The organism is Vibrio sp. OPT41 (assembly GCF_015163595.1).
Taxonomy (GTDB): domain Bacteria; phylum Pseudomonadota; class Gammaproteobacteria; order Enterobacterales; family Vibrionaceae; genus Vibrio; species Vibrio alginolyticus.
The window spans coordinates 1-51,290 of record NZ_JADDYH010000063.1; the positions used below are offsets into that span (position 1 = coordinate 1).

Sequence of the window (51,290 nt, forward strand, 5' to 3'; positions counted from 1 at the left end):
GCATGTGTTAGGCCTGCCGCCAGCGTTCAATCTGAGCCATGATCAAACTCTTCAATTTAAGATTTTGTTCGGCTCAATGAATACTGAACATTACATAAAGTAATGTTTGAATTGACTGTGCTGAATCCGAAGATTCAATGGTCACTTCGTTTCATTGAAACCTAATTTGATACCGAGGTATCTAATTGGATTATCATCAACGAGTGCCCACACAGATTGATAGGTTCTTATTTTTAAAGAGCTTTTCTAACATTTTCAGCAACTTAGTTGCTCGTCGTTAGGGGTGCGTATCTTACTTCACACCGTGAGAGAGTCAAGCATTTTTTTCAAATTTCTTTTCTCTCAATTCCGACTCGCTGTGTGACTTTCGTCTCACTCCGTGTCGGTGGATGCGCAGTATAGGGAGTTGAGAAATTAGTACAAGCGTTTTTTGCAAATAAAAAACCAATCGGTCACAAATTAGCCAAAAGTGCGATATTTGCATATTTCTTCGTCACATTTGAGACATATCACAGCAATTGGTTGGAAAAACACCAACCATATACGTAAGATTCATGTGTCTATTCTGTTAATGGACAATCGATCTCTTTATCACTATGTGTAGTAATTAAAATGACGTCTAAAAAAAATCTGATTTTATGTGTTGGGCTGGCCATCGTTGGGGGAATCATCTTCTCTCAATTCATCATCCCACCAGCCTTGAGCTTCCTCATTGGTGTTATCGCTACTGCTTTTCTTTTTTCATTTTCTAGCAAAACACCTGTTCTTCAATCTTCGGATCCTGATCCTTCAACTAAAACGCTGTATGTCGGCAACCTTCCTTATAAGGCCAATGAGAGTCATGTTCGCGATTTGTTTGCTGAATATGGACAGGTCTATGCAGTACGTTTAATGAAAGATAAGCGCACTGGAAAAAGAAGAGGGTTTGGTTTTGTCGTGATGGCTGCGGCAGATGCCAAGCCAGCTATCGCTAAACTTAATGAAAAGGAATATATGGAAAGAACGCTAAAAGTTAGAATTGCGAACGATCCTAAACATCCGGATGGTGGTAAACCTGAACAGGATTAAAACCTAGCTTCTTTAAACAAATGTTCAGTGCATCTTCCTGCCAAGGAGTTGCACTGGCATAAATCGACTTACTTCCCTCTTCTGTATCCTCAATTTCATCACTTAATAGCAATGCTTTTACTCGACGTGCAATCGCTGCGCCTGAATCAATTAAAGTAACGTCTCCACCCAAAGCTTGATGAATCTCCTCTTTGATTAAAGGGAAGTGAGTACAACCGAGCACCGCAACATCGACTTTATCGCGAAGGGGAAGCAGGATATTTGTCAGTTCGTCGAGAGAAACGCTGTTGCCTCGCAACTTCTCTTCGGCCATATCTACCAAGCGAGTTGATCCCACCAGCTCAACTGGTTTGCCTTGCGCAAAGTCCCGTATTAACTCGTGAGTATATTGGCGTGTTACTGTCGCCGGAGTGGCGATCAGCCCTACCCCTTTTGATGCTAAAAGCGATGCGGGTTTAATCGCAGGGACAACACCAACAACGGGAATCGATAAATTTTCGCGTAAGGAAGGAAGCACTATGGTGCTCGCCGTGTTGCAAGCAATGACGACAATGTCGGCTTGGTGTTCTTCGACTAAAGAAGAGACCAGTTGGTTAACTCGTGAAACGAGTACAGCCTGATCGAGTTCACCATAAGGGTAAGCCTGATTATCGAATAAGTATAAGTAGTCTAGCTGGGGCAATAGGCGATGTATCTCTTGGAATACAGAAAGACCACCAACACCAGAGTCAAAAACTAGGACTTTTTTCTTACTTGCTACTCGCACGAGTCTTACCTAAAGAACAGAAACGTTGCGATCATACTGCGTAGATTTGTTTTGGCAATGCTTTAGCATGGTATCTTTGATGGCTGAATCTATCTCCAGATTCTACATTTCGCTTCGTCAACTCGATATGTCCTTGAAAAGATGGCGAAGACGTGACCAATGTGTGAAATTCACCATTTTCCCCACAGGGATCAATTTGACTTGGTAATGACTCTATTAGGGCTTTGTCATACCAGCGACCACACCATTCTGGAGGGAGAACTCTTCCGTCGATGGTGATTAACATCGTTTGAATACCACGCTCTATGATTTCCATCGCTAGTTTTTCGCTGCTCTCCCCTAATAGAGGAAAGACGCATTCCCAGCCAACAGGTTCAATATAGCTGCGTCGGTAATCGGCAATGCCATTACAAAACATATCACCAAATGCGACAGCTTCTATGTTCAGACCACTACTTTGTAATGCATTAACGATGGTCGATTGATAAATGTCGTTACTTGGAAAGATTTCAGGTAGCTCGATAGTAATGAGCGGAAGCGCAAGTAAGTCTGCTTGCATTTGTACGACTTCAAGCGGAGTTGCTTGGAAAGGGACTTCTTTCCCTACGTAAGTCGTGTACAAACCGACAACTTGATAATTTGGATTCTCGTTAAGGCGCTCAAGCGTTAATGTCGAATCTTTACCACTGGACCAGCTGATCACAACTCGCTTGGGTTTCTTCATTCGATTTTCCACCACAAAATATTAAAAACCGCCCGAAGGCGGTTTGTGCTCATTCACGATTAGAATTCGTAGCCAACGTTGAGATAGTACGCTCGCTCTGCAGCAGGGTAACCTTTTGCCATCTCATACTCTTCATCAAGTAGATTATCGATACGAGCACTAATAGAGGTCGACTCATTCGGATAGTAAGTCACTGCCGTATCAACCAACGAGTAAGAAGAAAGCGTAATATCTTGTGAAGGCCAAGTGCTGTAATCCACATCTGGACGCTTACCGACGTACTGATAGCTAACCGACCAATCCACTTTATCGAAGCTCACTAAAGCATTCCACTTATACATTTCTTTAGCGCGACGCTGCAACTGATGCCCTTTATCGTCTTCAGCATCTTTGTAATCTGCACTCAACTGGTGCTGCACAATCCCTGTATCAAACTCAGCAACAAGCTCCACACCTTGGATATGTGTTTCACCATCGACATTCAAATATTTGTATGTGGTTGGATGGTAATCGATAAGATTCGTGATTTTATAGTCATAACCCGTTACGGACCAAAAAACGCCTTGGACATCACCGCTGAATGCTAGCTCCCAAGCATCTGACTCTTCCGGCTTAAGATCTTTCTCACCGTATGTTGGGTCATACTGTTGATATAGGTTTGGAGCCTTAAACGCAGTACCAAAAGAAGCTTTAACCCCAAACTCTGGCACAAACTGGTAACCAGCCGCTAAGCTGTAAGTGAACTCACTACCGTATTCTTCGTTATCATCAAGGCGAGCACTGCCCTCAAGCATTGCTTTATCAATACTGGTGGTTGCCATACCAAACAGAGCGCCATTGGTACGATCAAACGTTTTATTCGCACTCTTGTCTTTATAAGACTCATTACGCCAGTCAATACCACCAGCAAACGTCGTATTGTTGTTTAGCAAGTAACTGTTGGTCCACTGGACATTTTGCTGCTCAAGTTCATCTTCAGTACCTGAGTGTTTGCCTTTTGCTTGCTCATAGTTCCAAGACTTCTGTTTCTGTGCTGTTACTTGTAGTTCTGACATCACATTATCAGACTGATACTTACCGCCCAGAGTGACAGAAAGATCGTCTTTTTCTGCTTCGTAGTAACCGCGACTGCCGTAGCTGCTGTCATATTGATAAACATTTTCGTAAGCACGCAGGTTACCAAATGCAGACCACTGGTCATTGAAGTTATGCACGTAACCTAGCAGACCATTCTTTGTATCAAAGCCATGGCGATCACCGTCATTAACTCCCGGTACAGGACGAACGTTATAACCATCATCACTTTCACTACCAAGCGCGATATTTAGCTGGCCGCTCTCTGTGACTTTAATACCAGATGCCACACTCAATTCTTGATAATCTAAACTACCTAAACCCGCACTTAACTTCGTTCCTTCTTCGTCAGCACGCGCAATGGTGATGATATTGATCACGCCACCAATCGCTTCTGAGCCATAAAGTGACGCACGCGCACCACGCACGTACTCAATACGTTGAACGTAAGTAAGTGGGATTTGGTTAAAGTCCACAGCGCCCTTCGCTGCTCGTGCAAAACGTACGCCATCAACCAGTACTAAAACTTGGTCGGAACTGGTTCCACGAACAAATAAAGACGCTAACTGACCACGACCACCATTTTGTGAAACTTGAATCCCCGTAAGACGACGCAATACATCTGGTAGGGTTTTCGCTTGAATGCGATCGATGTCTTGTCGAGTAACTACTTCGACATCTGCCAACGTACGGCTTTCGGCTTGCTCAAAACGGTTTGCCGTAACAACGATGGTTTCGTCAGTGGAGGTTTCCTGGGCCTGTAGATAAGAGACAGGTGAAAGCAGCGATGCCAAAGTGATCGCCAGTGCGGATTTTCTCATTGTATTGTCCTAAATCGCGTAATTCCTTCCGAGCCCTGTCATCATGACAGTCCAGTGCTGTGGCTCAGTTGTTGGCAGGTATTCGGACTCAAGAGCACGGGTGTACCGCCTACTTGCTCGACTTCCCACATAAACTAATGCAGTGTCTGATGAGCGTTCGTTCTCTTTTACCGCTGCGCGTCAGTTCTGGATTCACACCAGATTCCCATTTCAGCCATCTAGATTGCTAGATAGCACCAACTTGAGGCAAATATTATTCAGCTATTGATTATTTGTCCAGCCAATATTGCCCTTAGAAGTTGTAACGTTTTGATTGGTTTTGCTTTCTACTCTGCCTGTACGCACTATCTTTAAATCAATTCCAGTACAAAACTGGACATCCTATTGAGATTGAATAAAATCTGCGCTCTTAAATTGAATGCACCATAAAAGGTAAGATCATGGCTACTCTTGATGTAAACCCACAACGCTACCAAGAACAACTGGCTGAAAAAGTCGAACGTCTCACTGATATGTTCGCGCCATACAACGTGCCAGAACTGGAAGTGTTTGAATCACCAGAGCAGCATTACCGTATGCGTGCTGAGTTCCGTGTTTGGCATGAAGGTGAAGACCTGTACTACATCATGTTCAACCAAGAGACTCGTGAGAAATACCGCGTAGACCAATTCCCAGCAGCCAGCCGTCTGATCAACGATTTGATGCCGCTATTGGTTGAAGCGATGAAAGACAACGACTCACTACGTCGTAAACTGTTCCAAGTGGATTTCCTATCGACGCTAAGTGGTGAGATTCTGGTTTCACTCCTTTACCATCGCCAACTTGATGAAGAGTGGATTGAAAACGCGAAAGCCCTTAAACAGCGTTTAAATGATGAAGGCTTCAATCTAAACATCATTGGTCGTGCTCGTAAGATGAAGATTGTCCTAGACCGCGACTACGTGATCGAGAAGCTCGATGTAAATGGTCAAAGCTACATCTACCAACAAGTAGAGAACAGCTTCACTCAGCCGAACGGCAAAGTCGCAGAGAAGATGCTGGAATGGGCGGTCGACTGTACCCAAGAAAGCACTGGTGACCTACTAGAACTTTACTGTGGTAACGGTAACTTCTCGCTGGCGTTGGCACAGAATTTCGACCGCGTACTGGCAACTGAGCTAGCGAAGCCATCTGTGGTATCTGCACAGTACAACATCGCTGCCAATAAGATTGATAACGTACAAATCCTACGTCTATCAGCAGAGGAATTTACTCAAGCGATCGAAGGTAAGCGTGAATTCCGTCGTCTACAAGATGCAGGTGTAGATCTGAAGAGCTACAACTGCAATACGATTTTTGTCGACCCACCACGTGCTGGGATGGATGTCGATACTTGTAAAATGGTGCAAGGTTACGAGCGCATCATGTACATCTCTTGTAACCCTGAGACTCTAAAAGAGAACTTGGACACTCTATGCGAAACACACAACGTAACGCGTTTTGCTCTGTTTGACCAATTCCCTTATACCCACCACATGGAAGCGGGCGTGCTATTGGAACGCAAAGCGTAACCCACCGCGTCAAATACAAAAAAAGCGAGCTCAATGGCTCGCTTTTTTTAATTTGATTCGTTTTGCTTATTCCGCAGAAGTCTTCTTGCTGACAAAACCTAGCTTCTTACCAATCCATGCGAGTAAAATCATTGAAACCATGATCGCAAAGAAGTTTGAGCCTGCTTCTGGGTATTGCGCTTTAATAAACGCAGAGTGACCAAACGCACCTACGAAGAAACACGCCAAGCCAACTAATGGGATATCTTCTGATACCGGATTATTTAGGTACTCTTGGTAAAGAGCTTGTACAGCCAGTACGAGTGCAATCAATGGGAAGATTGAAAACGATACTTCACTCATGGTCAACCATGACAACAAAGCATCACCACACATACCTGCAACCAGTGCCAAAATCAGCGTTTTCTTTTCAGATTTATTTCCATTCGACATTATTCTATCCCGCCTTTTAATCGGTTACGTTCACGTTCTTTGCGATACCAATAGGCCCCTTTGGCTATCATTCGCAATTGCATGATCAATCGCTCGGCGAGTTCATCGCGCTCACGTCGATCTAAATCTAAAGCTTCAGCCCCCGAACTGAAAACCAAAGTCACAGACGCTTCTGCTTGAGTATACGCCTCTTCTCTGGTCACGCCGGTGCTCATTAAATACTCGGTTAATTCTGCCGCAAAATGCTGGATTTCTCGAGCAACAGCGGTACGAAATTCAGCAGAAGTGCCGGAGCGCTCACGCAACAACAAACGAAAAACGTTCGGACTACTTTCAATGAATTCCATAAAGGTTTCGACCGAGGTACGAATTACGCTACCTTCTTTCACAATACGTTGACGCGCCTGACGCATCAGTTGGCGTAGTAACAAACCGCCTTCATCGACCATGGTTAAGCCTAGCTCATCCATATCTTTGAAATGACGGTAAAAAGAAGTCGGTGCAATCCCTGCCTCTCGGGCGACTTCTCGCAAGCTAAGGCTGGAAAAGCTGCGATCCGCACTTAATTGACTAAATGCCGCATCGATCAATGATCGACGTGTCTTCTCTTTTTGCTGTGCGCGGATTCCCATCGATTTCATTCTTAACTTGCTCTTTTTCTGTAGGGTACAAGAGCCTCAATATAACGCAATTTGCTCCTACGGAGAAAGATATGTTGCTTCGCTCGCTCTGAGCGCCGAGAACGTTACTATTGGCATGCATCTAATTGCAATGTTCTCGATGCAATTTATAGACATACAACATACCAAATCATCCTTTTGGTCGATTCTGCGTGATCACTTCCACTCTCTAACAGGCATGACGTGTACCAATAGAGTAAATGAGTTAAAATCGCGCTAAAGCAATGTTAAGCAAATATAACAAGGAAGGCATCATGGCGCATGTTAATCACTATGACGTGATCGTAATCGGTAGTGGCCCTGGCGGAGAAGGGGCTGCAATGGGATTAACCAAAGCGGGACTGAATGTTGCCATTGTCGAGAAAGAAAGCAGTGTCGGCGGCGGTTGTACTCACTGGGGTACTATTCCATCAAAAGCACTGCGTCATGCCGTTAGCCGCATCATCGAATTTAATAGCAACCCGCTATTTTGTCGAAACAACACCAGCGTTCATGCAACATTTTCTGACATTTTAGGTCATGCTAAATCGGTCATTGATAAGCAAACTCGACTTCGTCAGGGCTTTTATGACCGTAACTCATGCACACTTTTGTTCGGAACCGCGCGATTTATCGATAACTACTCAATTGCAGTGATGCAAAGCGACGGTACAGAAGAAATCTATTCTGCGGATAAGTTTGTCATCGCGACGGGCTCTCGCCCGTATCAGCCTAACGACGTAGATTTCTTGCATGAGCGCATCTACGACAGTGATTCCATTTTGAGCCTGAAACACGACCCTCGCCATATCATCATTTACGGTGCGGGCGTTATCGGTTGTGAGTACGCCTCTATCTTCCGCGGCCTTGGAGTGAAAACCGACCTTATCAATACCCGCGACCGCTTGTTGGAGTTTTTGGATAACGAAGTGTCAGATGCGCTGTCTTACCACTTCTGGAACAGCGGTGTGGTAATTCGTAATGATGAGACCTATGAAAAAATCGAAGGCACAGAAGATGGCGTGATTATTCACCTACAATCTGGCAAGAAGATGAAGGCAGACTGCTTGTTGTATGCGAATGGTCGAACAGGTAACACCGATAAGTTGAATTTGGGTGCAGTGGGTCTGGAAGCGGACTCTCGCGGACAACTAAAAGTAAACCGTAACTACCAAACCGATATCGAACACATTTACGCTGTAGGCGATGTCATCGGTTACCCTAGCCTTGCAAGCGCCGCTTATGACCAAGGGCGATTTGTCGCACAAGCCATTACGAAAGGTCAGGCAGAAAACTACCTGATTGATGATATTCCAACGGGTATCTACACCATCCCAGAGATTAGCTCTGTGGGTAAAACCGAGCAAGAGCTAACAGCTGCGAAAGTACCGTATGAAGTAGGACGCTCTTCGTTCAAGCATCTAGCTCGTGCACAGATCGCAGGGAAAGACATCGGTAGCTTGAAGATATTGTTCCATCGTGAAACCAAAGAAATTTTAGGGATTCACTGTTTTGGCGAACGTGCCGCGGAAATTATCCACATCGGTCAAGCCATTATGGAGCAAAAAGGCTCAGCGAATACCATCGAGTATTTCGTCAATACCACCTTCAACTATCCAACAATGGCCGAAGCGTATCGTGTCGCTGCGTTGAATGGTTTGAACCGCTTGTTCTAATCTATGCTTCTTGATAGCAGACAGAAAAACAGCAGGCTTGGACCTGCTGTTTTTATATCAACATTGTGCTAGGAAGGTATCCTTGTGCCATTGGTAGAGAAAGATAACCCCTAAACCAATACCCCGCATCAACATAAAGCTCGTCATTGCAAACCACAGCGCGTGATTTTCCCACTCGGCGAATAAGTAAAAGACAACGAAGAAACTGCTGGTCGCGACAAACATACTATTGCGCATGTCTTTGCCTTTGGTTGCACCGACAAAAATGCCATCCAATAGAAAGCACCACATCGACGCAAGTGGCATCACCACCAGCCAAGGTAGATACACCGCTGCTTGCTGTTGGACCGTCTCAATTGAAGTGATCATGGCGATCAACTCCGATCCCGCCAAACCAAAGAGCGCGGTCAGTCCTAAGCAAATAACCAAACTCCAAAAGAAAGTGCCGACAAGCGATGCACTCAATTGTTGCCTATCTTTGGCACCAATCGCCTTCCCGACCATGGCCTCCATCGCATAAGCAAAGCCATCCATGCCATACGAGATAATCATCAGGAAGCTCATCAGAACCGCATTTGCAGCGACAACCTCATCACCCAAGCTCGCGCCTTGGAACGTCATAAAGCTAAAAGCCGCTTGCAGACACAAAGAGCGTAAGAAAATATCGCGATTCAATTTCACGAATCGCCCTAAACCGTGTTGAGTGCTGGCTAGCAACTTTTGAGGTGATGGTAATTGCCTCTCTCGCCAGGTTTTCCAGACACACATGAGACCAAAACCCATGCCAGAGTAGTCAGCAATCACCGATGCCAGCGCAGCGCCTTCTACTTTCCACCCCAAACCAATCACAAACAACAAATCGAGGGCAATATTAGTCACGTTGGTGATGATCACCATCCACATTGGTGCTTTGGAATTTTGCGTTCCGAGCAGCCACCCCAACAACACAAAGTTCATTAGCGCAGCGGGGGCACTCCACACACGGATAGAGAAATATTGCATACCGTAGTGTTTTACCTCTGCGCTGGCGTCACTCCAACCAAAGATCAAATCAGCTATCGGGGTATGGGCAATAAGGAAGACTAACGCAAACAGCAGCGCCATAAGTGAGCCTTGCATAAACACCAAGGCAAGTTGCTTTCGGTCTTCACCGCCATAGGACTGCGCCGCCAACCCAGTAGTCGACATACGCAAAAAACCAAGCAGCCAAAACGTCACGCTGATCATGGTGCTGCCCAACGCAACACCACCCAAATACCAAGCGTGGTCTAGATGACCAATCACCGCAGCATCGACCAAACCGAGCAATGGAACAGTAATATTCGACAGCACCATAGGTATAGCTAAAGCTAAGACTTGGCGATGAACTTTTGGGTTAGATAAAGGAGAGAAGATTGAATTTGTCACAGGCACCTCATCAGTAAGATCGACGAGTGTACCTGAGCGCTTAACGACTAGCCAATTACCACTTGATATGAACGAGTACTGGCGTGAGGCGATGCTTCAACATTGGAATCTTATTAAGCCAACGCTGCCAAGCTTTCCAACGAGAACAGAATCTATCGAATGGCGAGAAAGCTTTCACCCACTGTGCCCATGGTAACCATTGCAATATCTGTGCTGCAGGCGCTTCAAAGCCATGAGCATAACGATCAGAGCCAAGCTTTTGTCCCCACTTGGTTTCCGTTAAATCTCCTGCCAGCACCATACACAGTTCAGCAGAAACAAAATGTCGACCTAAGGTTTGAATAAATTTCGCGACTTGACGCTCTGTGCAATCGAGCAGTGCCATTTCACATAAAATGAGTACCGGTGCTTGCTCTGGAATGACTAACGTCTCTAGCCAGGACATTTCATCCACACTGCCACAGCGATGTTCATAACGTTCATTTTTGTGGAACAAACGCTGACGCCATACCAAATTTTCCGTCACATCCAGCTCTATCCAATGGCAGCGTCCATTATCCAAACGATAAAAGCGGGTATCCAACCCCGCTCCGACATTGATTATCCAAGCATCGGGATACTGCTGTAAGAAGTGACTAACCTGCTGGTCACAAAGCTGAGTCAGCGTCACGTGCAGCAATTGCTTCTGCGCAATATCACCACTCAAACAATCCGGCGCCATCTTACAGCTCAAACACGCTTTAGCAGCTATCGGATCGTACACCAAGCCATTGTCGACCATGCTTTCACGGCTACGCAATAACAGTGGCTTTAATAAATGGTTAGGAACTTGATGTTTAGACTGAGACATGGGCATTTCCTGCGCCAGAGAGAAAACATAGACATTAATAAAGATGATAATGAATATCAATTACATTATCAAGCTTATAAATTGGTCAAAACAAACAAGGTCAAGATGATGAGCAAGCTTTTGGAGGAAGTAGAAAAAGAGAAAAGACAAAACAGCCCAGATGAACTGGGCTGCTTAAACACACTTACATCCAATCGGTATTGCGAATAATACCAACGGCTAAGCCTTCAATCGTAAGGTGCTGAGACGTTAAGTCCACTTGGATTGGGGCAAACTCTTCATTCTCAGCATGCAGTAATATGGTTGAACCTTTGCGCTCCAAACGCTTCACAGTCACATCATCATCAACACGCGCAACGACAACTTGACCGTCTCTCACATCTTGGGTTTTATGCACCGCGAGCAAATCGCCATCCATAATCCCGATGTCTTTCATACTCTCGCCATTTACACGAAGTAAGAAATCCGCTTGCGGTTTGAACATCGCAGGATCGACTTGGTAGTGCGCCTCTACGTGCTCTTGAGCCAGAATTGGCTCACCCGCTGCAACTTGACCAATCAATGGCAAACCCTGCTCATCATTGGCTGCGTCTTCAAGCAGGATACGAATCCCACGAGAAGCGCCTGGAATAATTTCAATTGCTTGCTTACGAGCAAGCGCTTTTAGGTGTTCCTCTGCGGCATTCGCAGAGCGGAAGCCAAGCTCACGCGCAATCTCTGCACGAGTTGGTGGCATTCCGGTGTCATCGATTTTACTTTTAATCAAATCGAAGACTTGTTGTTGGCGTGGCGTTAACGGCTTCATGTCTCACCTGTCTTTTTATACAGTTAACTGTGAGTATATCCAGTAAATGCTCAAATGAAAACCCAATTGGTTGTTTTTTAATTTATTTGTGGAGAGCTTTCAGCTTACCGATTAAGTTCATTCTTTATTCGTTTAAAACACCGACTTTTCAGTTAATCAAGTCAAAGCAATAACTTAGGGGTTCGACTAATTTACAGCCAATAAAATTAAAAGGTTTGACCAGTTTCTGGTATCCTTGCAGCGCTTAAATTTTATCGCCTAGGCTTATTTCTATTGCCGTACTCATCTCTTTTTATAGAGAAGACATGCAAAGCGGAAACTGAAATAAGGTTAGGCCTGTTTGAATACCTATTGAGGCTGTGAACTTTATGTCTTCTGGACAATCATTTTCACGTTCATTACTAAAACTACCTTTATCGGTACTGGTAAAGGGCACCACAATCCCGTCGAACCCGATTGAAGATCTGAACATCGACCTAACTAAACCGATTGTATATGCCCTGCCGTTCCGCTCGAACGTGGATTTGCTGACACTGCAAAAACAAGCCATGAGCCTTGGTCTACCCGACCCGCTCAGCCCGCTGGAAATCAATGGCAAAACGCTGAACCGTTTCGTCTTTATCGCTGCGCGTCCAACTGTGATGAACAACGATAATGATGTCCCAACCGATTCTGTTTCTCTGTTCACTGACTTACTGGAACTGCACAAGCTGGATAGTGAGTTGGATGTTCAAATGATCCCTGCAACCGTGCTTTGGGGTCGTAAGCCAGGTAAAGAAGAGAACCAAAAGCCTTACCTTCAACCGATGAATGGTCCGCAAAAAGCCAAAGCAGTAATGGCGGCGGGACGCGACTGCTTAGTTCGCTTTAGTCCCGTGGTATCTCTGCGTTATATGGCAGACTCTCACGGTACCGACAGCGCAATTGCGCACAAACTGGCTCGCGTGGCGCGTATCCACTTCTCACGCCAGAAACTGGCTGCTTCAGGCCCAAACCTGCCACAACGCCAAGTGTTGTTTGCTCGTTTACTAAAATCTCCAGCTATTGAACTGGCGATTGCTGACGAAGCCAAGAGCAAAAACATCTCGATTGATAAGGCACGTAAAGAAGCCCACGACATCATGGATGAAATCGCTGCCGACTTCTCCTATAGTCTGGTGAAAAACGGCGACCGCATCCTGAGTTGGTTATGGACAAGACTATACCAAGGTTTGCACATCAATAACGCCTCGACTGTGCGTCGTTTAGCGCAAGACGGCCACGAAATTGTGTACGTTCCGTGTCACCGTAGTCACATGGACTACCTGCTGTTGTCTTATGTTTTATACCATGAAGGCATGGTGCCTCCGCACATTGCGGCAGGCATTAACTTGAACTTCTTCCCGGCCGGTCCGCTTTTCCGTCGTGGTGGGGCGTTCTTTATTCGTCGTAGTTTTAAAGGCAACAAACTGTACTCAACCATTTTCCGTGAGTATCTAGCTGAGCTGTTTGCCAAAGGCTATTCAGTCGAGTACTTCAGTGAGGGTGGTCGTTCACGTACAGGTCGCTTACTGCAAGCGAAAACGGGTATGCTGGCTATGACCATCCAAGCAATGCTACGTGGTTTAAACCGCCCAGTAACGCTAGTGCCGGTCTACATCGGCTACGAGCACGTAATGGAAGTGGGCACTTACGCGAAAGAGCTGCGTGGCAAACGCAAAGAGAAAGAAAACGCAGGGCTTGTACTGCGTACTCTGCGTAAACTGCGTAACTTTGGTTTGGGCTATGTGAACTTCGGTGAGCCAATTCAGCTCAACCAATACTTGAACGAGCATGCTCCTGAGTGGACGAAAGACATCGACAGCATGGGTGGTAACAAACCACAATGGATGAATCCTGTGGTGAACGACCTCGCTAATAAGATGATGACGCACATCAATGATGCGGCGGCAGCAAACGCGTTGACCTTGTGTGCAACCGCACTGCTTGCTTCTCGTCAACGTGCACTTTCTCGTGACTCGCTGATCAATCAGATCGAGTGTTACTTAAAGCTACTCAAAAATAATCCGTACTCAAGCACCTCCACTATCCCTACCGAAAGTGCTGAGGAGTTGGTCGATCATGCAATTTCGCTTGATAAGTTCGTGATTGAAACCGATAGCATGGGTGACATCATTTCGCTGGACCGTAGCCAATCGATCCTGATGACTTACTATCGCAACAACATCATTCACTTGTTCGCTCTGCCGTCATTAATTGCCCAAATGCTCATTCGTCAGCGCAACCTTTCGGTAGCCAAGATTCAAGCGAATGTCGCGCAAATCTACCCATTCTTGAAGAAAGAGTTGTTCTTAAGTTACCAAGAAGACGAGTTAGATGAATTGGTCGTTAAAACACTGCATGAATTTGCCGAGCAGAAAATGATTAGTCTTGATGGTGATAAGCTGGAAATCAATCAATCGAACAACCAGCCTTTGGTTCTGCTAGGTCGTACGATAACTGAAACGCTGCAACGCTACTCTATCGCGATGAACTTGCTTGTTGCTTACCCTGAACTGGGTAAATCGGACCTAGAGCAGAAGAGCCAAGATATTGCTCAGCGCCTAGGGCGTTTACACGGTATTAATGCGCCAGAATTCTTCGATAAAGGTGTGTTTACCGCCATGTTCAATACGCTCAAACAGCAAAAATACCTTGATAACGATGGTAACTGTGACACGAAGAAAACGCAGCAATTTGCACGACTACTGTTCACTCTGCTTTATCCAGAAGTGAAACTGACGATCGAAGAGAGTATTCACCAACTTCGGTCGTAACCGTTTTACCTTCTTCCAATAAGAAAAAAGGCATCCAATCGGATGCCTTTTTCTATTTCTTCGCTTACCAAAATGCGACCAGTAAACCTATCGCTATCACCATGCCAACATAATTGTTGTTAAGGAAAGCCTTAAAGCACAACTCACGCTCACGGTGACGAATTAAGTGCTGCTGATAAACAAACAATGACGCTGCAATCAAAAGGGTCCAGTAGTAACTTTGTCCCAATTGGTAGAACTGCCCTAACCAAACCAACATCGCGAGTGTAATCAGTTGCAACACGCCAATAATAAGCTTGTCATGACGACCAAACAGAATTGCCGTCGATTTAATGCCAATCTTTAGATCATCATCTCGGTCTACCATCGCATATTGAGTGTCGTACGCAATGGTCCACAAAGCGTTAATGAGGAACAAAAACCAAACAATCAATGGTAATTCCCCAGTTTGTGCAGCCCACGCCATTGGAATCGCCCAGCTAAAAGCCAAGCCTAAAAATAGCTGTGGAATATGAGTGTAACGCTTCATAAATGGATAGATGAACGCCAACACAATGCCAGCGAAGGATAGCTGAATCGTCAGCGGGTTCATGGTCAGCACTAACAAAAACGAGCTGATACCCAAAACCAAAAATAATCCAATCGCTTCTTTTGCTGTCACTTTCCCTGATGGCAGTGGACGTTGCTTAGTACGCTTTACATGGCCGTCGACTTTGCGATCTGCAAAATCATTAATCACGCACCCCGCACTACGCATTAGGAATACCCCCAATACAAACACGATGAATACATCCCAACTTGGCATCCCTTGGGCTGAGATAATTAGCGCCCAAATCGTTGGCCACATCAGTAACAGTGAACCAATCGGGCGATCCATGCGCATCAGTTGCCAATATGCTTTGGCTTTTTCTGCGGACATTTACACTGTCTCCTTAGCGTAAACTGGTGAATTAGATAAGAATAACTCGGCGACTAGCATCGGTTTGTGATTCATCCACAACCTTGAGCGTCGCGCTAACAAACGTCCTTCTGGTACGGCTACCCATCCCATTTGTAAAGAGTCTCGCTCAACGTTATCTGCGCTGAACACTGTTAATCCTAATGGGATATCCCCTTGTTGAGCCAAATCATACTGCTGATCAACTAAGGTTGAACGAGGAATCAATGTCCGCCCAATAACCCAGTTATTATTGTCACCGCACAAAATGACCTCTCTCAGTAAGCAATCTTGTTCGGACAATAACTGGCTTTCGTCCTGTTTTAATGTCGCTGCAGTGACGATCTGATTTTGTAGCAATTCTACCGTTAACGCTTGGCAGTGCTGTTTTAAACGACGTGACAAAGACCCTTGCTCTTCAAGCCAATGCTTGGCAAATTCATTTGGAAATTCGAATTCTTCGGGGTTTTGCCACTCTACTTCCAATAAAGAAGCAAGATAGAGTGATGTTGGCTGATTCATACTAGTATTCAATTGGAGGCTTTATGCGTACAATAAAGCAACAACTTACCGTCCATAGTAATGTATGTAACCGTAAGTTCCGTTATTTGTTATAGACGGCCCATTGTATCAAGACTGAAGCGATTCGAATATCGCGATCCAGAGAAAGAAAAGTTAGAAATATGTACAAACGTTATATAGCCCAAATTATTTTTGCGTTAACCATACTATTCGCCGCACCAAGTTGGGCTGAAACGGAAGAAGCTGGACCTAAGTTGGCATACTTTACCCTAGAGCCTGATCTCACTACTAACTTTTACACCAAAGGCAAAAAGTTAGGTTATGTGCAAGTGCGCATCGACATCATGGTAATGAGTCAACAAGATTTATCAGTTGTTGAGCATCACCAACCTTTGATTCGCGATGCAGTGATTGAATTACTGGGTAAGCAAACAGAAGATACGATTAAGTCCCTGTCTGGCCGAGAAGATCTGCGCAAAACCTTAGTGACGACCCTCAACGAAACACTTTTGCCTGAAACAGGTAAAACCATCATTGCCGATTTGTTGTTTACAAAATACCTTTATCAATAAACCCAAATCCGTTTTGAACATAAAAAAAGACCGCCCTTGAGCGGTCTTTTCATTTCATCTGCTTTAGGCTTGCTGTTGGTATTTCATCTTGCCTGAATCAAACAGCGCAATCGCCATCCCCGACAGTAGCCCAACTAAGTGAGCGGTGTTTGCAATCGCCATAAATGGCTGCACAAAACCAAGAACTAACCATACCAACATAAAGACGATAATTGGCTTGGGTAGCGTAAGGCCTAAATGTGGCAAGCGGTAACCCAATATCCACAAATAACCAAGCAGTGCATAGACCACGCCAGACAAGCCGCCGAAGTTAGCCCCTTCAACATAGAACTGGCCAGCCCCTGAAAGCGCTGCCGACACCACAAAGAGTTGCAATAGCTTACCGGAACCGAGACGACGTTCGATGTCGCCACCCAACTGCCACCACCATAGTAAGTTAAACACGATGTGAGTTACTGAAAAGTGCAGTAACGCATGACTTAGCCATCGCCACACTTGCCATTGTTGCCCCTCAAAAGCCGGGAAGTGCAACAACTTAAACACGCCATTGCCAAAGCCAAACATTTGTAACAAGTAGGTGATGATACAGACTGTCATGATCAGCAAAGTCATGGGGCCAGCTTTCGCTTTGACCATGCTCATGATACTCGGGCTGGAATAATGAAATGTGCTCTTACGAGTATCGGCAACGTCCCACGAGGCGGCGCTGTATTTTGAATCAGACGGGTTAGCAAGGAACAGCTTAAGTTCGGCTTCCGCTTCTATTTCATGCTGGCTATCAGTCAGCCACAGCGCAAATTGCCCATCCCCTTCTGGCATCATTTCGATGTCAATTTGGCGAGAGGCCATATAATCAATAAAGGCTTGCGCCATACGTGGATTATTTAACGTTACCAATCTCTTCATTAACTTCTCACTATCGGTAGTTCTGCTCGATGCCAGGCTTCAAAGCCACCATCTACACTGTACACCTGTTCAAAGCCTTGGTTAACCAAATATTGCGCCGCACCTTGGCTACTAATACCGTGGTAACACATCACTAGAATAGGTTGTTCGAACTCCACTTCATCCATAAACGCAACGATCGTATCGTTAGTTAAGTGATACGCGGACTCGGCATGTGCAACGGCAAACGATTGAGGGTCACGGATATCTACAAGCTTCGCATCACCCTGCTCGAGCAGCGCTTGCGCACCTTGTACATCGATATGCTTAAACTGATCCATTTACTTTCTCATTGTCTTATTAATATACCCAAGCAACCTCGAACCTAACGTACTAATCAGCACCCGTGGTACAGCATAAAATCCATATTTGAAGCTGCTTGGGTATACTGCCGCTATTGTAACCTATCCAACGGCAAACTTAGACACATGGATAATCAGGGTTTTCAAAAGTGTACACATTCCAACCATTTGTGGATAAAGCTGTGAATTGCGTTGATAAAGTGTATTTGGATCTTTTGATCCACAATATGTAGTGATGATCCTGATCTAACTGTGTGTATATCTATAACTATCCCCAGATGGAAAAGTGCTTGAATCCCTTATTTTGTCCGGGTTTCGAACAGTTGATAAATAATTACTTCACAGAGTTATACACAGGTAGCACATAAAATCCGGATCGCAAACGCTATCGATTTTCGATCGACAATAAAAAAGCCGAGATCACATGATCTCGGCTTTCTATGAAAATCTTACTTTCAATTAGCAGTGGAAATTAAAATTCACCCACAGCCAATTTTAGTTTCTTCATTGCATTTTTTTCTAGCTGGCGAATACGCTCGGCAGAAACACCGAACTCATCAGCTAAGTCTTGCAATGTTGCTTTCTCATCATCTAACCAACGAGAACGCACGATGCGCTGACTACGCTCATCCAAACTCGCTAATGCATGACCCAAGCGATTGTTGGTATGCATTTCCCAGTTGGCGGCTTCAATGTTGTCGGCCACATCAGACGATTTGTCTTCTAGGTATAGCATCGGCGCTGTGTAAGCGTTTGAGCTGTCGTCTTCATCAGTTGGCATATCAAAGGTTGAATCCACCGCCGCTAAGCGTGATTCCATCTCGCGAACTTCAGAAGGCTCAACACCTAACTCGCGCGCAACGGTTTCCACTTCACCGTTGTTAAACCAACCCAAGCGCTTTTTCGACTTACGCAGGTTGAAGAACAATTTACGTTGCGCTTTAGTGGTCGCAATTTTCACGATACGCCAGTTACGTAGCACGTATTCGTGGATCTCTGCTTTGATCCAGTGGACAGCAAAAGAAACCAAGCGAACCCCTACTTCTGGGTTAAAACGCTTAACGGCTTTCATTAGACCGATGTTACCCTCTTGCACAAGATCCGCCATTGGCAAACCGTAGCCAGAGTAACCACGAGCAACGTGAACAACGAATCGTAGGTGCGAAAGAATTAGACCTTTTGCAGCCTCAATCTCACCTTTATAGTGTAATCGTTCTGCCAGCTCACGCTCTTCGTCTGCAGTCAGCATTGGGTAGCTGTTTACTGAGCGAATATAGCTATCAAGGCTATCTTGCGTGACTAGAGCCATCGGATACGCTTCTTTTGTCATTCAATTCCTCATCAATCTCTGATCTGGAGCATTACATTGCAATTTAGCTTCGATATCTTGAACTCAAAATGAACAAGTTTCAAGAAGGGGAAGCAATTATCCATAAACATTTGGTCTAAGCAAGGGTTCAAAATTAGCTAGTGCTAATGAAATCCAAGTAATAAGACCGCCATCACTTAAACTGGTTCAATTTCTTTTAAATGTCGTTGCGCAGAAAAGCGCGCCGCAATACATCCCAAAAGACTCCCAATGATGATTAGTAACAAAGATTCATCCCAACTTAGACCAATCAGGCGGAACTGGCTATCGTACAACGCAGCAAGGTCTTCCACCGCACTATTCATGACAATGGTCACTAAAGCCGTTACCAACCACGCAATAGTGGCACCTAACACGCCAAACCACATACCTGTGTACAAGTAAGGGCGCAGAATGAAACTGTCCGTCGCACCGATCAGTTTCATGGTTTGAATCTCTTCTTTATTCGCCAGCACATTAAATCGCAATGTATTGCCAACGATTAAAAATACCGCACCGAGCATCAGCACTGTCAGGGTAATGACAATAATACTCGCGAGAGTTTTGATGGCATCAAGACGCGCTAGCCAGTCTTCGTCAAGTCTCACGTCGGTCACATCTTGTTGCTCTCGAACGTCTTTGGCTAATGACTGAATATCACTTTTTAGCTCCGAATCTGGCGTAATCACCAACACACCAGGTAGCGCATAGCCACTTAAGAGGCTGATAGCTTGGTCGAACCCTGCATATTGGCTTAAATCAGATAGACCTTGTTGCGGTGAAATATACTCTACCTCTTTTACCAAAGGCCAAGTTTCAATTTGATCTTTGAGAACCATCACTCGCGCATCCGGCATACCTTCAACTAAGTAAGCACTAACTTGTGAAGGAGAAGCGACATCTTCCGCTGCCCCCGCAACGTTTTTCCCCAATAGATACAAACAAGCTGGCATGGCAAGTGCCATGGAGATGACCGCTAGAGTCAGAATGTTGCCTAGTGGTCGTTGCCATAAGGCGCTAAAAGAGGATTTAGCTTGTTTTGCGTGGACAGAGAAAAAACCATCGGTATTCGCACGCTTGGCACTGCGGCCTTTCCCCTTCTTTTGGGAGTGCTTGTTACCTGCCATAGTCTTCTACCTCACTTAGGAAGCCTTGGTTCAATTCAAAATGACGATACTGTGGGCGAGTGTTTACTAACCCCACATCGTGCGTGGCAAGTAGGATAGTCACGCCCGCACGGTTAAATTCTTCGAATAGACGCAACACACGGTTGGATAATTCTGGGTCAAGGTTACCCGTAGGCTCATCAGCCACCAGCAACGTTGGTCGATTAACCACAGCACGGGCAATACCGACGCGCTGTTGCTCACCACCAGAAAGTTGACTAGGTAGACAACGAGCTTTATCGAGTAAGCCCGTTTTATCTAACGCCGCAGAAACACGGCGTTTGATTTCGTTTTCAGAAATCGATTCGATACGCATTGGCAGAGCGACATTGTCGTACACACTGCGATCCATCAATAGGCGATGATCTTGAAAAACAATCCCAATATTGCGGCGCAAAAAAGGGATGTCTTTGCCTGGAATACGCGTGATGTCGTGGCCATTAAAATGGATTTTGCCATCGGTTGGTCGCTCTATCGCGCAGATCAATTTCAGCAAGGTACTTTTACCAGCCCCGGAATGTCCACCTAAAAACGCCATTTCACCGCGCCTCAGGTGAAAATCGACTTTTTGCAGTGCTTGTCGACCACCTCGGTAAGCTTTGCTTACTTGCTGAAATTTGATCACCGTTGATTTCCTCTAACTCTTTTTATTCTTCACGACTAAACAGTGCGTCAATAAACTCTTGAGTTTCAAATGGACGCAAGTCTTCGATACCTTCACCCACACCAATGTAACGAATTGGAATACCGAACTGATCAGCGATAGCGAAAATTACGCCGCCCTTGGCTGTACCATCCAGCTTAGTCAAAGTAATCCCGGTTAGAGGGGCAACATCACTGAAAAGTTTCGCTTGGCTAATGGCATTTTGTCCTGTACCTGCATCAAGCGTTAGCATGATCTCATGTGGTGCAGAGTCATCAATTTTCTTCATCACACGTACAATCTTACGCAGCTCTTCCATTAGGTTCGCTTTGTTCTGTAGACGACCTGCTGTATCAGCAATCACCACATCCACACCACGTGCTTTTGCCGCTTCAATCGCATCATAGATAACAGAGGCACTGTCTGCGCCAGTATGTTGAGCAATCACAGGAACATTATTACGTTCACCCCACACTTGTAACTGCTCAACCGCTGCGGCACGGAAAGTATCGCCCGCTGCAAGCATCACTTTTTTGCCTTGAGTTTGGAACTGCTTCGCTAGCTTACCGATGGTCGTGGTTTTACCCACGCCATTTACACCCACCATCAAGATGACGTAAGGCGTTTTGTTGCTATCGATTTCTAGTGGCTGTTCGACTTTAGAAAGAATCTCAGCCATTTCTTCTTTCAACAAACCATAAAGGGCTTCGCCGTCTTTCAGATCGCCACGTGTGGCTTTTTCTGTCAGGTTGTTGATAATTTTTGTTGTGGTATTCATGCCCACATCAGCAATAAGCAGTTGCTCTTCTAGCTCTTCAAATAAGTCCTCATCGATTTTCTTACCGCTGAACAGACCGAAGAAGCCAGCACCAATATTTGCTTTTGTTCGGCTTAGGCTGCGTTTAAGACGAGCAAAAAAGCTTTCTGTTGGCTTTTCTTGTTCTTGAACACGAGGCGCGGCCGATACGACTTCTGGCTCTTCTGCTTCTGCTTCTGCTTCTGCTTCTGCTTCTGCTTCTGCTTCTGCTTCTGCTTCTGCTGGGGCAGCCTCTGATTGTTTCGCTTCTTCTTCAAGTTCTGGCGTTGCTTCCGCTTGCTCAGCAACCGCTTCGGTTTGCTGCTCTTCAGAAGGCGCTTCCACTGCTTCTTCTTTTACTGTTTCTTCAGTTTTTGGTTTTGGGCTTTGTTCTTCGTCACCAAAACCTAGCCACGAAAGTAATCCGCGCTTCTTTTTTTCCGTCATCTGGGGCTATCCTAGATTGTTCTTTTATCTATTAATGACTCTTTTTTGACAAGATTATTATCTGTCTAAAAAAGGCTAATGACAAAGTTCTGAAAACTTTCCGATTAGGTAATTCTAATCTTATTAGTGTTACACTCTGTCATCTTGAATATTCTGGGCTGTATCCAAGCTCCAAGCTCATTGCTTGGGCGATTAGATATAGTATCACTTTATTAGCGGTCAAAAAATCTATGGTAAGACGTCGCCAGCAAAACTCATCACAAAAAAAACCAACAACGGGCTTTGTTCGCATTATTAGTGGCTTATGGAGAGGCAGAAAACTTCCTGTACACGATGCTGAAGGCTTACGCCCCACGACAGATCGCGTCAAAGAAACGCTGTTTAACTGGTTAGCTCAAGATGTACCACAGGCAAAATGTCTCGACTTGTTTGCTGGCTCTGGCGGCTTGGGATTTGAGTCAGCTTCGCGCCAAGCAGAGCAAGTGACCATGGTTGAGCTAAACCCACAAGCTTTCCAACAGTTACAAAAGAATGTTGCCTCTCTTAACGCGAACAACATCCAAGTGGTAAATACCGACGCACTGAGTTTTTTGAAGCAACCGGGTTCTGCTCACCATGTGGTGTTTATTGACCCACCGTTTCGCAAAGGTCTATTGGATGAGACCGTGGCTCTGCTAGAACAAAATGGCTGGCTCGCGGAAGATGCGATGATTTATATTGAAACAGAAAAAGAACTCAATATTGCCGACTTACCAGAAAACTGGCAATTACATCGAGAAAAAACAGCAGGCCAAGTGAGCTATCGTCTGTACGAACGTACCTCCGCATAACGCCTCGATTTAAAAGGATACTTAAATGAAAGCACTAATTATGCTGGCCAAAGCGGCTATCGCCTTTGTTTGGTTAGTATTAATCCTAAATATTTTTATGCCCTTTCCCGGCAATGCCGCGATTGCGCTATACATCATGACCGCTTTTTTGTTCATCATGCACGGTTTACAAATGGCCATCTTCATTGGTGCATTTGGCGACAAAATAAAAATGAGCAGTTGGGAAAAATATTCAATCCTGATTTTTGGTATTTTTGCCCTACTCGATATTCGTCGTAAACACATGATGTAATCGCTCAGATACGAAAAAGCCGCTCTTGTGAGCGGCTTTTTTTCTGCGTTTCGTTCGTCACCCAATGTAACTTTTTACACCATCCAAGAACATTTGAGTGGAGATCATCACCAGTAACAAGCCCATTAAGCGTTCTACCGCCTTCAAGCCACGTTCACCCAACAAGCGATTAAAGAAGCCATAAAACATCAGTATAAAAAATGTTGCGCCCCACGCAATTACGACTGATGCTGACATTTCCAACATTTTCTCTGGATGTTGCGAAGACAGTAAAAGCAAGGCTGCAATCACTGAAGGGCCCGCGATCATAGGAATGGCCATCGGAACAATAAAGGGCTCCTCGCCTGCTGCCAGTCCAGTGATGCTGCCAGCACTCGGGAAAATCATCTTAATCGCAATAATGAAGAGAATAATGCCACCTGAAATGCTGAGCGTTTCTGGCTGGACATGCAAAAAACTTAAGATGCTTTGTCCTGCAAACAGAAACAACATCAAAATCAGTAAGGCAAACAGTAGTTCACGAATCAATACCTTACGACGACGCTTGGGATCGATATGTTTGAGAATAGACAACACAATCGGCAAGTTACCGAGAGGGTCCATGATTAGAAACAGCATGGTCGCTGCAGAAAGAATGTCCATATTCTGGCCTCACCTAAAAAATGGCGGCCAGTGTATAGCAAACTGACAACATGAGTATATGACTGAGGGCGAAAACACCATAGTCACCCTCGATCTTAGCCGCCGTTTAGTGATTGCAAACTCGCGCCATATTGACCACAAACTTACCTTCAAGCTCACGAATTTTGTCGCGCTTGAGCAAAAATGCTAGTAATGCATCTAAGTCTAGATCATTCAGTTTACAGGTGTGAAAGCGAACGCTAGCACCAAAGTGCTGTGTGAGGGCTTCGCGATCCATTGGTGTTTCTCTAAGTAGGTTTAGCAGCTCGTGAGCATGGATTTCACTCATTATTGACTCCAGTTATTAAGAACAATGCGTTCAGTTTACTGAAATCCTCAAGAGCTGCTTTGACTTAAATTAGTAAATGATTGAGGCAACAATGAGGGCATGAGCAAAAAAGTAACTGCCACTCACCCACAAATAGGCGTGTTTCATCGGTTTTCGATAACCGTGTATCGCGTATGCCAGCGCCGAATAGATGAGAACTAAGGTTCCGCTAAAGCCGATAGCATTGGCGTAACTCGGCACTTGTAACCAAACTTCACCGGCTGCCCAAGCAAGTTGAACCAGCATCATCCCCATGATCACAACAGGGAATACCAGAGAGTCGAGTTGAGGTAGCAACAAAAAGAACGCCACGATACTCGCTGCAAGCAACAGGGCCAACAGCCACCAGACAATCTCACCATTAAGCTGCACCCAAAATGACTTGCTGTAGCATACCTGGGCAACCAGATAAGCCGTAAAATAGATTAGCTTACGAGTTTTAAACGAGTGCAGCGTATCTGCCACCATAGACACAATAAGCCCACCCGCAATCCAGTAGGTATATGTTGCGGATGCACCTTGAGTTAACACCAACACAAGAAGAAGTAGCAGAGTAAAGATTTTAAACACGAGGGATTGTGTCGGGTTAGCTTGCTTTGCTCCCAACACGGAATACACACCTGATAGCCCTATCGCCAGCCAACTCCACATGCAGTATACACCTTTTACTTAAACTCGCCGCTAGTCTAGGTAGACCAGTTTTGATGTAAAGACACAATCTACGAAAGTTGGATCTCGCTAGCGATTCGAAACATTTTGTAACCCTCAGCCTACGTAATAATAAAGCCGATGAGCCTGAATGATGCCACTAAACATTGGGGCCAAGCTTTGCTCATCAGCCGAACCCATCAAATCACACGACACAATAACCAACGCTTTCTAAAACTATTTAACTGAAAAACAGATAAGTGCTCCAGGTAAGCCGCCATTTCACAAACTGACGATTAAACCACCAGGATGTATGTAATGCAGGCAGCAAGAATAAATAACAGACACAAAATAGAAAATAGTCTTAGTAGCGCTCTAAGAGAGGAGAAACCACTGATGACTAGGGGTAAAAACTAAGAAAACCGACCTTAATTCAGTAAAAAAAACATCAGACAAGAAAAGTAAGTCAATGATAAATAAAACCATAATTTCAATAACAGATAAAAGTGCGGACTTCATAAACCATAAAATCACTAAACACTTTTGAAGCCCATATTTTCTCATAAGGTAAGAAAATCTCACTCCATGCTTTCGATTTGACGATGCAACCTCATAGCACATTTTTTAATTTTCTCAATTTTTGAGAAATACAGACAAAATAAACACCCAACATACCATTCGAAACAAAAAACAATTACAAAGCCAACATCACAAACCATTTAACATTATAAAATCATATACTTAAAACAAAAAAGGATAGAAATAAAACAATGTGAACACTTTAAATACAGCACAAAAAACATAGTTTCATTAGTCAGAATCACGTAAAACTAGACAAGTTAAGTGTGGTTTTTGAAAAGATTAACGAGCATATGTTGATCAAACCCCAAAAACAGTGCTATATTAAATTCATCGAGTTCATCAAAGATTAAGGGGTAGTGTTATGATTTCATCTTCTCAAAAACAAGGGCTGGTTATGATTGCAGTGGTTGTGGGTTTAATGACACTGCCAATGATGTACTAACCCAATGATTTAAAATAAAAAAGGACGCAAATGCGTCCTTTTTTATTTATCTGTATAGCTCTACTGAATGTGCTTAGACAAAATATCCCAGTGCATATAGTAGAAACCAAGAGCGGCCAGCGTAATCAACGTCATTAGCAAAATTGCTGTACGCCAAATAAAGCGAGAGCTTCTTGGTGTCAGCTCTTTTTCACAAGCATCACATGCCGCCATAAAGCCTTTACGATCATCCAGCTTGTAATCGTCTTCGTGCACCACTTTGTTACGCACGGTTGCGATGAATCGAAGCTTTGCTATCACGTCATGCGGTAAACGTTCTTCACAACTATTAATAAGTTGGTGCAACCCTTTCCCTTCTGCATGGTACTGAGTACGCAAAAGTTTTTCGATCGTTCGGGTACGCATGACTACTTTTTCAATATCTGACATCGTAACCCTCCTTACCAGACCCTTCCTATGTTCATTATTTTTATTCTTCTATAAATTTAGAGCTTTTTCGAGCCGTTAAGTGCAATTTTACTTTCAATTTGTGCCCTTGAGCTCATATAGCCAGACAAGTGAAAGCTGCTTAGTTCAGCTTTAGTGACGTAGCTTACAGATGAAGCAACAATTTCATCGCGTCCCCATTGAGATAAACCGTGAAGTGCGCCGAATAAAATTCATGTCCCTTTCATTAGATTATGAATAAGTTACCTCAACTCATCGTTTCGTCAGCGAGTTCTGTAGAATGGGACCCGATAAAACATTGGAGGTTAATATGCCAATCTCACTTATTTTCGCCCTATTCGCCCTTATTGCCTTGGGCGCGTGGGTGTTTTTCCGTTTTTATAGTAAGCACTATGTGGGCGAAGACGCTCCAGAGCAAAGCGCGCAGGTAACGGTTTTAGATAAACAAGCGATAGACATACCAAACGCACCACCAGGTCAAGACGATCAAGAGTATTGGATTTACGTTCAACGTGGTTCTATCGGTCCAAAGCGTGAATTCCAAATTGGAGTGCATTACTACCATGCACTCAACCCTGGAGATAAGGGAACACTGACCTATCGCGGCAACAAGTTCCTTCACTTCGCTATCAAACGTTAAGGCAGTAACCAACGAGTCTTGGCAGAACGAGAAAAGAGATAGCTCATCGCTAAGGCTCCAGATCCACTAAGAACGATCCAGACTGGAATCACCCAAGCAGGATGTCCTGTGTACCAACCGAACTCTTTCATCGGCCATAAGAAAATAGGGTGAAGTAAGTAAATCCCCAAGCTGTGCTGACTGATCACACTGACCGCTTTTTGTACTTTTGGTGATAAGCCTTCACCAAAGTAACGCCCGATCATAAAAATCATCGAAGCCGCTAGAATCACATTCAGTGTTTTATAAGAGAGCCAGCGCCCAACCGTATACTTCTCCGCCTCTAAGCTATTTGTCACAACCATCGTAAAGGTCACTGCCAACGCCACGAGTCCTAGCCCAACAAATAAGGTCACCATAGAGCGATTCAAAGGTACCTTTTGAAATAAAACATACCCCAGTGGAAGGTAACCCATATAAAGCCACATCTGATTACTCCAAGGGCCATCAATCTTGAACAAGAACAGAGTGCTGGTGAAAAGCCAAAATGCGAGATAGGTATACAAGACGTTGTCATCCACGTTGCGTACCATCCATTGAAACAGCGGAATCACAAAATACAGTGGTATAAAGTAATAGAAAAAGCCGAGATGGTAATACGTTGCGTGGAATGGGCTATTGCTTAATACCTCTTTTACGGTTTCAAAATCAAAGCCTTGAGAAGTCCAGCCTGAAAGGTATGCATAAAACATCGACCAAATAAGAAATGGAACTAAAACTTTGCCCAAACGCCTTTTGATATAATACTTACCGTCAAATGGTCGAGTGTCACTGAGCATTAGCGCTCCGGTGATCAAAATAAAAACTGGCACTGCCCAGCGGGTTACGCTATTCACGCCTACCGCTGTCAGCCATTGGTCAAATGGAATCACTCCTAACTCATTTCGATACGGTGCCAAGACGTGAATGGCGATCACTGCTACCGCTGCGAAGCAGCGCAATAAATCAAAAAACAGAACCCTTTCTCTCATACCTTTCCCTACTTTGAGTCGCTTATCGTTTATAGCATAGGGTAAATCTCAACCAGTGAAATAGTTAACAATCTGTTTTTGCTTATTTTTAACTCAACAATGACCTACAACGGGGATTTCATCACCACTCTAATCACTTAACGAGAACCAAAAACCAAGCATCAGTATTCACTCTCGATGCCAAACCGAAACAATCTGATTACAGCAAACGGCGCATAAGAAACAAAAATGGCTCCGATTTGGAGCCATTTATACCATCTACAGATAGCGATACTGGGGGTAGTTACGCAGTAGCAACATTAGCTTTTGGCAACTTAATTGAAATCAGCGTCGTCAGTGCCAAGAAAGCAAAAGAAACCCATAAGCACGCCGCAAGACCAGCCTCTTGGTAGATCCAACCCGATAATACCGTGCCAATCAAACGTCCCATCGCATTGGCCATGTAGTAAAAACCGACATCCAACGAGACGCCATCGCCTTTAGCGTAGCTCACTATCAAGTACGAGTGCAGCGAAGAGTTAATGGCAAACACAGCGCCAAAAATCATCAAACCTACCACAATCACCAATTCAGGCTGCCAACCGATTTGCACACCATAAGCAATACCAGCCGTAATTAACGCTAGGATTCCTGCCCACACCAATGCAGCACTACCATCAGGCACACGACCTTGCGCTTTGCCAGTAATACGCGGCGCAAAGCCTTGCACAAACCCATAAGCAATAACCCACGCTGCGAGAAAGCTACCAACCCACAAGTGATCCCAGCCAAACACGCTACCAAGATAAATAGGCAGAGCGACCACAAACCACACATCACGCGCCCCAAACAAGAACATGCGAGCTGCGGATAAAATGTTTATCGATTCAGACTTGGAGAATATTTGGCGAAACTTAGGTTTACTCTTTGCTTTACCCATGTCCGCTTCTAGCCAGATCATGCTGCAAATAAACACTAATGTAAGTACACCCGCCATAATAAACATCGAGTTTTGAAAACCCACCCAAGACAGCAGCAAGCCACCAACAAAAAAGCCCGCTCCTTTGAGTGCATTCTTCGAGCCAGTCAAAATCGCTACCCATTTGTAGAGCGCCCCTTGCTGCTCGTCTGGTACTAGCGTTTTAATCGCGCTCTTAGCACTCATTTTGTTCAGATCTTTGGCAATCCCCGACAGAGCTTGCGCTGCCATCACCCAAGGAATGGTCAGCCATGCATTTGGTACTGCGAGCATCAACAACGCAAACACTTGCATCGCTAAACCAATGTTCATGGTTTTATTAAGGCCTAACCTTGCGCCCAGCCAACCACCAACTAGGTTTGTCACCACACCAAAAAATTCATAGAAAAGGAACAGTGAGGCAATAGCTAACGTGGAATAACCTAAGTCATGAAAATAGAGCACCACCAGCATACGCAGTGCGCCATCGGTCACCGTAAAGTTCCAATAGTTAAACGTCACTAACATGTACTGACGAATACTTTTGCTTAATTGAGAAATCATATTGACCTCATATGTACAGCGATAGAAGCATTTAGATCATCATGTTCTAAATACTTCCTAACCTGTACAGCAACATTGACCAATACAATGTTGCTGTGATTTTCAAAAAATGCCCCAACATCAATAAAAAGCAAAATACAACTTAAAAACAATGCATTAGTTAATATTAATGGCTTTTTTTGTAAACAGTCGTATCCTGAAGAAGCTCGAATTTAGCTTTTGGATCATAATGAACCAAAAGCTATTTAAGCTGATCAAGCGTCTTGAGCCACGCGTTCGATGTACTCAACTTGCACAGGTTTTGTAAATGCACCAGGGCGCAATGCCTGCACTTCTCGCACGATATCTTCTAACTGCCATTCCTTTTCTAGGAGTAGGTGAGCAGCGAACAAACCTGTGCGCCCCGAACCACCCATGCAATGCATCGCAACTTTGCCACCTTGAGCAAGAATCGCGTGCAGTTCCGGACTGGCTTGTTGCCACTTCGTCGCAAACTCTTCATTTGGTGCGCAGTCGTCTTCAATCTCGATCTGGAACCATTTCATTCCCAGTTGCTGAGTGGCTTCACCCAATGCAGAGACATTCTTCGCAGCTAATTCACTATCATCTAATGCAGTAACGACCGCTTGAACACCCTGCTCTTTCAACTGTTCTAACGACGCATGCAAATCGACACCTTTCGTTCCTGGGCACGGTGTTAAGATTAAAGCACCGGAGTCCAAATCTAATTGCCATGTAGGATGAGACATTGTGACCCCCTTTTAAGCCAAACCAACGTTACGAACCAGCTCTGCTGTGCGCGTTGCATAACCCATTTCGTTATCGTACCAAGCGTAAATCTTAACCATACGAGAACCCACAACCATGGTTGATTGCGCATCAACGATGGTTGAACGTTGGTCGCCTTTATAATCGATAGAAACTAAAGGACGCTCTTCGAAGCCAAGGATGCCTTTCAAATCACCTTCAGATGCTTCTTTTAACAGTGCATTCACTTCTTCTGCCGTGGTATCACGCTTCACATCAAAAATGATGTCTGTTAACGATGCGTTTGCTAGAGGTACGCGAACCGCATGACCATTAATTTTGTCTTTTAATTCTGGGAAAATTTCGACAATCGCCTTCGCGCTACCCGTAGTGGTTGGGATAAGGCTCATGCCGCATGCTCTTGCACGGCGTAGATCTTTGTGTGGCGCATCCAAAATAGTTTGCGTATTCGTCAGGTCGTGAATGGTCGTAAAAGAAGATTGTTCGATACCCAATTTCTCATGAATGACTTTAACCACAGGTGCGATACAGTTAGTCGTACACGAAGCCGCTGTCACGATACGATGTTTTTCAGGGTCGAAAATATGGTCGTTCACGCCCACCACAATGTTCGCGATACCTTCTTCTTTCACAGGTGCGCTTACCACGACACGTTTCACGCCTTGCTCTAGGTATTTATTCAGGAATGATGTTTTGCGATGTACGCCTGTCGCTTCAATCACAACATCACAATCAGACCAGTTCACCGCATCGATATCGCGTTGTTGAGTCGTGGCGACACGCTTGCCGTTGATGACGAGCTCACTGCCTTCGACCTGAACTCCATGATGCCAACGACCTTGCACTGAATCGAATTCTAATAAGTGACCAAGCGTAGCGGCGTCACCTGCGACATCGTTGATTAACACAAACTCCAATTCTGGCCAATCAAATGCCGCTCGCAGCGCTAAGCGACCAATTCGGCCAAAGCCATTAATTCCTACTTTAATTGTCATAGTTTTACCCTCTAACCTTCTACCTTGAATCTCTATTCGCTGTTAACAGCAAGCCTCACGACTTTTATCGTGTAAGCGTGTGATGTCGTCTTGGTATTCCTGCTTCAAACAGTTTGATGCCACTAAGTCTTCAATTAACTTTCGCATCCAACCTGGTAATTGCTGTGATAACTCGTAATACACCCATTGCCCTTGGCGTTTATCCACCAAGATGCCACTGGATCGTAACTGAGCAAGATGACGAGAAACTTTCGGCTGGCTCTCTTGCAGAGCAAACGCCAAATCACCAACGCAAGTTTCACCTTCACGGGCCACGAGCATTAAACAACGTACGCGTGTTTCATCGGATAACAGCTTAAAAAACTGATGTGGAAGCATAATGAACATACCTATATATGGATATGCGTATATGTTTATTTAATTAAGGTATATCGTCAAGAGGAAACCGTCCATCGTCATAAAAGTTTCACATCTAACGAACAGCTTGATTGTAAAGAGAGAGATTCAAAGAGATAAAAGATAAGACCAGAAATTATGCAGTCGCGATGCTTTGACTCCAGCGAACCGCTTCACCTAAGGAGAGCTTCACTTCCTCTAAAGGCAACCCCAATTGCATCGTGATTTTTTCAACCCCCGACCAATCGGCACGCTCGTAGCACTCTTCGAGGGAAATAAGTGCACCATAAACCCCTTTGCGATGTAATAGCGCTTGTTGTACTGAATGACTAAGCGGTAACTGCCTAACTAAAGATTCCACCGAAAGATCCAGCAACGCATCTAGAATCGACAGCAAACCAACCATGAAACCTTGTTCGTTGAGATGAGAGAATGGCTGATAGCGCGACATCAATTGGCAAAATTGAGCTCGTTGCAATGAAAGGTGATACAGCTCTCGAGGCTTGTTACTGGAGATATACGATGCCACAACCAAAGAGACAAACTGCTTAAGGTTATCCTGGCCAAGATAAATCAATGCCTGACGAAAAGAGCTGATTTCGACAGCCAAATTCGGCGCTTGCGTATTTACAAAACGCAATAACTTATACGAAAGCGCGACATCTTGCGTAATGATGGACTCGATACGAGTAAAGTCAGGCTCAGGAGCACAAACTTCACGAAACAGTTGCAATGCCAACACTTGCTCAGGACTGACGTATTTAGTCTGCGAGACGAGTGGCTTGCTAAAAAAATAACCTTGGAAAAATTTAAAGCCAGCCGCTTTCGCTTGCTCAAATTCTTCTGCGGTTTCAACACGTTCTGCTAAAAAGTGGTATTTGACGCGTTTGGCAAGGTGTGTTTTGACCAGTTCACAGGCCTTTTCGAGCCCCATCGCCATAATGTCGAGCTTCACAATATGCACATATGGCAAAAAACGGCGCCATTCTGGTGTTAGGGTGAAGTCATCCAAAGCGATCAAGTAACCTTCTCGATAAAACTCACGAATCGCATCAAGAAGCTCATCCGTAGGTTGGCACGTTTCCAACACTTCGATGACAATTTTGTTTTTCGGCAAACTGCGCGGCAAACGTCGCACCAAGCTTTGATGAGGAAAGTTAATAAAGCATCTAGAAGAGGCAATCACTGGGTTAGTACCCAGCGATAGGAAGTTTTCGACAATCAGTCGGTATGTCGCTCGATTTGAATCAATATGTGAAGGGTATGCGTTACTCTCCCCGTCTCGAAACAACAATTCATAACCCAGCGTCTGTCTTTTTCGGTTAAAGATCGGCTGGCGAGCGACATACGTTGTATTCATGCTAAAGAAGGACCTATAAATGGCTTATGACTTTGCAGCTGCTAATAATGCACCACAACCCATGAACATTGAACCGAATACTTTGTTTATTTTTCCCATGATTTTATCGGAGCGAATAAAGCGTCCCATTTGTGCTGCCAAGCTCGTGTAACCCAACATTACACACGCATCAATCACGACCGTAGTGACGCCAAGCACCAACAGTTGCGTGATTTGGTCTTTTGCTGGGTCAATAAACTGCGGGAACAACGCCACCAGAAAAACAATCGATTTAGGGTTGGTGAGGTTAATTAACACTGCCTTGTACAACAGCGCCGTGCCTGACATCTCGTTGTGGTTTTCAGCTGCGACTAAGCTTGATGTGTCGCGCCATTTCTGAATCCCCAACCAAACCAGATAAGCGGCACCAACCCATTTAATGACAGAAAATGCGGTTGCTGACTGCGCGACAAGCGCACCAATACCCGCCCCCACCAGCGCGATGTGGATAACTAAACCAATTTGTAAGCCAATAATGGCACCCAGTGATTTACGGGTACCGTAACTCAAACCATTACTGATTGAGTTCACCGTGCCAGAGCCCGGAGCCAAACTAAAAACGATTGCTGTTACTACATAAGCTAACCAGACATGGGTATCCATTGCATTTCCTCACTAATTCTTCGATGATACATCGCGTAAACAACGTATCTTCAGGTAATCAACTAATGGCGACTAACCATTCACCTTTGACTTATACTCAAGAGACATTATTTGAGCAAGCAATTGGTGGTCCGATCGCAGCACTTTGGCAAACTCGCCAAGAGGGCTTTGTTAAAGGGACTGAGAAAAAGAACATTTACTGGTGCAAGCTAACCAACCCAGAGCATAAAAAAGCCGTGCTCATCGTAAATGGACGCATTGAGTCTTCCTGGAAATACCAAGAGCTGTTTTACGATCTCTACCGCCAAGGTTTCGATGTCTATTCCTTTGACCACCGCGGACAAGGTTTATCAGATCGTTTATTATCTGACTCAGATATGGGTCACGTCTATGACTTTACTGATTATATTGATGATATGGACATCGTCGTAAAAAAACACGACCTTAGCGAATATCAACAATGCTTCATCATCGCGCACTCTATGGGCGGCGCGATCGCGACACGTTACCTGCAAACTCACTCAGAACACCCTTTTACTGGTTTGATTCTAAGTGCGCCCATGTTTGGCATTAACCTGCCATGGTACCTATCACCAATAGCGATTCCGGTCACACAAATTATGTCAGCGGTATCGACTTTACCACGCTATGCACCAGGACATCAGGCCTACTTCCCTAAGCCCTTTGAAGATAACCCACTTAGCCAAAGTTACGGCCGCTACCAATGGTTCCGAAACCTATATACGGAAAAACCGGAACTGCAAGTCGGTGGGCCAAGCACTCGCTGGGTTTGGCAAGGGCTCATGGCCGCTAAGCAGTGCTTTTTATTAACTCGCCAAGTCAAAATACCAGTCATCCTAATCCAAGCCGGAAACGATCGGATTGTTAGCAACCTCGCGCAAAAGCGTTTTATTGATAAATTGCGGAAAACCAACCCACACGCGGAGCTGCTTTCTATCGAAGGCGCACAGCATGAAATCTTATTCGAGACCGATAAGTATCGTAATCAAGCGCTCGATGCGATTTTCCGCTTTATGAATGACCATAAATCGCCATCAAACGAACAAGCACAATAAGAACTCTAGGCGACCATTTCACGACTAAGATTAAAGAGGAAATGTCTACACATCGATTTACCCTCTTTTTCATCCTCATTTTGGCGTACACTGCTTGAACTTGGCTACTTTGACACAGTGTTTAACCGCATAGTGCTACGGGCCCAAGTTCCCCCGCATTCGGAGCAGTACGATCTAGTCAGTCTGCTGTACTCCGTTTGCAATTCACCTGTTCCACACTATCCAAACCGTTTACGAGGACTTCATGAGCACATCGCTACCTTGCAAAGAGATCACCAAAATCGTTGCCTCTGATCTGGATGGCACGTTACTCGCACCTAACCATCAGCTCAGTGCTTACTCAAAAGAGACGCTAAAAGCGCTGCATGAAAAGGGTTATACCTTTGTCTTTGCAACCGGCCGTCACCACGTAGACGTTGCGAGCATCCGTCGCCAAGTTGGCATTCCAGCTTATATGATCACGTCGAATGGTGCCCGAGTGCATGACCAGGAAGATCAGCTAATGTACAGCGAGAATGTCCCTGCGGAACTGGTACAAGGCGTGATCGACACGATCAAACATGATCAAGAAATACTTATTCACATGTATCAAAATGATAGCTGGTTGATGAACAAGGATGATGAAACGTTACGTGACTTCCACGATGAATTCACTTACGTCTTATTTGATGAAGACCACGCCCCAACTGACGGTATTGCGAAAGTTTTCTTCACGCATCCAGGAGAAGACCACGAACGTTTGGTCGTATTTGAAAACAAACTACGTGAGCAGTTTGGTGATAAGCTGAACATCGCATTTTCAACGCCTTGGTGTTTGGAAGTAATGAGCGCTGGCGTGTCTAAAGGTCATGCTCTTGAAGCGGTAGCGAAAAAACTCGACCTCACGTTAGAAAACTGCGTAGCATTTGGTGATGGCATGAATGACGTAGAAATGCTGTCGATGGCAGGTAAAGGGCTAGTTATGGGTACATCACACGAAAAAGTGATGAAAGCTCTACCAAATAATGAAGTAATTGGCAGCAATGCTGAAGATGCGGTTGCACACTACCTACAAGAACACTTGCTGTAAGCTTCAATACTCCAAATAATGAAGGGCTGCACATTCGCAGCCCTTCTCTTTTATCGCTGACTTGGCAGCTTCTCTTTGCCAAGAATCGCGTCCCATTCTTCTTCTGTCACGGGCATAATCGACAAGCGATTTCCACGTTTCACCAACGGCATGTTCTCAAGTTCTGGCATCGCTTTCATCACCGACAACGGAATCACTCGCGCCGTTTTACGTACAAACTCTACATCCACCATAATCCAACGCGGGTTGTCTGGGTCTGACTTTGGATCGTAATAATCGCTTTCGGGATCGAATTGGAAATGATCGGGATAGGCTTCTCTCACAACTTTAGCAATACCTGCCACGCCAACATGTTTACAAGAAGAGTGGTAAATCAGGACTAAATCGCCCACCTTCACTTGGTCACGCATCATATTGCGCGCCTGATAATTACGAACTCCCTCCCAACATGAAACCTTTTGGGTTCGAAGCGTGTCAATAGAAAAGGTATCTGGTTCAGTTTTAAATAACCAATATGCCATAATGCCATCCGATGCCGATTGAGTAACAATAATGAGGAAGATATAACATGAAGGCTTTGAAAAACCCAGTGGCGCTTGCCACCCTGCTGGTTCTGCAAGCATGTAGTTCACAGTCGCCACAATCTGGTGCCGCTGACCCAACCTCTCCACCAGCAACCTTAGATAAGCCTGAAACCATTCAACCTCAAACTTTTATGCTGCGCGGAAAAGTGATCGTCGGTCACGAGAGCCAATACATCATGCCTTGTGGCAGCGACAAGCAATATTGGTTGCAACTATCACCACAGCAAATGCAACGAGCAATTCAGTTAAATAACGAGCCTTACCAGACTATGTATGGCGAGGTTATCGGCCACCTCAACCCACCGGGCATCGATGGGTTTTCTGCTGATTTCGATGCTAACTTTGTCGTGGAACAAGTGAACTTCCTCACAACGGAAAACCCAAACCGTTGTCAGCAACCAAACAAACCAACTCGCGTGTTTGGTAATGAGCCTTCTTGGTCGGCAAGCTTTGAGGCTAATGGACTAACATTCCAGCAAATCGGCAAACAAACCACAAAATTAGCGATTAACAGCAGTCAGCTTCAACCTCGCCAGCGCACTTATCAACTGCAAGGTGGTGAGCTTCGCTTAACAGAAAACCTCTGCTCAGACACAATGAGCGATTCTTTGTATGGCTGGAAAGCAACACTAAAACATGATGGCGAGACGTATCAAGGTTGTGGTATGGCTGCAAACGTCGATGCAACGCTTGGCTGGGCTAATACCTATGTCGCGACCTCAACCCAATCACAAGGCTTTGAAGTACAAATGACCTTAAACCCAGACCACAGCGCCACAACAAAATACCGTTACGCCAATGGACAAGCACCATTAATCGAGCGTGGTTACTGGCAACAGTTAAGTCCGTCTCAGGTTCAAGTTGTCATGACGCATCATCAACAGCAAAGACTGATGTCAGAGCGACTGTTTACTCGAGAAGGCAATCAGCTCAAAGCGACCAAAGAAAAAGTCGGTAACTTAGTATACCCAATCACCGATGGTGGTTTAGTCCTTTATCCTGCCACCGTTCGTGATGAAGGCATCATGCAACCAGCCGAAAAACGCACCAACAACCCCATCGGTAGTGCTGACGTCCCTTCTAGTGCAGAGTTTGATTCAAAAGTAGATGCCGCGGTGCGCAACTACTTCTTTATCCATCAAACCACCCCCAACAATAACCAATACCGTTGGCTAACTTACGACCTCAACAGCGATGGTAACGAAGAGCTATTGGTACAGTTGGATTGGTGTGGTTCCGGAGGCTGTACATTGCTGATATTTGAACATCACGAAAAGGAATGGCGATTTAATAGCCGCATTACACTAGTGCAAAGCCCGATTATGCTCGGCCAACAAACCTCTCATGGTTGGCGAGATCTGATTTTTAATGTCAGCAGTGGCGGAGCTAAAGCGGCTCAACACGTGATGCAATACACTGGGGTTAGCTACCCACTCAACCCAAGCATGGCGCCAACGGCAACGCCGAGCCAAGTCAGTGGCGTGCGTCTGTTCTCTGATGGGATAAGCCCGGTGCGAGAAGGAGTTCGTCTGTAATGTCACAACCGTGTCCAACCTGCGGTTTTCAATTCAATTGTATGTGCTCGCTAATGCCGAAACTTAACAGTGAGCACAACATCCTGCTGTTAATGCATCCGAATGAACTGAAGCGTGATACTAATACCGGCCAGCTACTAGAGCAGTGCCAACTCAGCATTGAGCGAGTAATCTGGGATCGCAAACAGCCACCAGCAGAATTGCTCACTCTATTAGCTGATCCATCGCGGTATCCGGTGTTGCTCTTCCCCTGTGAAGAAAGTATCACACTCGAACATGTGGTACTCCAAAGCCAGCAACAAACCAAAACTCCGCTGTTTATTATTTTAGATGCCACCTGGCAAGAGGCGCGCAAGATGATCAATAAGAGCCGTTGGTTAGAAGGTATCCCTACTATGGGATTATCTGCGTCGGCGGACTCACAATATCAGCTGCGACGCAACCAACAACAAGGTAATTTGTGCACGTTTGAAGTCGCTGCACATCTGCTCGGGCAACTTGGAGAACAAAACAACCAACAACAAATGCAGCGCTTTTTTGCCCATTACCTCGCTCTGTTCCAAGCTGAAAAGAGTGGACACGCTCTTAAGCGTTAACCATTAAGCTCAGTAGAAGAACCAAACAAAAAACGCAGCCTACGCTGCGTTTTTTACTACAAGAAGTTTCACGTGAAACATCATTAAAACAGTCGAGTCGGCTCGCCAAGATAGTAACCCTGCAAATAATCCACCCCCATGTCTTGTGCAATGGTACACACCTCCTGATTGTGGACGAACTCCGCCACCGTCTCCGCGTTCAACACCTGGCACAAACGCACCAACTGGGAAGCGATCTTGCGCTGTTTTAAATCTTTATCAATATCACGAATCAAGCTGCCATCGAGCTTTATGACTTCTGGCTCCAACTTCAGGATTTCATCGATATTCGAATAGCCGGACCCAAAGTCATCAACAATGATACGCGCCCCTAAGCTTCTAAAATGACTGCACACTTCTATCATTCGGCCGTAGTCTTTGATCTGCTCAGATTCCAGCACTTCTAAACCAATTCGCCTTGGGTCATTTAGCTGGCTAATTTCATGCTCTAAAAGCATTAAAGTTTTATCACTGAGCAAATCTTGCGGCGATAAGTTTATAGAAAAGTCACCTTGCTTATCTCGCATATAATGCAACGTAGAATGAATCATGTGCCGACTTAGTCGAGTGTAAAGATGCGTATCAGAGATAATTGGCAGAAAACGCCCTGGCGCAATCACCGTTCCATCGGCTTCCAGAATACGAACCAAACATTCTTGGCTTGCCAATTTGTGGCTACCCGCATGCACAATAGGTTGGCTATAAGTGATGATATTCTGTTTGAGAATGGCTCTACTGACGCAACTTAGCCATCCAAGTTGCTCTTTACGCACATCCTCACTGACTTCAATATCTTTCGCATTACAGATATGGGTATTACTGCGTACACCAGAGCGCCTCGCTTCGATGCCTTTGAGTAAGAGCTCATCCACTGAAGCGGATGGAAAGTCTCGACGACTCACTAAGCCGCCGCATAGCGAGATAGAAAGATAATCTATTTCACGTAGGCCAATTGGCTCAAAATTAGTTTGTTCTACCGCGTCAGCAAAACGCGTAAAGTGCTGTTTGATGGTTTCGCTGCTTTGGTCAGCTTTAAATATGAATGCCCACTCACCAACCCCAATACTATAAAGCTGCAAAGCCGTTGGCATGCCAAAACGCTTTCGTAGTCGATTCGTAAAGTGCATTGAGAGATCTTTGAGTAATTGATCTCCCACTCGGTAGCCGTATTTTTCGTTGATATGACTAAAGTTAAGTAGCTTTAGAGTCAACAAATGCTCATCCAAATCGATGTTACTCAGCCGCTCTTGCAATGCGACCCGGTTTTGTAACCCCGTACGACTGTCGCGTCGATAGCTTTCTTGTAACTTGCGCGTTTGGCGATCGAGTTGATATCCCATATGCGCGTTCATATGGTTGAGATCGCCGATCGCATTTCGAATCAAGCTAAACAACGGTGAAATAGAGGAGCTAACGGGCGACTTAGGCAAGTTCAATGTTTGCACTTCGTCTCCCTCTCGCATCGCTAAATACGTCAGGCTGTGATGAAGAATTTCGGGCTGACCAATACCACCATGCAGTTCCCCCATACAGTAACTACCAAACGTCGTCGCAATATCTTTGAAGGCTTGGACTTCGTCGCTGCTGTCAATAAAGTCTAACCGTGACGCGCAGTTAAAAATCATCACGACTTCAGGTTGGTGCATGGCTAACTCAACCACACCATGCCGCACTTGCTCGAGCGTTAACGAGGGATGGTTATAGCAAAATTGCACTTCGTCACCAAGACACCAAGGCCTGTCGAAGCTCATACTGCCATCAGCGTGTAGCTCCGTTACCGTACAAACTTCCTTTCGCCCTAAGCTTTCTCGATATAAAGGAAAGCTGAGCAGTTGACTCAGCGTCACGTCATGGCCATCCGCCAAGTAACGCTTGTATACGTCCAGCGCTTTCTTCTCACCTAAACAATACAAGCGCGTTCCTTTTGCATGAGTGACTTTGTGTGGCATGCCAATCGGGTTCCATTCCGAATACGCATCAGTCCATAGCTTCAAAGTATCACTGTGCAAAGCTACGGCAACCACAGCGTTATCGTAAACTCGGTTTTGATATAGCACCCAGCAGCCATCGTCAATACTCTGCGCCAACCCTCCAGAAATCACTACTTCTTCACTGGCGAAGGTTTGAAACAAGGGATAGTCACGTCGTTCAATTTGCACAGCAAAGCTGAGGATCACCTGTGAATTATGCTGCATTAGAAGAGAGCGCTTGAGCTCCCCGCCATCAATGTCAGGGGAGTAAGAGTATGTTTGTACCGCAGAAGTCAGCGTGGTTTGCTCAAATTCAATCACACTCACTAGGCAACCAGAGGTAAATATCTCCCCTTCCAGAATCACATTACGCGTACTATGCCCCATAACATGAGCATTCGGCAGCGACGACAAAACGGCGTCTGCAAGTGTGGTCGTAATTTCGCGCGATTGCGTCGACAATATTTGTACTAAATATCGTTTATCTGAGGAAGTCGGAAAAGTGACTAAAAAGTCATTCAGTTGACTGACATCGTGAACCAGTTTTGAAAAAGCTCGCATGGACCTACCACTGCCGTAACACTATCTTCACCACGACGTGTGGCGTTACTATTTTTATTTAATAGAGAATAATTTACGTGGCTTTGCGCTGCTTTTCTAGACACAAAATGAGATTAGAATGGATTAATGCGAAAGCAATTAAAAAAGTGTGAGTAACGGCTGCAAACTATTGATTTCAATATCAGGTAAAGTACGTGTTTTTGAATGGTTAATGACATTTTTATTCATATCATTAAACCAACAGGCTGCAAAACCAGCCAACTTTGCACCATGCACATCCGTGGTTAGGTGATCACCGACATGCAGAATATTCTCCGCAGGGATATCCAAGAATCGCTTCGCTTTAGTAAACATATCGGTTGCGGGTTTCGCCAATCCATCTGGTCCTGCTTTAAGTACCTGTTGGAAATAAGGCGTAAGACCGATGCGGTCTAAATTCACATTACCGTTGGTGATTGCCACCAACGGGATGCGCTGCGCGAGTTCCTCCAGTACATCGAGGCTTTGCTGCGGCACTTCAAAACGATTACGCCAGTCCAATGCAACGTCTACTGCGGCTTTCGCGGCGGCATGTGCTGCGTCTTCGTCGTAGCCTACTTGGGAGAAAGCTTGCTGAAGTTGCACTAAACGCCATAAAGTGACATCGCTCTTCAGCTCGGGTTGTTGCTGCACAACTCGCTGTTTGAGAGCAAACCAATCCGCTTTGTTCATATGAGCAACCGCTGGATGATGGTGCTTGAGCCAAGATAGCAACTCACGCTCCATGCGAACGATCACAGGATAGTTGTCATAGAGGGTATCATCTAGGTCAAAGGTCATTGCCTTAATAGGCTCGATACGGCGATAAAATTTCATACTTCGGCTCACTCCCCGTTCTTTTTGCGTGCGCGTGGGTGGGCTTGGTCGTAGGCTTGCGCCAAATGTTGGAAATCCAAGTGCGTGTAGATTTGGGTCGTCGAAATGTTCTCGTGCCCTAAAAGCTCCTGCACCGCACGTAAGTTATTGCTTGATTCGAGCATATGTGTCGCAAATGAGTGACGCAATTTATGCGGACTAATATGGCTTGCGACAGACTGTTTCTGCCCCCATTCAGCCATGCGCTTTTGCACGCTACGATGCGAAATACGCGTTCCGAGCTTAGATACAAACAAGGCGGGCTCACCTGGAGCGGCTAAATCACCACGAACGCGTAACCACTTCCCGACCCACTCGGTTGCCATCCCAGAGAACGGCACTTTACGTTCTTTATCGCCTTTACCAATAACACGAAGCTCACCACTACGCAGTTGTACATCACGTACATCCACACCCACCAACTCAGCCAAACGTAAACCGGCGCCGTACATCAGCTCCATCATGGCACGATCGCGCACAGCCAACGGGTCGTCCTCGTTGACTTCAAGTAATTGGCTCACTTCGTCAACATCGAGGTTTTTGGGCAACGGGCGTTTTTTGCGAGGTGCTGAAACCCCTTTGGCTGGGTTAGCCGACATCTCGCCACGCAGAATAAGGAAATCGAAAAAGCTACGCAGCGATGAGAGTCGCGTTGCCAAACTGCTGGCTTTCATGCCTTCTCGCATGCCCTTACCTGCTAATTGGCGCACCCAACCAGCATCCACTTGAGACCAATCTTTGAGTCCCATTTCAGCTAAGTGCTGCGCCATTGTTTCTAGCTGCTGTTTGTAATTGCGCTGAGTATGTAGGCTAAGCCCCTTTTCGCTTCGTAAGAATTCATAGAAGCGCTCAAGAGGCTTTTGCAGACTATTTGGCAGAGGAGTGTTGGGAGTTGTCGTCATCGTAACTTTGCCATACCAGTGTTTGAGCGAGATGTGCCACTACTAATGATAGGTGACGCAAAAACAAGGTATCCATATCTGGCTGAAAATGGCCGCCATCTTCACTAGAAAAAGCAAGCACGCCCAGTGTTTGCTGTTTCACGAGCGGCAGTACCACATAGGACCCCATTTCCGGCACTTCCATGTTGCCAAACAAAGCTTCACGATCTACTTTGCGAAGACGTCCTAAGTACGCATCTTTGCCATTTAAGTGAGTGGTCGCAAAGCGTTGATAACTTTCCTTACTCAATTGAATCGATGCGTCGCATTGACTAAACAATCGAACAAACGCACGTAAGCCCAATGCTTTGGCTTTATCTTCGATAGAATGAATGACTTGTTTAAAGTCACCACACTTTAGAATCTGCCCCTGCAAATCCATAAATTCGTAAAAGGTGCGATCATTGTTCGCCGCAAGCGACATTAGTGTAGTGATCTCTTCCTCTAACTCTTCAATGCGCTGACGTTGGCGATTCATTTGGATGTGTACCAAAGATACCGCGCCTAAGTCTGAGTGTGGGAAAGATAAACGATCCACAAGCTCCGGACGTTGCACAAAAAAGTCTGGATGATCTTTGAGGTACTCGGCCACTACTTCAGCCGTTAAGGCATCTGCTTCTACTTGAGACAAACCGTTTCCTTTTTCTTCAACTAGCAAGATAATTGACCATCAAATACATGCGTTGTAGGTCCGGTCATAAACAACGGCTTGCCAGGACCTTGCCATGCAATTCGCAATTCACCACCAGGTAGAGAAACCTTAACGTTTTCATCCAACAAGCCCTGCAGAATCCCAACCGCGACTGCCGCGCATGCACCACTACCACAAGCTTGTGTCTCTCCTGCGCCTCGCTCATAAACTCGAAGACGAATATGGTCACGACTCATCACCTGCATAAAGCCAGCGTTGACGCGCTCTGGGAAACGCTCATGCGACTCGAGCAGCGGACCGAGAGTTTCCACTTCTGCCGTATCCACATCGTCGACCACGGTCACTACGTGCGGGTTACCCATGCTCACAGCACCACAAAACAAGGTATTGTCGCCTGCTCGCATGATGTAAGTTTTCTCTTTTTGCTTCGCTTTGAAAGGAATTTTGTTCGGTTCAAACTCTGGCACGCCCATGTTGACCGTCACTTCCCCATCATCTTCGATGTTGAGAATCATCTTTCCTTTCTTGGTGCTCACGCTGATGCTGTATTTATTGGTCAGCCCCTTCAAGCGAACAAAGCGGGCAAAACAGCGTGCACCGTTACCACACTGTTCAACTTCACTACCATCGGCATTAAAAATCCGATAATGGAAGTCGGTTTCAGGGTCGTAAGGGGCCTCTACCACGAGCAATTGGTCAAAACCAACGCCAGTATGACGATCCGCCAAGCGGCGGATCAGGTCTTGCGAGAAAAACACGTTCTGGGTAATACAGTCGACGACCATGAAGTCGTTGCCCAAACCGTGCATTTTGGAAAAGTGGAAATGCATTTGTTGTGTGTTACTCCGGTAGAATCTGTTCCAGCTGCCACAAACTGGTCAGCTCCTCACGCTGGCGAACTAAGTGGCTTTGTTTACCGTCCACCATCACTTCTGCCGCTCGGGTACGAGTATTGTAGTTCGAAGACATCACAAAACCATAGGCACCTGCTGAACGAACCGCGAGTAGATCACCTTCTTGCAAAACGAGTGCGCGATCTTTACCCAAGAAGTCGCCGGTTTCACAAATAGGACCAACCAAGTCGTAAGTCTGAGCTTCACCCTTTCGCGGTGAAACTGGCACAATATCTTGCCATGCTTGGTATAGCGCAGGACGCATCAAGTCGTTCATTGCAGCGTCGATAATCGCAAAGTTTTTATGCTCAGTATGTTTTAAAAACTCAACACGCGTTAGCAAGATACCTGCGTTCGCAGCAATTGCACGGCCTGGCTCAAAGATCAGCTCCAAGTCTTGGTGATTTTCAAGACGGCCTAGTAACGCTTTGGCGTAATCAGAAGGCTGAGGTGGTAATTCATCACGATAGACCACACCCAAACCGCCGCCGACATCAAGGTGACGAATGTTAATGCCTTGTGCTTTTAAATCATCAATCAGAGCTAATAAACGGTCTGTCGCGTCGATAAATGGGTCTATATTGGTCAGCTGAGAACCAATGTGGCAGTCGATGCCTTGCACATTCAAGTTCGGCAGGCTTTGCGCGAATTTATAAACATCTGGCGCACGATCAAACGCAATGCCGAATTTATTGTCGCGAAGACCAGTCGAAATGTAAGGGTGTGTTTTCGCGTCGACATCTGGATTGATACGCAGAGAAATTGGCGCAATCACACCAAGCTCACCCGCAACCTTGTTCAAACGTTCTAGCTCTGGCTCAGATTCAACGTTGAAACATTTGATACCTAGCTCAAGAGCGCGCTTCATCTCTGCCGGTGTTTTACCAACACCAGAGAAAACGACTTTTTTCGGATCACCGCCTGCGGCAATCACACGCTCAAGTTCACCACCCGACACGATATCAAAACCCGATCCCAAACGCGCTAGCGTGTTCAATACGCCTAAGTTTGAGTTGGCTTTCACCGCGTAGCAAACCAGGTGAGGATGCTGACCCACAGCACTATCAAACGCCTTCCAATGGCGCTCTAGCGTGGCTCGAGAATATACGTAAAGAGGAGTGCCATATTGCTCTGCAAGAGCTTGAAGTGGGACGTCTTCGGCCCAAAGCTGGCCATCATCCTGATAGTTGAAGTAATCCAAAATTCGCTTCCCTTATTTTATTCGACTGCTGAACCCTAATTTCACCCTAAGGTGCGGTTATTTATTGTGATTGCTCATTCTGTTGAGTGTCATCTGGAATGTATAGTGAGCCAGACTGACCACACCCCGCTAAGGTCGCGGCAACCATCACAAACAACACAGTAACTAATTTTTTCATTTCGCATATCGTGATTATTGAATCAATGCCCCCTATAATCGCACCACACTCAGGAAAAGCAATAGGATAGACGGATGAACGATACTGAATTTCATCAACTGGTGGATGCGCAGATGCAAATCATCGAAGAATCCATCGATGATTCAGGCGCAGACATTGATTACGAAGTCACTGGCAACGTAATGACATTGGAATTTGAAGACCGCAGCCAAATCATCATTAATCGCCAAGAGCCGATGCATGAGATCTGGCTAGCGTCCAAATCTGGTGGTTTCCACTTCAAACTTATTGAAGATAAATGGACCTGCTCAAAAACGGGTATGGAGCTATTTGAAATGGTGAAGCAAGAGTGTGAAAAGCACGCGGGCGAAGCCATTGATTGGGTATAATACTGGTCAATCGTCACCAAAACAAAAAGAGCACCGAAGTGCTCTTTTTGTTTATTGATAAGGGTTTAATTACGCGTTCACAGTTTTGGTCGGGCGACTCGGTGAACAACCGTCATTACGGTAAGGAATGATATACGCATTCCCCTCTTCAGGGTGAATAATTTGATAGTACTGAGGCAGGTTAAAATTAATAAACTTCGACGCGACGCGACTATCGTCTTTTACCGACGTGTAGAAACTGTTTACAGACGAAATCATTTCATCTTTGGAGCCACTAAATTGGTGATACACTTCTACTTGATTTGACTCATCCAACACATAAATATTGAAGCCACCTTCGTTATCTTCAAAGAAGAACTGCACCAGACCTTCACTGGCAAACCCATCCACCGCTTCCGGCATTTGATATTCTTGCTCACGATCGAGCATTAACAGCGGCGAGCCTTTGAGTTTGTTAGTAGAAATGCTGCGGTAGAAATCGATGGAATTTTCTAGCTTCTGCACCGACACACCACGACGTTCAAAGAACAACCCATAAGTCTGGTTACCAAGACGCATCGCTTTAAAGCGGCGACGTTTCTCTTGCTCTACTGGTTTCAAGCGTAAGTCGATACATTCAGCTAAAAGCTGGTAAACCATATTACGCATCACACCACGCATGTTCTTCGCATAGCAGAACACATCCACTGATTCTGGTGGCAACGCATCTTGGTGCATTTTGCCCAAAATGGTTTTCAGTGCATCCAGCATCGCCGTTTCCCCTTTGAAATGCAGCGTACGCACTTCATGCCAAGAGTTACGGTAAACAAGGTCAACACTGCCGACTAAATTTTTATGTTCTGGACCAAAGCTAAAAATATCGGTGTTCTTAACATCCACTTTCAACGAACGACCAGAAAGTTCAGACGTCGGATCATTTTCAAAGTTGATGAACATCGCAAGCTGGCTTATTTCACAAGGACTCGCTAGCGCCTGCATAGATGGACGACGCTTACGCAACGCAAAAGTATTTCGTAAGTCACTCACCATTTGGTAAAACTTATCAATATCTAGCTGCGCTTCACGTACCACGGCATGTAAACGAGTCGATTCAGTAATCAAGCCATTGAAGAATGCCCAAGCAACCAACTTACTCAAGTATTCATGATGCTCTAGATATGGTTGCCCCAAAATGCGGTGCGCAATAAGTGGTTGTTTATAGAGGTACCAACCAGACTTGTTCACTCCCCCTTTTTTCACTTCGATAAAGCTCAAGTCAGGCTCGTGCAGATCAGGTGAAATCTGTGGGTTTAGTAACGTTACTTTGCCCGGCAATACTTCAAAAGCAGCGTAGAGTTTACGGGCCAAAATACTGATGTCTTGCGGACTGATAGCAGAAGTGATGTCGTTACGACGCGCAAATTGAATCAAGTTACGGTAGCTTTGCATCAACGCATCCAGCAATGCATGATGTACCACCTTCACTTGTTCAACCTTCCAATTACGGCGGTCATCGAGCTCTGCAACGACACTGGCATCCCAATTCCATTTTGCAATCATATCGCTCAGCGCTTCACGACGCCAAGCTACTGAGCCAACATTCGGCTCACGAGATAGTTTTTCATGGGTTTTGAGATAGAAACAGCGACGCACCAAATCCAAACGTGTATCGTCTTGAATTCGCTCTAAGTAACGGGTTACTTTTTCCAACATTAAGTAGTACGCATCCATGCCATAGAGATCAGGCTCATGGGCAAAGAAACGACGTTTAGTGTCGATGCTTAACAATTGAGTATGCGGGTATTCCCACGAGTAAGCTTCTAGCAAGATGGCTTTTAATACCGATTTGTAGGGAGAGTCGATGCTTTTGTATAACTGCCACAAGTTCGAGCCGAAGTATTCTTCAGCAGGAATGCAGTTCAATTTACCAAAGTCGATCCATTCACTACAGTCGATGTAACCATCACTGCACAGTTGAGAAACGTACTCGTCGTAACACTCTTCCATTTCTGGCGGCACGATTTGCCATAACAAACGCTGTCCGGCAATACGCACCGCACTACGATAGAATTCATCTAGCAAAAGTAAGTGCTGAGATGAACCACAGTTATCACCCGTCATCTCTTCAGAATGATTGCTTCTAAAGCGCTCTTTATCCATTAAGAAAAAGTTCGCTTCCACGCCTTTGCTTTGTGCCCAATCCGTGATGAGTAAGCATTTATTGGTCAATAACTCACGTTCGTCACAATCCATATCGGGCGAGATACACACCCAAATATCCAAATCACTGGAAGTACTTTGACCAATCGAGGAGGTACTGCCCATGGTGTATAAACCCAATATAGCGGGCTTTTCTACCGTCTTGAGCGGCTGACCAATGGCAAGTTGAATATCATCTATGAATTGTTGCTGAATGCTATTTAGTTCAAGCCCATGCACACCAAACGGGACATCGGCATCATAATAGCCAGGAATTACAGGATGGTTGTAGTTCAACAAGGCAGGAATCAAGTGGAAGACTTGCTGGCTTTGCGAATCCATAAGCGCCAACGCGCGATCAACTCGCTGCTGATTCAAATTATCTAGTCGCTGGATGATTTTTTGGGTGTAAGCCTGCAAGGGGAATTCCTTGGTTGAACAATCACGAAAATCTGCTGACGTTTTAAACCAAAACGGCTTAAAAACGTGATCAATTTAACACTTTTATTGGTGCGGGTAAAGCTTCACGCCCGTGTATCACTCCGGATACAAAACCATACTTTAGTCACAAAATTAATCGCGCGGTAGTGTCGCTCTTATTACCTATTACTAATAATAGTCCTTAGTCTAATTGAGAATCCAGTCACACTATTTTCATAACGTCATGTAATTCCATTCATAGCCTTCAGAGATAACGAACTAACAGTAAGCATTTCTTGATGAGAATGGTAGGATAAACCCAAATCCAAACAGCATTGAGAAGATCATGACACAATCCACACCGATTCGCATTGCAACTCGAAAAAGCCCTCTTGCTTTATGGCAAGCTTACTTTGTTAAAGACGCCCTTCAAGCCGCTCACCCTGGCTTGGAAGTCGAGTTAGTAACCATGGTGACCAAAGGTGACGTGATTTTAGATACACCACTAGCAAAAGTTGGCGGCAAAGGCTTGTTCGTAAAAGAGCTTGAAATCGCGATGCTAGAAGGACGTGCAGACCTCGCCGTTCACTCAATGAAAGACGTACCCGTCGATTTCCCAGAAGGCCTTGGCCTCGTGACCATTTGTGAGCGTGAAGATCCTCGTGATGCCTTCGTCTCTAATACCTATAGCCACATTGATGAGCTCCCTCAAGGTGCTGTGGTTGGTACTTGCAGTTTGCGCCGTCAATGCCAACTGAAAGAATATCGTCCGGACATCATCATCAAAGAGCTTCGCGGTAATGTGGGCACTCGCCTTGGTAAGTTAGATGCGGGTGAGTATGATGCAATCATTCTTGCTGCGGCTGGCCTCAAACGATTGAAGCTTGAAGAACGCATTCGTAGCTTTATCGAACCAGAGCAATCACTACCAGCGGTAGGCCAAGGTGCTGTCGGTATTGAGTGCCGCCTTGACGATGAAAGACTGCTTAAGCTGCTTGAGCCACTTAACCACCAAGACACCGTAGACCGCGTTTTGTGTGAGCGCGCAATGAACCTTACGCTAGAAGGCGGCTGTCAGGTACCTATCGGCAGCTATGCCCTGCTAGACGGCGACAACATTTGGCTACGCGCATTAGTTGGCGAACCAGATGGCAGCGAAATTGTGCGTGGTGAAATTCGTGGCCATCGTAAAGATGGCGAAGCATTAGGAGTGCAGCTAGCCAATGAGCTGCTAGATAACGGCGCTCGTGAAATCCTAACTAAGCTGTACGCAGATCACGAATAACCATGGCAGTGTTGGTCACTCGGCCGGGAGAGCAAGGCAACGCGCTTTGCTCTCTGCTCGAAAGGCACGGCATTTCCGCATATCACCATCCTCTGATCGACATTGTCGCCGATCTCACGGACACGCACCTCTCTAAACATCTACATCAAGCTCAAATTGTTATCGCTGTTAGTCGACATGCAGTGCAATGTGCACAGCAAATCTTAGCCAGCAACGGGATGTCATGGCCGAAACAAGCTATTTACCTTGCCGTTGGTCAAAAAACAGCACACTATTTAAGCAAATGTACCCAACAGAAAGTACACTATCCCCAAGTCAGTGATAGTGAACACTTATTGCGACTGCCAGAGCTCAACAATGTGGCACAACAACAAGTTCTTATCCTTCGTGGTAACGGCGGAAGAGAGCTGATCAAAGATGCATTGGTGAGGCGTGGCGCAAAAGTTCACTATAGTGAGACTTACAAGAGAGAATTCATCCCATTCGATCCAGTAAGCTGTGTCTCACTATGGAAAAACCTACAAATTAACCAGATTGTTGTCACCAGTGGTGAACAACTGGATTATTTGTGCAGCCAATTGACGTCGGAGCAATTGACTTGGCTTAATCAACAAGAGTTGTATGTCCCCAGTCAGCGTATCGCTGACATCGCAATTCAAAGGGGGTTCACTCGCGTGAGATGCACGGGAAGCGCATCCAACCAAGAATTACTGGCGGCTCTCCAGCCCTAGCTACACAGGATATAGGCATGACAAGTAAAAATAACGACCAAAAAAATAACGATAAAAACCTTTCCGAAGAAACCTCATCGGCACCGCTAGTCGAAAAAACCACATCGCAGCAGGATGCGGACCTTAAAAAAGAGCAACCACAAGCGGCCGAGCCCCCAAAAACAGCAGAACCAACCAAAGTCGAGTTTGAAGAAAAACAAGGCAAACGCGGTGTCAAACTAGGCACGGTCG

Annotated in this window: 51 protein-coding genes, 1 pseudogene and 1 riboswitch; of the genes and pseudogenes, 16 read left to right on the forward strand and 36 right to left on the reverse strand. The window is 45.4% G+C overall.

Translation table 11 applies throughout. The features are described 5' to 3' along the window. Positions 1-612 precede the first annotated feature (612 nt). Positions 613-1,068, forward strand: a complete 456-nt coding sequence (locus IQP38_RS21385; protein WP_017636066.1) for an RNA-binding protein — start codon at positions 613-615, stop codon at positions 1,066-1,068. Here the strand turns inward: IQP38_RS21385 and murI are convergent. From murI to btuB, 3 genes are read right to left on the reverse strand one after another with little or no spacing between them, the layout of a single operon-like run. Further along, positions 1,031-1,834: a glutamate racemase gene (murI, locus tag IQP38_RS21390; RefSeq protein ID WP_017636067.1), complete on the reverse strand. Its 804-nt coding sequence runs from the start codon at positions 1,832-1,834 to the stop codon at positions 1,031-1,033. The genes IQP38_RS21385 and murI overlap by 38 nt on opposite strands. Before the next feature lie 31 nt (positions 1,835-1,865). Next, positions 1,866-2,558 carry an ATPase gene (locus IQP38_RS21395; protein WP_017636068.1) on the reverse strand — a complete coding sequence of 231 codons (693 nt, stop codon included), beginning with the start codon at positions 2,556-2,558 and terminating at the stop codon, positions 1,866-1,868. A gap of 59 nt (positions 2,559-2,617) precedes the next feature. Continuing rightward, positions 2,618-4,453: a TonB-dependent vitamin B12 receptor gene (btuB, locus tag IQP38_RS21400; protein ID WP_017636069.1), complete on the reverse strand. Its 1,836-nt coding sequence runs from the start codon at positions 4,451-4,453 to the stop codon at positions 2,618-2,620. Between the two features lie 55 nt (positions 4,454-4,508). Continuing rightward, positions 4,509-4,709, reverse strand: a riboswitch (cobalamin riboswitch). Between the two features lie 184 nt (positions 4,710-4,893). Between btuB and trmA the strand changes: the two genes are divergently transcribed. Next, positions 4,894-6,003, forward strand: a complete 1,110-nt coding sequence (gene trmA / locus IQP38_RS21405) for a tRNA (uridine(54)-C5)-methyltransferase TrmA (protein ID WP_017636070.1) — start codon at positions 4,894-4,896, stop codon at positions 6,001-6,003. 66 nt (positions 6,004-6,069) lie between these two features. On the opposite strand, the gene IQP38_RS21410 is transcribed toward trmA, so the two are convergent. Both IQP38_RS21410 and fabR read right to left on the reverse strand, forming a co-directional pair. Further along, on the reverse strand, positions 6,070-6,435 hold the full coding sequence (locus IQP38_RS21410) for a YijD family membrane protein (RefSeq protein ID WP_005378634.1): 366 nt from the start codon (positions 6,433-6,435) through the stop codon (positions 6,070-6,072). Continuing rightward, on the reverse strand, positions 6,435-7,076 hold the full coding sequence (gene fabR / locus IQP38_RS21415) for an HTH-type transcriptional repressor FabR (protein WP_005378632.1): 642 nt from the start codon (positions 7,074-7,076) through the stop codon (positions 6,435-6,437). The genes IQP38_RS21410 and fabR overlap by 1 nt, the downstream gene beginning before the upstream one ends. A 263-nt stretch (positions 7,077-7,339) precedes the next feature. Here fabR and sthA point away from each other — a divergent pair, with 263 nt between their 5' ends. Then, on the forward strand, positions 7,340-8,770 hold the full coding sequence (gene sthA, locus IQP38_RS21420) for a Si-specific NAD(P)(+) transhydrogenase (RefSeq protein WP_005389689.1): 1,431 nt from the start codon (positions 7,340-7,342) through the stop codon (positions 8,768-8,770). A gap of 57 nt (positions 8,771-8,827) precedes the next feature. On the opposite strand, the gene dinF is transcribed toward sthA, so the two are convergent. The 3 genes from dinF to lexA all read right to left on the reverse strand — a co-directional run bounded on the left by dinF (position 8,828) and on the right by lexA (position 11,832). Continuing rightward, positions 8,828-10,177, reverse strand: a complete 1,350-nt coding sequence (gene dinF, locus IQP38_RS21425) for an MATE family efflux transporter DinF (RefSeq protein WP_017636071.1) — start codon at positions 10,175-10,177, stop codon at positions 8,828-8,830. Between the two features lie 55 nt (positions 10,178-10,232). Next, positions 10,233-11,027, reverse strand: a complete 795-nt coding sequence (locus IQP38_RS21430; RefSeq protein ID WP_017636072.1) for a class I SAM-dependent methyltransferase — start codon at positions 11,025-11,027, stop codon at positions 10,233-10,235. A 184-nt stretch (positions 11,028-11,211) separates the two neighbouring features. After that, complete coding sequence (gene lexA / locus IQP38_RS21435) at positions 11,212-11,832, reverse strand: transcriptional repressor LexA (RefSeq protein ID WP_005378682.1); 621 nt, start codon at positions 11,830-11,832, stop codon at positions 11,212-11,214. 368 nt (positions 11,833-12,200) lie between these two features. Here lexA and plsB point away from each other — a divergent pair, with 368 nt between their 5' ends. Further along, complete coding sequence (gene plsB / locus IQP38_RS21440; RefSeq protein ID WP_193838023.1) at positions 12,201-14,627, forward strand: glycerol-3-phosphate 1-O-acyltransferase PlsB; 2,427 nt, start codon at positions 12,201-12,203, stop codon at positions 14,625-14,627. Positions 14,628-14,691: 64 nt separating this feature from the next. Here the strand turns inward: plsB and ubiA are convergent, their stop codons facing one another. Then, the gene (gene ubiA, locus IQP38_RS21445) at positions 14,692-15,546 is read right to left on the reverse strand and encodes a 4-hydroxybenzoate octaprenyltransferase (RefSeq protein WP_005378684.1); all 855 of its coding nucleotides are present in this window, start codon (positions 15,544-15,546) and stop codon (positions 14,692-14,694) included. Next, the gene (locus IQP38_RS21450) at positions 15,547-16,086 is read right to left on the reverse strand and encodes a chorismate lyase (RefSeq protein WP_005378686.1); all 540 of its coding nucleotides are present in this window, start codon (positions 16,084-16,086) and stop codon (positions 15,547-15,549) included. Positions 16,087-16,247: 161 nt separating this feature from the next. Here IQP38_RS21450 and IQP38_RS21455 point away from each other — a divergent pair, with 161 nt between their 5' ends. Continuing rightward, complete coding sequence (locus IQP38_RS21455; protein ID WP_005378687.1) at positions 16,248-16,658, forward strand: flagellar basal body-associated protein FliL; 411 nt, start codon at positions 16,248-16,250, stop codon at positions 16,656-16,658. Positions 16,659-16,721: 63 nt separating this feature from the next. On the opposite strand, the gene glpG is transcribed toward IQP38_RS21455, so the two are convergent. From glpG to ftsY, 6 genes are all read right to left on the reverse strand, one after another. Beyond that, complete coding sequence (gene glpG / locus IQP38_RS21460) at positions 16,722-17,564, reverse strand: rhomboid family intramembrane serine protease GlpG (RefSeq protein WP_193838024.1); 843 nt, start codon at positions 17,562-17,564, stop codon at positions 16,722-16,724. Next, positions 17,564-17,884 (reverse strand): thiosulfate sulfurtransferase GlpE, encoded by a 321-nt coding sequence (gene glpE, locus IQP38_RS21465; RefSeq protein WP_005378691.1) that lies wholly within the window; start codon positions 17,882-17,884, stop codon positions 17,564-17,566. The genes glpG and glpE overlap by 1 nt, the downstream gene beginning before the upstream one ends. A gap of 493 nt (positions 17,885-18,377) precedes the next feature. Continuing rightward, complete coding sequence (gene rpoH, locus IQP38_RS21470) at positions 18,378-19,235, reverse strand: RNA polymerase sigma factor RpoH (RefSeq protein WP_005378693.1); 858 nt, start codon at positions 19,233-19,235, stop codon at positions 18,378-18,380. Between the two features lie 176 nt (positions 19,236-19,411). After that, positions 19,412-20,380: a permease-like cell division protein FtsX gene (gene ftsX / locus IQP38_RS21475; protein ID WP_005378695.1), complete on the reverse strand. Its 969-nt coding sequence runs from the start codon at positions 20,378-20,380 to the stop codon at positions 19,412-19,414. Continuing rightward, the gene (gene ftsE / locus IQP38_RS21480; RefSeq protein ID WP_005378697.1) at positions 20,370-21,044 is read right to left on the reverse strand and encodes a cell division ATP-binding protein FtsE; all 675 of its coding nucleotides are present in this window, start codon (positions 21,042-21,044) and stop codon (positions 20,370-20,372) included. Before ftsE ends, ftsX begins: the two co-directional genes overlap by 11 nt. 22 nt (positions 21,045-21,066) lie before the next feature. Beyond that, positions 21,067-22,305: a signal recognition particle-docking protein FtsY gene (gene ftsY / locus IQP38_RS21485; protein WP_086047095.1), complete on the reverse strand. Its 1,239-nt coding sequence runs from the start codon at positions 22,303-22,305 to the stop codon at positions 21,067-21,069. A 230-nt stretch (positions 22,306-22,535) separates the two neighbouring features. Here ftsY and rsmD point away from each other — a divergent pair, with 230 nt between their 5' ends. Continuing rightward, positions 22,536-23,135 (forward strand): 16S rRNA (guanine(966)-N(2))-methyltransferase RsmD, encoded by a 600-nt coding sequence (gene rsmD, locus IQP38_RS21490; RefSeq protein WP_005378702.1) that lies wholly within the window; start codon positions 22,536-22,538, stop codon positions 23,133-23,135. Positions 23,136-23,160: 25 nt separating this feature from the next. Next, positions 23,161-23,427 (forward strand): DUF1145 domain-containing protein, encoded by a 267-nt coding sequence (locus IQP38_RS21495; protein ID WP_005378704.1) that lies wholly within the window; start codon positions 23,161-23,163, stop codon positions 23,425-23,427. A gap of 57 nt (positions 23,428-23,484) precedes the next feature. Here IQP38_RS21495 and IQP38_RS21500 read toward each other — a convergent pair whose 3' ends face one another. The 4 genes from IQP38_RS21500 to IQP38_RS21515 form a co-directional block, all read right to left on the reverse strand. Beyond that, on the reverse strand, positions 23,485-24,069 hold the full coding sequence (locus IQP38_RS21500) for a YhgN family NAAT transporter (RefSeq protein WP_005389671.1): 585 nt from the start codon (positions 24,067-24,069) through the stop codon (positions 23,485-23,487). A gap of 106 nt (positions 24,070-24,175) precedes the next feature. Next, on the reverse strand, positions 24,176-24,397 hold the full coding sequence (locus IQP38_RS21505; RefSeq protein ID WP_005378711.1) for a YecH family metal-binding protein: 222 nt from the start codon (positions 24,395-24,397) through the stop codon (positions 24,176-24,178). Positions 24,398-24,466: 69 nt separating this feature from the next. Further along, positions 24,467-25,087: a lysoplasmalogenase gene (locus IQP38_RS21510; RefSeq protein WP_005389670.1), complete on the reverse strand. Its 621-nt coding sequence runs from the start codon at positions 25,085-25,087 to the stop codon at positions 24,467-24,469. Between the two features lie 1,081 nt (positions 25,088-26,168). Further along, the gene (locus IQP38_RS21515; protein WP_005378717.1) at positions 26,169-26,537 is read right to left on the reverse strand and encodes a hypothetical protein; all 369 of its coding nucleotides are present in this window, start codon (positions 26,535-26,537) and stop codon (positions 26,169-26,171) included. Positions 26,538-26,865: 328 nt separating this feature from the next. Here IQP38_RS21515 and IQP38_RS21520 point away from each other — a divergent pair, with 328 nt between their 5' ends. Then, positions 26,866-27,195, forward strand: coding sequence for a DUF2500 domain-containing protein (locus tag IQP38_RS21520; protein ID WP_005378719.1), 330 nt, complete (start codon positions 26,866-26,868; stop codon positions 27,193-27,195). Here the strand turns inward: IQP38_RS21520 and IQP38_RS21525 are convergent. The 7 genes from IQP38_RS21525 to rhtB all read right to left on the reverse strand — a co-directional run bounded on the left by IQP38_RS21525 (position 27,192) and on the right by rhtB (position 33,867). After that, positions 27,192-28,205 (reverse strand): acyltransferase, encoded by a 1,014-nt coding sequence (locus IQP38_RS21525; RefSeq protein WP_017821298.1) that lies wholly within the window; start codon positions 28,203-28,205, stop codon positions 27,192-27,194. The genes IQP38_RS21520 and IQP38_RS21525 overlap by 4 nt on opposite strands. A gap of 283 nt (positions 28,206-28,488) precedes the next feature. Next, positions 28,489-29,706 carry an organoarsenical effux MFS transporter ArsJ gene (gene arsJ, locus IQP38_RS21530; RefSeq protein WP_053350825.1) on the reverse strand — a complete coding sequence of 406 codons (1,218 nt, stop codon included), beginning with the start codon at positions 29,704-29,706 and terminating at the stop codon, positions 28,489-28,491. A gap of 254 nt (positions 29,707-29,960) precedes the next feature. Next, positions 29,961-30,455 carry a cyclin-dependent kinase inhibitor 3 family protein gene (locus tag IQP38_RS21535; protein ID WP_005383629.1) on the reverse strand — a complete coding sequence of 165 codons (495 nt, stop codon included), beginning with the start codon at positions 30,453-30,455 and terminating at the stop codon, positions 29,961-29,963. 12 nt (positions 30,456-30,467) lie between these two features. Then, a complete protein-coding gene (locus tag IQP38_RS21540; protein WP_005383630.1) occupies positions 30,468-31,469 on the reverse strand; it encodes an ArsJ-associated glyceraldehyde-3-phosphate dehydrogenase in 1,002 nt (333 codons plus the stop codon). Positions 31,470-31,511: 42 nt separating this feature from the next. After that, a complete protein-coding gene (locus IQP38_RS21545; protein WP_005378730.1) occupies positions 31,512-31,847 on the reverse strand; it encodes a metalloregulator ArsR/SmtB family transcription factor in 336 nt (111 codons plus the stop codon). Between the two features lie 154 nt (positions 31,848-32,001). Continuing rightward, positions 32,002-33,225 carry an EAL and HDOD domain-containing protein gene (locus tag IQP38_RS21550; protein ID WP_053304474.1) on the reverse strand — a complete coding sequence of 408 codons (1,224 nt, stop codon included), beginning with the start codon at positions 33,223-33,225 and terminating at the stop codon, positions 32,002-32,004. A 24-nt stretch (positions 33,226-33,249) separates the two neighbouring features. Continuing rightward, on the reverse strand, positions 33,250-33,867 hold the full coding sequence (gene rhtB, locus IQP38_RS21555) for a homoserine/homoserine lactone efflux protein (RefSeq protein ID WP_005378732.1): 618 nt from the start codon (positions 33,865-33,867) through the stop codon (positions 33,250-33,252). Between the two features lie 65 nt (positions 33,868-33,932). Here rhtB and IQP38_RS21560 point away from each other — a divergent pair, with 65 nt between their 5' ends. Together IQP38_RS21560 and IQP38_RS21565 are read left to right on the forward strand one after the other, a co-directional pair. Beyond that, a complete protein-coding gene (locus tag IQP38_RS21560; protein WP_062730808.1) occupies positions 33,933-34,943 on the forward strand; it encodes an alpha/beta fold hydrolase in 1,011 nt (336 codons plus the stop codon). A 244-nt stretch (positions 34,944-35,187) separates the two neighbouring features. Beyond that, the gene (locus tag IQP38_RS21565; protein ID WP_017636084.1) at positions 35,188-36,012 is read left to right on the forward strand and encodes a Cof-type HAD-IIB family hydrolase; all 825 of its coding nucleotides are present in this window, start codon (positions 35,188-35,190) and stop codon (positions 36,010-36,012) included. A 50-nt stretch (positions 36,013-36,062) separates the two neighbouring features. Here the strand turns inward: IQP38_RS21565 and IQP38_RS21570 are convergent, their stop codons facing one another. Next, positions 36,063-36,533, reverse strand: coding sequence for an EVE domain-containing protein (locus tag IQP38_RS21570; protein WP_005378735.1), 471 nt, complete (start codon positions 36,531-36,533; stop codon positions 36,063-36,065). Between the two features lie 47 nt (positions 36,534-36,580). Here IQP38_RS21570 and IQP38_RS21575 point away from each other — a divergent pair, with 47 nt between their 5' ends. Further along, positions 36,581-38,131: a COG3650 family protein gene (locus IQP38_RS21575; protein WP_193838026.1), complete on the forward strand. Its 1,551-nt coding sequence runs from the start codon at positions 36,581-36,583 to the stop codon at positions 38,129-38,131. Beyond that, positions 38,131-38,727: a tRNA-uridine aminocarboxypropyltransferase gene (locus IQP38_RS21580; RefSeq protein WP_031780839.1), complete on the forward strand. Its 597-nt coding sequence runs from the start codon at positions 38,131-38,133 to the stop codon at positions 38,725-38,727. Before IQP38_RS21575 ends, IQP38_RS21580 begins: the two co-directional genes overlap by 1 nt. 83 nt (positions 38,728-38,810) lie before the next feature. On the opposite strand, the gene IQP38_RS21585 is transcribed toward IQP38_RS21580, so the two are convergent. From IQP38_RS21585 to lptM, 7 genes are all read right to left on the reverse strand, one after another. Continuing rightward, entirely contained in the window at positions 38,811-41,297 is a 2,487-nt protein-coding gene (locus tag IQP38_RS21585; RefSeq protein WP_193838027.1) for an EAL domain-containing protein, read from the reverse strand. 138 nt (positions 41,298-41,435) lie between these two features. Further along, a complete protein-coding gene (gene yigB, locus IQP38_RS21590; RefSeq protein ID WP_054579694.1) occupies positions 41,436-42,152 on the reverse strand; it encodes a 5-amino-6-(5-phospho-D-ribitylamino)uracil phosphatase YigB in 717 nt (238 codons plus the stop codon). An 8-nt stretch (positions 42,153-42,160) separates the two neighbouring features. Beyond that, complete coding sequence (gene xerC, locus IQP38_RS21595) at positions 42,161-43,093, reverse strand: tyrosine recombinase XerC (RefSeq protein WP_005378742.1); 933 nt, start codon at positions 43,091-43,093, stop codon at positions 42,161-42,163. Then, positions 43,059-43,790 (reverse strand): DUF484 family protein, encoded by a 732-nt coding sequence (locus tag IQP38_RS21600; RefSeq protein ID WP_017636089.1) that lies wholly within the window; start codon positions 43,788-43,790, stop codon positions 43,059-43,061. Before IQP38_RS21600 ends, xerC begins: the two co-directional genes overlap by 35 nt. Then, complete coding sequence (dapF, locus tag IQP38_RS21605; RefSeq protein ID WP_005378744.1) at positions 43,784-44,614, reverse strand: diaminopimelate epimerase; 831 nt, start codon at positions 44,612-44,614, stop codon at positions 43,784-43,786. Before dapF ends, IQP38_RS21600 begins: the two co-directional genes overlap by 7 nt. Positions 44,615-44,624: 10 nt before the next feature. Continuing rightward, complete coding sequence (gene lysA / locus IQP38_RS21610) at positions 44,625-45,878, reverse strand: diaminopimelate decarboxylase (protein ID WP_005378745.1); 1,254 nt, start codon at positions 45,876-45,878, stop codon at positions 44,625-44,627. Between the two features lie 61 nt (positions 45,879-45,939). Next, the gene (gene lptM / locus IQP38_RS27065; protein ID WP_005378746.1) at positions 45,940-46,056 is read right to left on the reverse strand and encodes an LPS translocon maturation chaperone LptM; all 117 of its coding nucleotides are present in this window, start codon (positions 46,054-46,056) and stop codon (positions 45,940-45,942) included. 74 nt (positions 46,057-46,130) lie between these two features. Between lptM and cyaY the strand changes: the two genes are divergently transcribed. Then, complete coding sequence (gene cyaY, locus IQP38_RS21620; RefSeq protein WP_017636091.1) at positions 46,131-46,445, forward strand: iron donor protein CyaY; 315 nt, start codon at positions 46,131-46,133, stop codon at positions 46,443-46,445. A 69-nt stretch (positions 46,446-46,514) separates the two neighbouring features. Here cyaY and IQP38_RS21625 read toward each other — a convergent pair whose 3' ends face one another. Further along, positions 46,515-49,043 (reverse strand): class I adenylate cyclase, encoded by a 2,529-nt coding sequence (locus IQP38_RS21625; protein ID WP_193838028.1) that lies wholly within the window; start codon positions 49,041-49,043, stop codon positions 46,515-46,517. A gap of 346 nt (positions 49,044-49,389) precedes the next feature. Between IQP38_RS21625 and hemC the strand changes: the two genes are divergently transcribed. The 3 genes and pseudogenes from hemC to IQP38_RS26720 form a co-directional block, all read left to right on the forward strand. Further along, entirely contained in the window at positions 49,390-50,328 is a 939-nt protein-coding gene (hemC, locus tag IQP38_RS21630) for a hydroxymethylbilane synthase (protein WP_005383388.1), read from the forward strand. Between the two features lie 2 nt (positions 50,329-50,330). Next, complete coding sequence (locus IQP38_RS21635) at positions 50,331-51,059, forward strand: uroporphyrinogen-III synthase (RefSeq protein ID WP_047104007.1); 729 nt, start codon at positions 50,331-50,333, stop codon at positions 51,057-51,059. 17 nt (positions 51,060-51,076) lie between these two features. Continuing rightward, a pseudogene (locus IQP38_RS26720) lies at positions 51,077-51,290 on the forward strand (heme biosynthesis operon protein HemX); the annotation flags it as partial.

Excerpts from the sequence above, each read along its gene's own strand:
- IQP38_RS21385 (WP_017636066.1), top strand. The coding sequence starts at position 613 with ATGACGTCTAAAAAAAATCTGATTTTATGTGTTGGGCTGGCCATCGTT.
- IQP38_RS21395 (WP_017636068.1), bottom strand. The coding sequence starts at position 2,558 with ATGAAGAAACCCAAGCGAGTTGTGATCAGCTGGTCCAGTGGTAAAGAT.
- btuB (WP_017636069.1), bottom strand. The coding sequence starts at position 4,453 with ATGAGAAAATCCGCACTGGCGATCACTTTGGCATCGCTGCTTTCACCT.
- trmA (WP_017636070.1), top strand. The coding sequence starts at position 4,894 with ATGGCTACTCTTGATGTAAACCCACAACGCTACCAAGAACAACTGGCT.
- IQP38_RS21410 (WP_005378634.1), bottom strand. The coding sequence starts at position 6,435 with ATGTCGAATGGAAATAAATCTGAAAAGAAAACGCTGATTTTGGCACTG.
- fabR (WP_005378632.1), bottom strand. The coding sequence starts at position 7,076 with ATGAAATCGATGGGAATCCGCGCACAGCAAAAAGAGAAGACACGTCGA.
- sthA (WP_005389689.1), top strand. The coding sequence starts at position 7,340 with ATGTTAAGCAAATATAACAAGGAAGGCATCATGGCGCATGTTAATCAC.
- IQP38_RS21430 (WP_017636072.1), bottom strand. The coding sequence starts at position 11,027 with ATGTCTCAGTCTAAACATCAAGTTCCTAACCATTTATTAAAGCCACTG.
- lexA (WP_005378682.1), bottom strand. The coding sequence starts at position 11,832 with ATGAAGCCGTTAACGCCACGCCAACAACAAGTCTTCGATTTGATTAAA.
- plsB (WP_193838023.1), top strand. The coding sequence starts at position 12,201 with ATGTCTTCTGGACAATCATTTTCACGTTCATTACTAAAACTACCTTTA.
- ubiA (WP_005378684.1), bottom strand. The coding sequence starts at position 15,546 with ATGTCCGCAGAAAAAGCCAAAGCATATTGGCAACTGATGCGCATGGAT.
- IQP38_RS21450 (WP_005378686.1), bottom strand. The coding sequence starts at position 16,086 with ATGAATCAGCCAACATCACTCTATCTTGCTTCTTTATTGGAAGTAGAG.
- IQP38_RS21455 (WP_005378687.1), top strand. The coding sequence starts at position 16,248 with ATGTACAAACGTTATATAGCCCAAATTATTTTTGCGTTAACCATACTA.
- glpG (WP_193838024.1), bottom strand. The coding sequence starts at position 17,564 with ATGAAGAGATTGGTAACGTTAAATAATCCACGTATGGCGCAAGCCTTT.
- glpE (WP_005378691.1), bottom strand. The coding sequence starts at position 17,884 with ATGGATCAGTTTAAGCATATCGATGTACAAGGTGCGCAAGCGCTGCTC.
- rpoH (WP_005378693.1), bottom strand. The coding sequence starts at position 19,235 with ATGACAAAAGAAGCGTATCCGATGGCTCTAGTCACGCAAGATAGCCTT.
- ftsX (WP_005378695.1), bottom strand. The coding sequence starts at position 20,380 with ATGGCAGGTAACAAGCACTCCCAAAAGAAGGGGAAAGGCCGCAGTGCC.
- ftsY (WP_086047095.1), bottom strand. The coding sequence starts at position 22,305 with ATGACGGAAAAAAAGAAGCGCGGATTACTTTCGTGGCTAGGTTTTGGT.
- rsmD (WP_005378702.1), top strand. The coding sequence starts at position 22,536 with ATGGTAAGACGTCGCCAGCAAAACTCATCACAAAAAAAACCAACAACG.
- IQP38_RS21495 (WP_005378704.1), top strand. The coding sequence starts at position 23,161 with ATGAAAGCACTAATTATGCTGGCCAAAGCGGCTATCGCCTTTGTTTGG.
- IQP38_RS21500 (WP_005389671.1), bottom strand. The coding sequence starts at position 24,069 with ATGGACATTCTTTCTGCAGCGACCATGCTGTTTCTAATCATGGACCCT.
- IQP38_RS21505 (WP_005378711.1), bottom strand. The coding sequence starts at position 24,397 with ATGAGTGAAATCCATGCTCACGAGCTGCTAAACCTACTTAGAGAAACA.
- IQP38_RS21510 (WP_005389670.1), bottom strand. The coding sequence starts at position 25,087 with ATGTGGAGTTGGCTGGCGATAGGGCTATCAGGTGTGTATTCCGTGTTG.
- IQP38_RS21515 (WP_005378717.1), bottom strand. The coding sequence starts at position 26,537 with ATGTCAGATATTGAAAAAGTAGTCATGCGTACCCGAACGATCGAAAAA.
- IQP38_RS21520 (WP_005378719.1), top strand. The coding sequence starts at position 26,866 with ATGCCAATCTCACTTATTTTCGCCCTATTCGCCCTTATTGCCTTGGGC.
- IQP38_RS21525 (WP_017821298.1), bottom strand. The coding sequence starts at position 28,205 with ATGAGAGAAAGGGTTCTGTTTTTTGATTTATTGCGCTGCTTCGCAGCG.
- arsJ (WP_053350825.1), bottom strand. The coding sequence starts at position 29,706 with ATGATTTCTCAATTAAGCAAAAGTATTCGTCAGTACATGTTAGTGACG.
- IQP38_RS21535 (WP_005383629.1), bottom strand. The coding sequence starts at position 30,455 with ATGTCTCATCCTACATGGCAATTAGATTTGGACTCCGGTGCTTTAATC.
- IQP38_RS21540 (WP_005383630.1), bottom strand. The coding sequence starts at position 31,469 with ATGACAATTAAAGTAGGAATTAATGGCTTTGGCCGAATTGGTCGCTTA.
- IQP38_RS21545 (WP_005378730.1), bottom strand. The coding sequence starts at position 31,847 with ATGCTTCCACATCAGTTTTTTAAGCTGTTATCCGATGAAACACGCGTA.
- IQP38_RS21550 (WP_053304474.1), bottom strand. The coding sequence starts at position 33,225 with ATGAATACAACGTATGTCGCTCGCCAGCCGATCTTTAACCGAAAAAGA.
- rhtB (WP_005378732.1), bottom strand. The coding sequence starts at position 33,867 with ATGGATACCCATGTCTGGTTAGCTTATGTAGTAACAGCAATCGTTTTT.
- IQP38_RS21560 (WP_062730808.1), top strand. The coding sequence starts at position 33,933 with ATGGCGACTAACCATTCACCTTTGACTTATACTCAAGAGACATTATTT.
- IQP38_RS21565 (WP_017636084.1), top strand. The coding sequence starts at position 35,188 with ATGAGCACATCGCTACCTTGCAAAGAGATCACCAAAATCGTTGCCTCT.
- IQP38_RS21570 (WP_005378735.1), bottom strand. The coding sequence starts at position 36,533 with ATGGCATATTGGTTATTTAAAACTGAACCAGATACCTTTTCTATTGAC.
- IQP38_RS21575 (WP_193838026.1), top strand. The coding sequence starts at position 36,581 with ATGAAGGCTTTGAAAAACCCAGTGGCGCTTGCCACCCTGCTGGTTCTG.
- IQP38_RS21580 (WP_031780839.1), top strand. The coding sequence starts at position 38,131 with ATGTCACAACCGTGTCCAACCTGCGGTTTTCAATTCAATTGTATGTGC.
- IQP38_RS21585 (WP_193838027.1), bottom strand. The coding sequence starts at position 41,297 with ATGCGAGCTTTTTCAAAACTGGTTCACGATGTCAGTCAACTGAATGAC.
- yigB (WP_054579694.1), bottom strand. The coding sequence starts at position 42,152 with ATGAAATTTTATCGCCGTATCGAGCCTATTAAGGCAATGACCTTTGAC.
- xerC (WP_005378742.1), bottom strand. The coding sequence starts at position 43,093 with ATGACGACAACTCCCAACACTCCTCTGCCAAATAGTCTGCAAAAGCCT.
- dapF (WP_005378744.1), bottom strand. The coding sequence starts at position 44,614 with ATGCATTTCCACTTTTCCAAAATGCACGGTTTGGGCAACGACTTCATG.
- lptM (WP_005378746.1), bottom strand. The coding sequence starts at position 46,056 with ATGAAAAAATTAGTTACTGTGTTGTTTGTGATGGTTGCCGCGACCTTA.
- cyaY (WP_017636091.1), top strand. The coding sequence starts at position 46,131 with ATGAACGATACTGAATTTCATCAACTGGTGGATGCGCAGATGCAAATC.
- hemC (WP_005383388.1), top strand. The coding sequence starts at position 49,390 with ATGACACAATCCACACCGATTCGCATTGCAACTCGAAAAAGCCCTCTT.
- IQP38_RS21635 (WP_047104007.1), top strand. The coding sequence starts at position 50,331 with ATGGCAGTGTTGGTCACTCGGCCGGGAGAGCAAGGCAACGCGCTTTGC.